Origin of the sequence: Nocardioides sp. GCM10030259, from assembly GCF_042666375.1 — a bacterium.
Taxonomy (GTDB): domain Bacteria; phylum Actinomycetota; class Actinomycetes; order Propionibacteriales; family Nocardioidaceae; genus Nocardioides.
Map to the genome: position 1 here is coordinate 168,140 of NZ_JBHTDF010000019.1, position 53,569 is coordinate 221,708.

Here is a 53,569-nt window from a genome sequence, read left to right on the forward strand (position 1 = left end):
CCCGCCGCCTCCGGCGCACCGATCGTGCCCAGCGCATGGGCGATCACGAGCGGCCGGCCCTCGAGCGCGGCGTACCTGGCGGCCCACTCGAGCGCGCGGTCGGAGGTCTCGGAGCCGTCGACACCGACGACGACCGCGCCGTCGGGGACGGAGGGCTGGGCGGTCCCGGTCTCGCTCATGACGTCACCGTACCGACCGGTTGCGGGCGTCAGGGCTCCGAGCGCGCGACTTGTACGTCGACCTCGGCCTGGTCCCTGTCGGCGGCCGCTGCATCGCGGTCGGCGATGGACGAGCTCCGGTCACCGGCCGAGTCGTCCCGGTCGTGCCGGCTCGCGCGACGATCGGCGGCGGCTGAGATCCGGTCGTCCCGGGCGGCGTCCAGCGCGTCGCGGAGATCTTCGCGTGCCATGTCGGACTCGGTCACCGCCATCTCACGGTCGATGACCGCCTGCTCGTACTCGGCATCCGGATTGCGTCGTGCACGGCTGACCTCATCCGGCTGATCCCGGGCATCCTCGCGGAGCCGCTCGGCCCGGAGACGATCCAGGGCGGCCCGCTCTCGCTGCCGCCCCTGCTCGTCTCGGAGCCCCGCCAGCGCGTCCCGATCCCCGGCGGCCACGTCACGACGGGAGGCGGCCGTGTCACGACTGTCCGCGTCGTGGTCGCGCTCGGGTCCGTTGCCCTTCGGGTCCATGCAACGACGGTAGCGCTCGGTCCGCGACCGGCGCTGCCGTCGTCAGTACCCCAGTCCGTGGCCGAACGGGAACAGGTCGCCCGTGCCGTCCGCGCGCGGGATCGAGACGGGAAGTCGGCCGGCCGGGTCGACCTCGCCGTACATGACCCGCACCAGCGACTCGACCTGGCCCGTGGTGTAGCCGTAGGTGTCGAGCACGGTCGGCACCTCGGGGAACGACGCCACGTCGTAGGGGTTGCGCATGGCCGCCACCACGACCGGCTTCCCGGTCGCCAGCAGCTCGCGAACCAGCCGCGTCTGTGCGGCGGCGGCCGCGGTCGGCTGGCCGGTGGCGGCGCTGATGGCGTAGGCGTTGTTGGTCGAGACGACGACCAGGTCGCTGGTCTGCGCGGCCGCTACGGCGTTGGCGATCGCGGTCGACGACGGCGTCGTGCCCGACTCGCGGACCTGGGTCGTCGCGCCCCGGGCGGTGAACGCGTTGGCGATCCCCTGCGTGGTGCCGACGCCCCACCCGGCGACGAGCACGTTGCCCGGCGAGGACGACAGCGGCAGCAGGCCGGCGTCGTTCTTGACCAGCGTCGTGGTGCGCTCGGTGATCTCCTGCGCGTCGGCCAGGTGCTCCGGCGCGCCCATGACCTGCGGCGCCTCGGCCGCGTCGACGAACGGGTCCTGGAAGATCCCGCGCTGGAACTTGTGCAGCAGGATCCGGTAGACCGACGCGTCCAGCCGCTGCCGGCTGATCGTGCCGTCCTGGACCGCGTCGAGCACCGCGCCGTACGCCGTGTCCATCTGCGGCGGGACGAGCAGCTGGTCGGCGCCGGCCAGGAAGGCCTCCACCGGTGCCACGTCGGGCGGGTACGTCGACGTCGCGCCCTGCATGTCGAGCGCGTCGGTGACGATCAGCCCGTCGAAACCGAGCTCGTCGCGCAGCAGGCCGGTCAGGATCTTCTCCGACATCGTCGCCGGCACTCCCGGGTCGATCGCCGGCAGCACGACGTGGGCGGTCATGATCGTGTCGACGCCGGCCGCGATCGCGGCGCGGAAGGGCGGCAGGTCGATCTCGTCCATCTGCTCACGGGTGTGCGTCACCTCGGGCAGTCCGAAGTGGCTGTCGACGCCGGTGTCGCCGTGGCCCGGGAAGTGCTTGGCCACGGACGAGAGCCCGCCGGCGCGGTAGCCGCGGACCTGGGCGGCGACCAGGTCGGAGACCAGCGCCGGGTCGGACCCGATCGACCGGATCCCGATGACGGGGTTGTTCGGGTTGACGTTGACGTCGGCCACCGGCGCATAGTCCTGCGTGAGGCCGACGGCGGCGAGCTCGGTGCCGATGACCTCGGCGGACCTGCGCGCGTCCGCCGTCGAGCGACCGGCGCCGAGCGCCATGTTGCCGGGCATCTGCGTCGCGGGCGGACCGAAGCGCGCGACCAGCGCGCCGCCCTCCTGGTCGACCGAGATCTGGAGCGGGATCCGGCGCGGCAGCGCCAGCGCGGCGCTCTGCAGGCCGTTGGACAGCGTGGCCACCTGGGCCGGGTTGCCGATGTTGTCGTCGTTGTTGCGGGTCGTGTAGTAGATGACGCCGCCGGGCTGGTACTTCGCGATCGCCTGCGCCGGGGTGTCGACGCCGTACAGACGCTGGTTGACGGTCTTCGCCGTGTCGCTGACGTCGTTCGCGTCGCGACCCGCCACCTCGATGACGAAGAGCTGGCCGACCTTCTGCTCCAGGGTCATGTGCCGCAGCAGCGAGATCACCTTGCCGCGGTACGGCGCGTCGCCGGAGTGTCCCGGGTCGCCGGCCGAGGCCACGGGCGGGCCCAGCGTCGCGGCGAGCACCAGGGTGAGGCCGACGACGAGCGGCCGGAGCGCAGTCCGGACGCGACGGGTGGCGGACGAGGACCGAGCAGACATGCGCACCTCCGGCTGGTTGCCCCCGAGAAGAGGGTGAGCCGACAGTAGGCCGGAAGGGCCGGGTTGGGAAGGTCCGATCTGTCGGGGCCCTATTGTTCGGGACATCGACGAGGGAGGAGCCGCCGTGGCCGGATACCGAACCAGCACGGAGGTCGCCGCGTCCGCCGACGTCGTCTGGCGGGTGCTGAGCGACGTCGAGTCGATGCCCGAGTGGACGGCGTCCATGGACAACGTCGAGGTCGTGTCGGGTCAGCGACCGCCCGGCCCGGGCACGGTCGTGCGGATCTCGCAGCCGAAGTTCCCCGCGGCCAGCTGGCTGATCGACGCCTGGGAGCCGCCGCTGCGCTTCGCCTGGACCAACCGCTCCCCCGGCATGCTCAGCCACGCCGAGCACGTCGTCACCCCGATCGACGACACCCGCTGCCGGGTGGAGCTGTCGATCGAGCAGACCGGCTGGCTGTCGGGGCTGTTCGCGGCGCTGACCATGCGCCGCACGCGCGCGTACGTCGACATGGAGCTCGCCGGGCTCAAGGCACGCAGCGAGGCCGAGGCCGGCCGGGGCTGACCGGCTCCGCTGCAAGTTCTCTCGCGACCTGTCGTATCCACGCCCAACGGTTCGTGGACAGGGCAGGAGCGGGTCACACCGGGTGCCCCGCCGAGGAGACGGAGCACGAGATGTCCACCACCACCACGCAGATCCCCACCGCCACCACCACTCAGTCGACGACCCAGCGGCAGCCGGTCTGGAAGCACGGCCTCGCGGCCGCCGTCGTCGCGTCGGTCGCCACGACCGTCCTGGCAGCCGCAGCATCGGCCGCCGGCGTACCGCTCGAAGGCAGTGACGGCACGAGCTTCCCGCTCGCGGCCTTCGCCCAGATGACGATGATCTTCTCGCTGATCGGCGTCGGCATCGCCGCCGCGCTGGCCCGCAAGGCCCGACACCCGCGGTCCACGTTCGTGCGGACCACGGTGGTGCTGACCCTCCTGTCCTACGTCCCCGACCTCACCTTCGGGTTCGACGCCGCCACCGCGGCCACCCTCATCGCGCTGCACACCGTCGCCGCGGCGATCGTGATCCCGACGCTGGCGCGCCGGCTCGCCTAGGCTCCGATCCGCTGGAGGTAGACCTGGCCGAGCCCGCTCGCGCCGAGGATCGAGGCCCAGGCGGCCAGCAGCATGAACGGCCCGAAGGGCACGGCCATCTTGCGGTCCGCGCCCCGACGCAGCATCAGCAGCACGCCGACGATCGCGCCGAGCAGGAAGGCGCCGAACGCGCCCACGAGGAACGCACCCCACGAGAGCGCGGCGGTCATCCCGCCCACGACGCCGGCGAGCTTGACGTCACCGAGGCCCATCGAGCCCGGGGCCGCGAGCGCGAGGCCGAGGAAGATGCCGAACAGCAGCAGGGCGCCGACCGCCGCCCGCAGCAGCGCGGGCCGGTCGGCGCCGAGCGCGAGCAGCACGGCGAGCACGGGGTACGACGGCAGCACGATCACGTTCGGCAGCCGGCGTACGTCGAGGTCGATCAGCGCGAGCGCCATCGCGACGGCCGCGAAGAAGAGGTACGCCGCGAGCAGGGCCGGCTCGGCCGCGAACCGCCAGCCGGCCAACCCGAAGAGGACGCCGGTGGCGGCCTCCACGAGCGGGTAGCGCGCGCTGATCGGCTCCGCGCAGTCGTAGCACCGGCCGCGGAGGACCAGCCAGCCGAGCACCGGGACGTTGTGCCGCGCCCGGATCTCGACGCCGCAGCTCGGGCACGCCGACGGTGGCCGGACCACCGACTCCCCGCGGGGCACCCGGTGGGCGACGACGTTGAGGAACGACCCGACCAGCAGGCCGAGCACGGCCGCCAGGCCGGCGACGAGCACGGGCGGGATCTCGGTCATCGCACGTGGCTCCAGCTCAGCACGCTGACCTGACGCTTCGTGGGCTCCGGCTCACCACTGGGATCCCGCAGCTGGACCCGCGACGTCAGCGCCGGCGATCCGGTCGACGGGGAGCAGGTCGACGAGCTCGGGCAGAGGTAGACCTTCAGCTGCACGAACGTGACGTCGAAGCCCCAACCGGGCGAGTTGTTCGGCAGGTCGATGACGTAGCCCGGGTAGGCGAACGACCCGGTCTCGAAGATCTTGATCGAGCGCGCGATGACGCCGAAGCGGAACACCGACTCCGCGATGTTGTTGAGCGCGAGGTCGAGCGACGCCAGCGGTGTGTACGTCGTGCCCTGGACGTAGGCGAGCGTGCTGTTGCCGAGCACCTTGATGAGCGGCTGGCCGCCCACGGTCGCGACCGTGTTGCCCGGGATGGCGGTCGTGGTCTGCCCGCGGAGGCCCGGCACGTAGTAGGTCAGCTCCAGCTGCACCGAGTCGAGGGTGGTGGTCTCGCCGTTCTTCGGGTTGCCGGTGAAGACGACGTCCGCGCCGGTGAAGCCGTTGTCGTGCACGTGCTTCTGGATCGTGCCCCATCCGGGGAGCGTCGTCAGGTCGACCGGGTCCGTCGTGACGCTGGTGCGCACGGGCAGGTTCGCGGTCAGGGTCGTCGGCGTCCCCTGCGGCTTGAACGAGATGCCCGACGCGGTCTTCTCACCGTGCGTCACCTGGAGCCGCGCCCCGGTGAGCACGGCGCCCTGGGGCACCTCGAGCCCGGCGGGTGGCGCGAAACCGTCCATCCTGACGGTCGCCGAGCTCGGCGTACCCGACCGCGTCCAGGACGTGCTCCCGCCGCCGACGGCACCGAGCGCCGCCGCCGCCGCGGGTCCGAAGGTGGCGGGCGTCGGGACGGACACGTTGGCGGGGCCCACCGGGTCACCGTCGTCGCCGGCGGCGGCACTCAGCACGGTCGGCGTCGTCTCGCCGGTCTTCTGACCGTAGATGGCGATCGGGGGCCGGTTGCTGTGATAGCTCGCGCAGAGCTCCACCAGGGCGCCCTTGTCGACGACCATGCGGCTGTCGCCGCCGAAGATGAGCTGCACGCCCTGGGCGTTGACGTCGTTGATCGGGTTCACGCAGCGGCCCGGCACGGTGGTGTCCGACGTGAGCGTGCCGCCCACGATCGTCCCCGAGTCGACCTGCCAGACGTTGCCGGCGCCGTTGGCGATGTCGGCGTCGTACATGGCGTCGGCCGGGTTGTTGTGGAAGTCGAGGTAGTAGGTGCCCGGCGCGAGGTGGATGAAGCAGCTGCTGCCGCCGTTGGGGGTCAGCGCGTTCAGCCTCGTGACGTCGTCGTAGTAGCCCGGCTGCAGCGTCACGGACCCGCTGGGGCAGCCGGCCGGCGGCGTCCGCAGCTGGGGGATCCCGAGCCCGGCGAGGTCGAGCTCGTTGCTGTACGCGGGGTCGGACACCGACACGGCGCTGCAGTTCACGACGGGCGCGACCATCGCGGAGACCGGGCTGCAGCCGGTGTGCGCCCGGATGCTGCCGGTCGACTCGAGCACGCCGTTGTTGTCGCGCACGATGTTGGAGTCGGACCACACGCCGCCGCGGACCCGGAACGCCGCGCCGGACCCGTTGGCCTTGAACGTGAACCCGTTCTCGCCGCCCGAGCCGAGGGTCAGCACCGCGGTGCCTGGCTTGTTGGCGTTGCTGATCGGGACAGCGGCCCCCTGGGCGCCGGTGGCGACCTCCGGCGTGCACGTGACGTACGCCGAGGTCGGCCCGTCGCCGCTCGACTTCGACGCGGGGTAGAAGTCCCGCAGCTCGATGCCGTCCTCGACACTGCCGTCGGTGTTGTAGCCGAAGCAGCCGGTCCCGGCGTCGTTGTGGAACAGCCAGTCGGCGGGCTTGGCGACGTCGCCGGTCCAGTGGCCCTTGCGCAGGTTGTTGATGGCGACCTGGGCAGCGCCGTCGGCGGCGTACGTCGATCCCGCGACCTCGCGCAGCGCCACGGTGGCGCGCAGAGAGCCGTCGCCGCGGGTGAGCGCGGCGCCGACCACGAGGGCGACCGTGGTGACGATGATGATCGCGATGACGAGGATCGCCCCGTCGTCCTCGCGCAGGCGCCGGGCGGTCATGACTGTCTCCGTTCACCCGCGAGGGTCACCTCGTAGGGCGTCGTGTTGTGGCCACCGGCGTCGAGCACCGACAGCCGGAGGTTGACGATGCTCGGGACGGGGTTCGGCGCGCCGTCACCGGCGCACGGGGTGTTCGCGCCGGAGGCGTCGTCACAGGTCAGCGTCGGAGGCGCCGTGAGGCTGTCGGCCACTGAGACGGTCGACGGGTTCGTGACGCACCGGACCCGGAGCAGCTCGTAGCCACCGCCGGCCGCCCGCGACGCATAGGTCACCTTGACCACCGTCGGGGCGTCGGTCGAGACCAGCGACGTGTACTCGTTCCAGGCGAGCGTCACGACCGCTGTCGCGCCCGCGGGCAGGCCACAGGCCGGCACCGCGTCGACCGACTGCCCGAGCTCGAAGGTGCGGCTCGTGGGGTCGTACGTCGTCGAGCGCACGCCGGTGCTGGCCACGTCGCGCTGCCAGTATGCCGCCGCGAACTGCACGTCGTGGGACTCGGTCATCCGGGCCTGGGTCTCCACGGTGTTGCGCATGAAGCTGAACACGACCCCGGTCAGCGCGACCGAGATGAAGCCGACGATGGCGACGGTCATCACCATCTCGACCAGGGTGAAGCCGGCGTCGTCCGACGCGCGCCGGCGAAGGCGGGCGATCATGGGCACACCGGCGCCGCAGGCGCGAACGGGCCCGGCTGCGTCAGCGGGCAGGCCTTCCGGAGCAGCACGGTCAGCTCCTCGACGGCCCGGCCGTCGGGTGCAGCCACCGTGATGTCGATGCGCTGCACGCCGGTGTCGTTGCCGGAGCACGGGCCGGCCGCGCCGCCGTCCGGCGCCACCCGCTTGGCCGCGGCGTGGTCGGCGTCGTACCCGCTCGGCACGGCGAACCCCACGAGCGCCGGGGTGTAGGCGCTCGCGCCGGCGCACTCGACGTAGTGACCGGCGTCCGCGGCGACCCAGCGCTCGATCGCCTCGGCATAGCTGCGGGCGTAGGCGCTGCCGGTGGTCTGCTTGCGGTGGATGTCGGAGGCCTGCACGCTCAGCTGCAGGCCGGCCACGATGGCCACGCCGGCGATGCCGAGGATGATGACCGCGGCCAGCACCTCGACGAGCGTCTCTCCGCTGTCGCTCCGCCACTGGACGCGCACGTCACATCTCCACCTGGTTGAAGATGCCGTACATCGCCGACACCAGCGCGACCGCGACGAACCCGACGATGCCGCCCATCACCACGATCACGAGCGGCTCGAAGAGCGAGGTCAGCTTGGCGACCTTGTAGTCGAGCTCGGTCTCGTAGTACTCGGCGGTGACCTCGAGCTGGGTGTCGAGCGAGCCGGTGTCCTCGCCGACGCGGAGCATCTGCGTCGCCGTGCCCGGGAAGAGGCCGGTGCGCGCGAGCGGGCCCGCGATCCCCTGCCCCTCCAGCATCTGCTCGGCGACCTCGCCGAGCCGCTTGACGTAGACCCGGTTGCGCAGCGCCTCGGTGGACACGGCGAGCGACTCGGTCAGGTTGACCCCGGCGCTGACCATCGAGGCCAGCACCCGGCAGAACCGCTCCACCAGGGCGTACTGGATGGTCTCCCCCAGCACCGGCACCTTGAGCAGGAACGCGTCGCGGGCATAGCTCCCCCGGCGGGTGCGCATGGCCGCGAGGTAGACCACCAGCGACACCGCGAAGCCGGCCGCCAGCGCCCACCACCACTGCCCGAGGAAGCCCGTGGTGGCCAGCAGCATCCGGGTCGGCAGCGGCAGGTCGGCGTCGAGGTCGGCGAAGAACTCCTCGAACCTCGGCAGCACGTAGAGGGCCAGCACCAGCACCGTCACGACCGCCATCAACGAGACGGCGATCGGATAGACCAGCGCCGACTTGATCTTGCGTCGCGCCTCGAGGTCCCGCTCGATGTAGAGCGAGAGCCGCGCGAGCACGGTGTCCAGCTCGCCGGTCAGCTCCGCGGAGCGGACGATGCCCCGGAAGAACGGCGGGAAGACCTTCGGGTAGCGCTCCAGGCAGTCGGAGAACCGCTCACCCGCGCGCAGCCCGTCCTCGATCTCGTGCATCATCCGGCGCAGCGAGGAGTTCTCGCTCTCGGCGCCGATGGTGTGCACCGCCTCGAGGATCGGCAGGCCGGCGCGCAGGAAGGCGGCGATCTGGCGCGAGAGGTGCATGACGTCCTCGCGCTTGATGCGCGGGCCCGAGATCTCGTAGCTCAGCAGGCTCTTCTTCTCCGTCACGCGGAGGTTGCGCACGTGGCGCTGGTAGAGCGCCACCTCGGCGTCGCCACGGCTTGCGGCCTTCGCCGTCCCCTTGACCGACTGGCCGTCGACGTTGACGCCGACATAGGCGAACCTGGGCATCTCAGACTCCCGTCACGTAGATCGACCGCATCACTTCGGTCGCGGTGGTGGTGCCGTCGCGCACCAGTCGCGCCGCCTGCTCCTGCAGGGTGCGCATGCCCTGGCTGCGGGCGAGCTTGCGCATCTCGTCGTGCGGCGCCCGGTCCACGACCAGCTCCCGCACCTCGTCGGTGACCGCGAGCAGCTCGTAGACGCCGATCCGCTCGAGGTAGCCGGTCTGGGCGCAGAGGTGGCAGCCGACTCCGTGCCGGTAGCCGTCGGCCGGGTCGATCCCGCCGACGCTCTGGAGGAATCCGAGCTCCTCGGGCGACGGCGTGTAGGGCTCCAGGCAGTTGGTGCAGCTGCGGCGTACCAGGCGCTGGGCGACGACCGCCGTGACCGAGGAGGCGATCAGGAACGGCTCGATCCCCATGTCGACGAGCCGGTAGAGCGCGGAGACAGACTCGGTGGCGTGCAGCGAGGAGAGCACCATGTGGCCCGTGAGCGCGGACTGCACGGCGATCCGCGCGGTGTCGACGTCCCGGATCTCGCCGACGAGGATGATGTCCGGGTCCTGGCGCAGGATCGACTTCAGCCCGCCGGCGAAGCTCACGCCCGCCTGCTCGTTGATCTGGATCTGGTTGATCGAGTCGAAGGTGTACTCGACCGGGTCCTCGATCGTCATGATGTTGCGGTCGGGCGTGTTCAGCTCGCCCAGCGAGGCGTAGAGCGTGGTGGTCTTGCCGCCGCCGGTCGGGCCGGCGCAGATCACCATGCCGTACGGCGAGTGGATCAGCCGCGTGTATCGGTCCGCGGTGTCCGCCGGCATCCCGAGCTGCTCGAGCCGGAAGAGCGAGCGGGACTTGTCGAGCAGCCGCATCACGACCTTCTCGCCACCGACCAAGGGCGTGCTCGCGACGCGGATGTCGACCTCGCGGCCCTCGACCTCGAGCGAGATCTGGCCATCCTGGGGCCGGCGCCGCTCGACGATGTTCATGCCGGCGAGGATCTTGAGCCGGCTCACGATGGCGGGGCCGATCGAGCCGGGCAGGTCGAGCACGTCGGCGAGCGCGCCGTCGATGCGGTAGCGCACCCGGACCCGCTCGCCGGACGGCTCGATGTGGATGTCCGAGGCCCGCTCGCGCAGCCCCTGGGTGATGATCTTCTGCACCACCTGGACCACCGGTGCGTCCTCGTTGACCTGGGCGGTCTCGAGCCGGTCGACGTCCCGACGCAGGCTGTCGCGCGCCTCGAACGCCTCGACCTGGCTGCCCACCTCACGGGTCGCCTTGTACTCGATCGCCAGCGCACGGTCGAGGTCGCGGTGCGTGGCGACCACGGGGACCGCCGGGCGGCCGATGGCGGCGCGCACCACGTCCAGGTGCTCGGGCGACGGGTCGACGACCGCCACGAGCACCCCGCCGTCGTTCACGCTGACGGGGAGCGCCCGCAGCTCGCGCGCCCGGTCGCCGGTCAGCAGTGCCACGGCGTCCGGCTCGGGGCGAGCGGTGCGGAAGTCGACCAGGTCGGCGCCGTAGTGCCTGGCGAGCGTGCTCGCGAGGCCGTCGTCGGTGACGGTGCCGGCGGCGATCAGCCGCTCCGCGAGGGTGCCGTCGGCGGAGGCGCTCGTCGCTGCGTCGAGCTGGTAGGGCTGTGCCAGGCCGACCGAGACGAGCACCCCGGCGAGCCGGTCGTCGCTCGCCGCGCGGCTGGTGACCGGCGCCGGCTGCTCCTGGGCGGCGTGGCGCCCCCGCATCTTCATGGCGTCAGGCCCCCATCGCGAGCCGCGGCCGCGCGTCGATGTCCTGCGGGTACAGGCTGCGCGCGACCGCGTCGGCCTCGGTGACCACGCCCTGCTGGATCAGGTTCGAGAGCGACTGCTCGAGGGTGATCATGCCGTCGCGCGCGCCGGTGACCAGGCTGTTGCGGAGCTGGTGGGTCTTGGACTCCTTGATCAGGTTGCGGACAGCGGGCGTTGCGGTGAGCACCTCGTACGCCGCGGCCAGGCCGCCGCTCGTGGTCGGCACCAGGCGCTGGTAGACGACGCAGCTCAGGGCCGCGGCGAGCTGGACGCGGATCTGCGCCTGCTGCTCGGCCGGGAAGACGTCGATCATGCGGCCGATCGACTGCGCACTGTCGTTGGTGTGCAGCGTCGCGAAGACCAGGTGGCCGGTCTCGGCTGCGGTGAGCGCGAACTGGATCGACTCCAGGTCGCGCATCTCGCCGACGAGCAGGACGTCGGGGTCCTCGCGCAGCACGCTGCGCAGCGCGTCGGAGAAGTGGGCTGTGTCGGTGCCGACCTCGCGCTGGTTGACGGCCGCCATCTTGTGGTCGTGGACGTACTCGATCGGGTCCTCGATCGTGATGATGTGGCAGCCGCGGGAGCTGTTGATCAGGTCGATCAACGACGCGAGCGTCGTGGACTTGCCCGATCCGGTCGGGCCCGTCACCAGGATCAGGCCCTGGTGTTTGAGCGTCAGGTCGCGCAGCACGGCCGGGATGCCCAGGTCGTCCGGCGACGGGATCGAGCGCGGGATCATCCGCAGCGCCACGGAGGTCGACCCGCGCTGGGTGAACGCATTGCCGCGGATCCGGGCGTCGTCGCGCCACGAGAAGGCGAAGTCGAACTCGCGGCGGTCGTCCCACTCCCGCGCCTGCTCCGGGGTGAGCACCTCCGCGAGCAGGGCGTCGGTGTCGGCCGCGGTCAGCGACGCGGCGCCCGGCGCCGGGGTCAGCGCGCCGGAGACCCGCAGCATCGGCGGGAGGCCGGCGGAGAGAAGGAGGTCGGTGCCGCCTGCGTGCCACAGGGCGGCGAGCAGCTCGTCGATCCGGCTGCCGATCCGGTGGAGGTTGGTGTGCATGGTGCGTGCCCCTCGGCGTCGATGGAGTGGGTGGCCGGTGGGAGGGCCGCAGAAGTTGATCTCGGCCCTCCCCGGAGGCTGATCAGCAGGCCGACAGCAGCTTGACGGTGGGAGCGACGGCGTCCGTCGCGCCGTAGGTGATGTAGCCGGCCGCCGGGTTGTCGTGCAGGAAGTCCGGCACCAGGTCGCCGTTGCCGGTCGGGTACTTCGAGTTCTGGGCGTAGTACGCCTCGACAGCGGTGTTCACCGTGGAGACGGTCGCCTTGCAGGACGACGCCTCGCCGTGGTCGTTGATGCCGCGGACCGAGAAGACGACGATGCCGGCGAGGACGCCGAGGATCATGATGACGATGAGGAGCTCGATGAGGGTGAAGCCGCCCTCGTCCTTGCGGAGGTTGCGGACTCGGGTGAGCGTGTTGTGCAGCATGGCAGGTTCCTTTGCCTAGAGAATTTTGAGTAGGTGAGCACCCGAGCGCCGCGCTGAGTTCAGCGCCTGGAGGCCCTGTCGCTCGGGCACAAGCGGCTCGGGATCCCCAATTGGGAGTACGCCGCACGCTCAGGTCGCGGGCAGGTCCAGACCGGCCGGAACGGCGGGATCGGTGCCGTCGAGCTCGACGGGCTCAGGCGCCGTCAGGCGCGAGGACGATGTCGAAGCGGGTGCGCGACCAGCTCCCGTCGATCGCCCGCCCGTCGGGGGTCGGCGTGCCGGCGGGCTGCTGCGCGAACTCCCTGACGAGGGAGTCCTTGACGCCGAAGACGCTGTCGGAGCCGAGCATCTCGTCGCCCGCGACGAAGATGTGGGTGACGAGGGTCCGGCAGCCGGCGTGGGACACCATGAGGTGCAGGTGGCTGGCGCGCATGGGCGATCGGCCGACCGCCTCCAGCATCCGGCCCACCGGCCCGTCGTGCGGGATCGGGTACGGCGTCGGCGTGATGGCCCAGAACCGGTAGGAGCCGTCCGCCTCGGTGACGAGGTGACCCCGGGCCGAGGTGCGGCCGTCGGCGTACTGGACGTCGTACCGCCCGTCCTCGTCGGCCTCCCACACCTCGATGAGGGCGCCGGCCAGCGGGTTGCCCTCGTGGTCGGTGACCGTGCCCTCGACCCAGCACGGCTCGCCGGGTGCGCCGAAGGAGATGTCGCCTCCGTTCGCGACCTCGGGCGATCCCTCGAGGAAGAACGGGCCGAAGACGGTCGCCTCGGTCGCGTCGCCGTAGGCCTCGTTGTTGACCGCGATCGTCTGCATGCTCGCGCCGAGGACGTCGGAGAGCAGGATGAACTCCTGGCGCTTGTCGTCGGTGATGTGCCCCGCCCGCGTGAGGAACCCGATGGCCTCGCCCCACTCCGCCTCGGTCAGCCGGACCTCGCGGATGTAGGCGTGCAGGTGCCGGACCAGGGCTCGCATCAGCTCCTGAAGGCGCGGGTCCTCGCACGAGTCGAACGACCGGACGACGCGCTCCACGAGGTCCTCTTCGCGCGCGGCCTGCTCCGCGCCGACGCCGCGGCCGGGGCCGTCGGTGGACTCGGTCGTCATGGCTCGCCCCTTCCAGGCCTGGAGATCGATGATCTCCGAGCCCGGACCCGATTGGTAGCGGCGCGACCTGTCGAGCTGGGTCAGGAAGACGGCTCCCCGCCGAGCCGCTCGGCCTGCGCTGCCAGGGCGACGTAGCCGGCCAGGCCGCAGACCACGGCGAAGTACGGCGTGACGGACCCCAGCTCGAGTGCCGCACCGCGACCGAGAAGCCTTCGCCGCGCGTCGTCGATCAGGCGCAGGCTGCCGACGTCGATGTAGCTGACCCGGCCGAGGTCCAGGCGGACGATGGTGGTGCCGAGCGCGTCCAGCTCGACGAGCCGCCACGCGAGCTGGTCGCGGTTGTCGGTGTCGAGCTCGCCCGCGATCGACAGGACAGCGACCGGCGGGTTGTACGAGAAGTCGAATGTGGCGTCCACGGCTGACGCTCCACCCCGTAGTCCGGGGCGCCGTTGCTGAGCGTCCTGGATGGCGAGAGCGTAGTCCCGGGCAGAGACGCGGATCTCACCCCAATGGGCGAATTCGACTGGCTCGACGCAAGGGCCCGCCACCTCTTGTCGCCGAGCGTCGCGGCGCCTAGCCTGAACTCGTAAGGGGCAAGGGTCTCAGCAACGGACCGGGTATCCCGCCTACGCAGCATCCGATCGTGCGCACGGAACGCGCGGTCGTCGATGGCTCCCGGCCCCATCCCCCCGTAACGGGTCGGCAAACGGCGATCGTGGCGTCCCGTGATCGCACGCCGGTGCCCCCGCTCCAGGCTGCGGGGGCGCCGGCACCCTCATCGATCAGCTGCCGCGGTCCCCGAAGGCTCCACAACGGCACGTCTGCGGTTGACCAGGCAGATCTGCAGCGAGGTGCATGACGCGCCTGCTCTCGGATACCTCGAGGCCAGCGAACAGTGGGAGGAGTTGCAATGATTCGAGGGATCCTGACACGCGTCCTCGGCGGCGGACGCGCCTACGGTACGACCGGGCGCCCTGCCCGCACGGGGAGCACTACTGGTGCCACGGGCTCGACCGGCGAGATCGAACGCGGCGCCCGCACGCTGTTTCGCGGCTTGTCCCGCCGACGTCGCGGTCTCTAGCCGCGCAGCATCAGGTCGACCCATGCGTTCAGGCTCGGAATCCGTGGATTCCGAGCCTGAACCATGTTGCGGGCCCGACGAAGGCCGGGACGGTGAATCGAGCGATCAGCGCGCGAGGCCGCGCTGGTGACCCAGGCCGGGGACCGGGCCGTGCTGGTGGCTGCTCGCGACGACCGAATGGCCCTGCACGAGCGTGGGTACATGTCATGTTCAGGAGCATCGGAGCCTGCCGACCCCCATCCGGGTCGGGAGGTTGCGAGATGGCACTCACCGCCGGCGCGGTGCGGACCCGCTGGCCGTGAGCGGTTTGCGGATCCGGGGAGGTGGCCCGAGGCAGTGGACCTGAGCAGAGCCGACACCGACTCCTGCGCAGTGTTGCGGGTCAGCGGACCTGTCGGTTCGTTCGATGGATCGCAGTTGAGCAGCGCCCTGGCGAAAGCAATGGCGGACGGTCCCACGTGCGTGGTCTGCGACCTGTCGGCGGTGACGTGGCTCGACCCGGTCTGTGTCGCCGTCTGGGTCGCGGCTCAATGGTCGGCACCCTGGCCGGGCCCCGTCATCTGGCTTGCCGGTGCGCGGGGTCAGCCAGCAGAAGCCCTCCGGGCGACGGGGGCAGCACGCTATCTCGCCCTCGCCGACTCGGCCGAGGGCGCGATGGCTCAGCAGCTCAGGGAGCCGCCGGTGCGCCGCGAACGGCTGGCTCTCGCACCCGCGCCCACCGCGCCCGGCCGGGCCCGCCGGTTCGCCGCCGACGTGCTGGCCCGATGGCGAGTGCCGGACCTCACCGACGAGGTGACGTTGATCGTCAGCGAGCTGGTCACCAACGGCCTCGAGCACGCCGATTCCGACATCGAGCTACGGCTGGAGTGTCGCCAGGGCTTGCTGCACATCGCGGTGCGCGACCGCGGAAGTCCGGATCCTCGTCCGCGGAGCACCGACGCGGCGGGTGGCGCGACCTCCGACACCACGGACGCGATCCAGGAGCGCGGTCGCGGGCTGCAGATCGTGCAGGCACTCGCAGCGGCCAGTGGCCAGACCGCCGCTCCCGCAGGCGGACGCATCTATTGGGCGACGCTTCGCACCGGCGAGCGAACGGGCCCGCTGCGGTCGGCCTGAGGCGTGGTCACGAGAACAGGTTCCACGTGCATGACCACGGCACGCATCCTAGAGTCCTTGAGATGGCGGACATCTGGACGACGATCGCTGCGGAACGCGGCGCACTTGCGGAGGACCTCGCCGACCTGCCCGTCGATCGGTGGACGACACGGTCGTTGTGCCCGGACTGGACCGTTCAGGACGCCCTCGCGCACATGACCTCGACCGCCCATACGTCGACGTCGGCGTTCCTACGCGGGCTGGCCGGCGCCGGATTCAGCTTCGAGCGGTTCAGCCGCAGGGGCATCGAGCAGTGGCGCGGTGACGCCCCGGCGCAGACGTTGCAGAGCTTCCGGGACGTGCAACACAGTCGGAAGCACCCGCCGGGCCCGTCGACGACGTGGCTGGGCGAGGCGATCGTCCACGCCGAAGACATCAGGCGGCCGCTCGGAATCCGGCACGCCTATCCTTCGGATGCGGTGCGCCAGGTGCTCGACTTCTACAAGGGCTCGAACGCTCTCATCGGCACGAAGCGTCGTATCGACGGCGTCACCCTGAGGGCGACCGACACCGACTGGACGCACGGCTCCGGACCGGAAGCACGCGGACCGATGCTCTCGCTGCTGATGGCGGGAACGGGCCGGACGAGCGCTCTGGACGATCTCTCCGGCGCGGGTGTCGAGGTGCTGCGCTCACGGGACTGAGCGTCGCCGGAAGGGGCCCGTCGACGATTGCCGGCGGGCCCCCTTCCGGCCACGGATCAAGGTCCAGCGACACCTGGGCCGCCGAACTCCGCCCAGTTGAGGTTGAACAGGTTGTTGCCGGTCTGGCCTCCGGGAACGGATCGGAAGACCAGGTACAGCTTGTGTGCGCCACCGGGGTCGCTGAGATCGACGGTCTGGCTCGCCCAGGCCGTCGTACCTCCCGTCGAGTTCAGCGTCGCGGTTGCGAGGAGCGGCCCGGCGACGGCGTCCAGGCGTACTTCGACCGCAGCCATCGGGCTGCCTGCCGGGACGGTCGCGGACGTGCTGGCGACCCGGAAGGTGAGGTCGTCGATGCCCTGAAGGTCGAACGGCCCGTTGAGGGCGAGCCAGTCGCCGTTGCCGAGACTGCCGCGGTGCTGGCCGCCACCATCGGGGTCGTTGGTCGTTGCGACGTTCGTCCCGGACTCCTCCAGCACGAACTCGACCTGCTGACGCTTCTGGCGCACCTTGACCTGGTCGACGGTGGTCAGGGCCGGCACGGCGCCTGCGCCGCCGAGGTCGGTGTACGACGCACTCACGACGCCGAACACGTTCCCGCCGTGGGAGACGTCCGCCGCATCCGTGGGCAGCACGCCCGCGCATCCGTTGACCGTCTCCTCGGCGTGACCGTGCTCGTCGTGGCCCAGCACGAAGGTCACCTCGACGCGGCTGCAGTCGACGACACCGTCCTCCGGATCGGTCACCGTGACCGAGAACGGGATGCTCTCACCGAAGGCGAACAGTCCACCCTCGACCGGGGCCACCACCGTCACCGTCGGAGCGGTGTTGCCGACCGTGATGGTCGTGTTCGTCGAAGCCGACTTGCCACTGGAGTCGAACACGGTCAGTCGCGCGGTGAACTGTCCCGGTGTCGTGTAGGTGAACTCCGGGTTCGGGTCGACCGAGTCGACGGTCCCGTTGCCGTCCAGGTCCCACTCGAACCCGATCGAGTCGCCCGGGTCCGGATCCCGCGAGCCGTCGCTGGAGAACTCGACGGTCAGCGGTGCCGGACCGCTCGTGGGCGACGCGGACAGGACCGGGATCGGCGCCCGCTGTCCCTTCACGTAGTCCCATCGGTACATGCCGGCGTCGTTGTTGATGTTGAAGAAGCCGTCGCCGTACGTGAGCAGGTAGAAGTGCCCGTTCTCGTCGAACTGCAGGTCCATCGGGTTGTCGCACTCGAAGGGGTTGCCGGTCTGCGGCACCCGCTGCGGGGTGAGGCCCCCACAGTCGAGCAGGTTGTTGATCTTGAAGACCCGGCCCTGCGAGTCCAGTCGAATCTCCCGCAACATGTCGCGGGTGAACTCACCGAAGAAGACCGAGCCGTCGTAGTACGGCGGGAGCTTGGTCGGATCCGGGTTCTCGGGGTCATAGGAGTACTTCGCCGCGCCGTGCGGCCCTACCCCACCGGTGCCGAGCTCCGGGAAGAGCCGCGGACAGCTCGTGGTGCCAGAGCCGTTGTAGTAGGCGAAGCACGGTGTTCCGAGCGGGTTGTCGGTTCGGTTCTCCGGGGTGAAGGAGTACCAGACGTCCGGGTTGGTGATCGGTGGCGAGTACTCCAGCCCGGGCTCGACGGTCGGCCCGCCTTCGCGGTTCCAGCGTGAGTCGTTGCGAGGTCCTTGCGTCGGGTTGTCACATTCGTGTGTCTGCGGCGGGTCGTCCGACGGTTGGCTGGTGACGAAGTCCCAGCGGTAGTACGGCAGGTCGGTCCGGTAGCACAACGGCCACCCGTAGTTCGCCGGCTTGCGCACGATCTCGACCCTCCCGGTGCCCGCCGGTCCGCGGAAGTTCTGCGGCGTGTTCGAGTCCGGGGAGTAGTCGGTGACGTAGGCGACGTCGTTCTCGTCGACCTGGATCCGGAACGGGTTGCGGAAGCCCATCGCGTAGACCTCCGGCCGGGTCTTGTCGGTGCCGACCGGGAAGAGATTGCCCTCCGGCACGGCGTACGCGCCGCCGAACCGGTTGGCCTCCGCCGGCGTGATGTCGCCGTCCTTGACGGTGATCCGGAGAACCTTGCCGCGCAGGTCGTTGGTGTTGAGGGCGGAGCGCCGGGCATCGACGTGCGGTGCGTTGAACTGGCCGTCTGCCGTCAGCTGGTCGTTGAACGGCCCGAAGCCACCGGAGTTGCCGCCACCCGCTGGGGTGTCGTCACCCGTGACCATCCAGAGGTTGCCGTGCGTGTCGAAGTCGAGGTCGCCCGCGACGTGACAGCACGCTCCCCGGTTCACCGGCACCCGCAGGATCTCCTGCTCGCTGGCGAGGTCGAGGTGTGCCGGATCGCCGCCGGACGCGTCCACGAACTTGAACCGCGACAGCTGGAAGTAGCCCACCCAGGGGTCCCACACGGACGGTGTGGCGCCGGTGTTCGGCGCATTCGCCGTCGGTGTCGTCTGGGTGACGACCTCGCCGGTCGAGAGCTTGACGTCCTTCACCGTGGGCGGTGCGTAGTAGAGGTACACCCACTGGTTGCTCGCGAAGTCCGCGTCGATCGCCGGCCCGTACATCCCGTCCTCGCTGGCCGTGTACACCGGGATCTGTGCCAGGACCGTCGTGGTGTTGGAGTCCGGGTCGTGCAGTCGTACGCCGCCTCGGCGGTCGGTCTGGATGACCCGGTCGTCCGGCATCACGTCGAAGCCGATCGGCTCGCTGATGTTGGGCGGCAGGGCGACCGCGGTCTGCTGGTAGTTGGCCAGCACCGTCGCGCCACAGTCGCTGTAGACCGGGTCCGCCTGACCGGCCGCCCAGGTGATGGCACCGCCGAGGTGGCTGCGGAGGTCGACCTCCGCGAAGCTCGCGGCCGTGTTGCCGAGCCCGGTGTAGAAGGAGCGGCCGCCCCGCCAGTCCTTGCACCAGGTCACCGGGTGGTCGGCGCCCATCGTGGCGCCCTCGATGCCCTCGAGCCGGCCGCCCCAGGGCTGGATCTCGAACGACCCGAGGTCATCGACGTGCTCGACCACCGTGGCGAGGACGTGGCTCTTGCCGCGGACGTTGGTGTCGAAGCTGTACCAGGCGTCCGTGCGCGTCCAGTACTCCGGCAGGCTCTTGGAGGCGTCGTGGGTCCGGTCGGCGACCTTGATCGTCCCGGGTTGCACCGACGTCCGGCCCGTCGCCCGGGTGCCCAGCAGTTCGGTGTAGAACTGCCAGCCCGGCTCCGTCTCGACCGCCGAGCCGACGCCCAGGAAGCCGCCGCCATCCGCGAAGTAGCGCTCGAAGGCGAGCTGCTGGGCGTCGTTCAGCACGTCACCCGAGGTGTTGAGGAAGACCACCGCGCGGTACTGCTTGAGGTGCTCTTCGTCGAACTTCCGCGCATCGTTGGTCACCTGCACCACGAATCGCTGGGCCTGGCCGAGCTCGCGGATCGCCGCGACGCCGGCCGCCGTGGCCGGATGCTGACCACCGGCGGCCTTGGTGAAGACCAGGACGCGGTAGCCCCTGGCGTCTTCCGCTGCGCTGGGCGCGGCGGCTGGGCTGGATGCCGCGTACGCCGAAGTGAGGCCGACAACTACCAGCCCGAGAACGGCCAACGGCGCGACTGCGCGGCGCAGTCGCTTGCTACGTTTGCTCATGGGAGTTCCTTCTGTGGATTCCTGAATCGGCTCCGGCCGCCTCCGAGGACCAGTCGAGGGTGCGGCCGGAGCCGAGCGCGTTCGGGCGCTGCGCTAGCCGCGCAGGCCGTTCATGTTGTAGGCGCTGAAGTGGGTGAACCGGAGAGACCGCCCGGGGTCAGCGGATCCGCCCGGTGCGTTGTCCTGCTCGTAGTTCGGGTTGTGGAAGCCCTTCGCGCCCTGACCCGCGAAGAAGGTCTCGAAGTCGATGTCACTGCTCGCGTCACCGAAGGGCACGAAGTTGTAGCCGTTGCCGACGCCAGGCGGGTCGAGCGTCCGGTCGCCGTCCTTGGCGTGGTACAGCGCATAGCGCTTGGTCTGCGTCGCCACCTGCGCCAGCGGGTCGAAGATGTCCTCCACCCGGTTGCCGCTCTCGTCGTAGCGCCAGCGCCACTGGTGCTGTGCGACGTGTGCCCAGTAGATGTCCATCTCGATGACCACCAGGCCCGGATCGGTGTTGTCGAGGTAGTGCTGCATGAGTCGCTTGCCGGACTCCGCCCGCACCTGGGTGGGAGCGATCGGGGCACCGGTGACGCGGTCTTCGGTGACCGTGACCATCGGTCCGTCCTGCAGGAAGTTGTAGGCCGGCGAGTGGTTGTGCGTGTACATGTGGATGCCGAACTCGCCGACGCTGATCTGGTTCAGCGCGTTCCACTTCTCGCACGCGACCGTCCAGGGCTCGATGTTGCGGTTGTTGGCGCTCGTCGGGTCGTTGCCGGTTCCCATGAAGGGCATGCCGAGAATCGCGGCGAACTCCAGCTCCGTGCGCAGCCGCAGCTCGTCCGCCGCTGACATGGTGCCGCCCGGACTGTTGGGTCCGAACCAGGTGTTCGGGATGAAGCCGTGGTTGCCGATCGCCTCGAGGTCGAACTCGTCGAGGAAGGCGCGGAGACGTCGGGCGTAGTCGAGGTAAGCGGCGCGTCCGGCCGCATTTCCGTCATTGGGGTAGCCCGCCGTCCCACCAGGGTTTGCGGCGTTCTGACCGTAGCCGGCGAACTCGACCTGCTTGATGCCCACCTTGGCGAAGAACTCGAACAGCTCTCGCCAGCCGCCCGGCAGCGGGACGAGCGGGCCGAGGTCAGTGGGGTCCTGCGGGAATCCCGGGCCGCCCAGGAATCCGAAGGCAGGGTTGCCGGTGGCGATCGCGAGACGGCCGGGGACGTCGCGCTGCGTGAAGGTGATCGTGCCGACCTTGCCGGCCGGGATGAGACGACCGTTGCCGGCGACCGCGGCCGGCAGCGCGCCGAGCGGGCCGAGCCCGGCAGTCGCTGCACCGACGGCGAGGCCGGCGGTCGTCCCGATGAAGTGTCGTCGGCTGAGTCGTGGGGTGGACTGACGGGCGTTGGGTCGATCCATGGCGCTCCTCCTCGTGCCTGGTTGCGTCGCATGACGCTCGGGTGACGGTGAGAGGAGCTGACGTCGCCGTTGGCCTTGACAGGGGACGCCGGACGGCCCGGCTTGTGTTGAGTACCAGTGGAGCTGCGACCCGACGCCTCTCGTGTGAACTGGATCACCAAGTTAGGGCGGCTCTGACGAAAGTGGCAATAGTTGCCTGCTTACTTTCGCAAGCAACTTGCGAAAGTAAGCAGCATTCGCTGCGGGACCTGGTTCGGTGTAACGCTGTGGCACGTTCCAACGGTTCTACGGCTGTGATGCTCTCCCGGCTCGCTCGCCGTACCCGCAGTCGCCGCTCGACCCCGATGGCGTTGAGCGCCATCGTGCTCCTTCCCACGGCGCTGGCCACCGTCACCTTCGCCGGACCGGCCGCACACGCCGCTGCGGCAACGTGCGACGGGCAGCCGGCCACCGTCACCGCAACCGCGACCAGCGACGTGCTCACCGGGACCGACGGCCCCGACGTCATCGTGAACGACGGGTTCGCCGACGTCGAGATCAACGCGCTCGGCGGCAACGACGTCATCTGCACCCACGGGTACTCGACGGTCAACGCCGGCGATGGCGACGACCACATCATCACGGGCACGTCCCCCGTGGACGAGAGCATCTACGTCCGTCCTGGCGCCGGCGACGACGTGATCGACGGCACCCGGTCGGTCTACCTCGGCTACAGCGACTCCACGCCAGGCAGCCCGGATGACGGGCCGCCCGTCACCATCGACGTGCCGGCCGGGACCGTCGATGGGTGGGGCCACGACCGCTTCACCGGCGCCATCAGCATGTTCGGCGGGACCGGGACCGGCGACACCTTCATCGGATCCGACGCGGACGAGCTGTTCAGCGCCGCGTTCGGAACCGGGCGCAGCCGCGTCCGCATGGGCGGCGGCGACGATGAGGCGAACATCGCCTACGGGACCGTGTGGGCCGGTCCCGGCAGCGACGCGGTCCGCGTCGGCAACGGCACCGTGCACGGCGGGCCCGGTGACGACGAGCTACTCAGCTACAACGGCGGCACCCTCGAGGGCGGACCGGGCGACGACGAGGTCCGCGGATACTTCCTGCGGATGGCCGTCGACACGCGCGCCCAGGCGGGGACGTTCCGGCTCGCCGGTGGCCGTGGTGCTGACGACATCTTCCCGCCCACCATCTGGCGCCCCGAGATCCCGACCTGCGGCCAGGTCGAGGTCTGCCGGGTCGAGGTCGCAGGCGGTCCCGGGGTCGACCTGCTCAACCTGGCGCTCCTGCGCGGCGGCGGCGCGAGGGTGGACCTCGCCCACCACACCCTGGAGCACGCCCGCGTGCGAGGAGCGGTCACCGGGGTCCAGAACGTCGCCGGCACCTGGCGCGCCGACCGGATCTACGGCGATGCGGACAACAACCTCCTTCGCGGCGAGCTCTGGACGACCAGCGGCCGGAGGGACGTCCTGGTCGGCCGTGGCGGTCGCGACACGCTCATCGGCGGGCGCGGACGCGACGAGTGCCGCGGAGAGGTTCGCCGCAGCTGCTGACCGCCACGGCCGCGAACAACTAGCTGGTGAAGGTCAGCAGGTCCTCACAGAAGTTGCGATCGGAGAAGTCGCTGTTGCCGGTGGAGGACCGGACGATCCGGAAGCTGTCCTCGACCTCGGTGTCGTCGGAGGGGTCACCGGGCGTGTCGTTGTAGTCGACGTCGAAGGCATACCGGACCGCGCCGGGGTCCTTCAGGACGAACTTGCCGTTCTGGTCGTAGAACCGGGTCCCACCGGCAGCGTAGACCGTGATGGTGATGGTGCCGTCGCCGTTGTCGGTGATCACGTGATCGTGGAAGTTGTTGCTGAAGACCTGGGTGAAGGTGCCGCCGGTCTCGATGTTGGTGGTCACGACCGTGCCATGCACCGTTTCGCGGTAGTAGGGGAAACTTCCCGAACCGCGCTGGTTGAGCATGAAGTTGACCCGGACCCGACCGCTGTCGACCGCGAGGACCCCTCCGTCCGCGGGGTCGTCGGTGAACTGGCAGAGGTAGACGTCGTCAGGGACCTGGCCCTCGAACTCGTCCACGAAGTGGCCGGAGTCGACCACTTGCGCCTGAGCTGGGGACGACAGCACAGCAAGGGCCAGAGCAGCTGTTGATAATGCCGAGATCGGGCGAACGCGTGTCTTCATGCTGAGCTCCTCGGAACGATGGCGTCCCGAGAAGCGCCGAGACCTGCAATGAGCGTGTCAGGCCGCTGCGAGGTTGTCATGGCCAAACTGAACGAGCGATCGCCTGCCCACCCGAACATGCCTCAGCGCCAGCAGCAGTTCCGGTCGACGTGCGCAGCACCGCCGGCCCGCTGCGGGTGGCCGACACCCGCCGCCACCTCGACCTCGTGCTCGACGGACCGGCCCCAGCGTAGGCAAGCCCCGTCGAACGGAACCTACTCCGCCAGGAGTGCACGCCGCTCGGCGATCGAGGCGGCGGTGACGCCGCTCTCGATGATGTCAGCGCCGACGTCGGCCATGAGCTCCAGAGCGCGGTCCAGATGCTCGGCGGCACCGGAACGGTCACCGAGAAGGGCGAGCGCACCCGCGATCAGGTCGTGCGCCCGGGCGGCGTCGGCCCGCGCTCCCAACTCCTCCGCGATCGCCAACGCGCGCTCGCCCAGCTCGACGGCTTGCCGCGGATCGGAGTCACGGCACGCCAGCGCACGGCCGAGCATCGCCTCATAGAGCCAGTTGCGGCTGCCGAGGCGGTCGGCGAGAGCCTCCACATCCCCGAACACGGCCGCAGCGCGACTCGAGTCCCGCTGCCGCAGCAGCACGTGTCCGAGCCCCACTCGCGCGGTCGCCTCGCCCATGAGGTACCCGCTCGCGCACGCGACAGCGAGAGCCTGCGTGAACAGGTCGCCGGCGCCGCGATCGTCGCCGACGACTACCCGGATCAGTCCCAGTCCGACGAGCGCGTCCAGACGAACCTGGTCGTGATCGACCACCTGGGCGAGGCTCAACGCCTCGGAGAGACACGCGACTGCCTCGTCGTACTCGGCACGCTGACGCAGGACGTGGCCCGAGTAGACCAGGACCTCCGGGAGCGCGGCCGCGCCTTCCGCCGTACGGGCTAGCGCCAAGGCCTCCGAGAGGAGGTCATGCGCGCCGGCGTAGTCGTCTCGAAGCCGCAGCAGGTTGGCGAGCCCGACGAGAGCCGTGGCGGCGGGGAGTGCGCTGTCCGTCTCCCGTGCGAGGGCCAGACCCCGGCGGTAGAGGAGCGCGGCATGGTCAGGCTGACCGAGACGCCGGCGAACCAACGCCAACCGGCACAACGCAAACGCCTCGGCAACCCGGTCCCCGTCACGTCGCGCACAGTCGAGCGCAGCCCGGTGGAGCGGAACGGCCGCCCGATGTCGACCCGTCGTCGCCAGATGCCGCTCCAGTGAACCGGACAGACTGCCGACATGCAGTCCGAGCGATCTCTCGCGGGCGGTCAGCGCAGCCCCCAGCAGGTTGTCCAGCTCCGCGTCCAGCCATCGTCGCGCGTCCTGCCCGGTCGTCGGCACATCAGGTCGCGCATCGGGATCGACCAGGCCGCCGGGGACTGCCGCCGCCGGCACATACGGGTAGGCGACCTGCGCCGCCCTCGCCGCAGCGACGACGTAGTGATCGAGCATCCTTCGAATCGCCGCCTCCGCCTCGCCGCGCCGCGCAGCCCCGCGGCGGCGGGCGTGTTCGCGTACGAGCGCGTGCATCGCGAATCGGTCCGGGCGCACCTCCTCCACCAGACGGCACTCGACGAGCACGTCGAGCATCGCTCGTGTTCCCCGGCGGTCGGCGTCGACCAAGGCGGTCGCGGCCGGAAGACATACGTCCGGCCCGGGCATGAGGCCGAGCAGGTCATAGAGGCGCTGGTGGTCGACGTCGAGCTGGTCGACCGAGGTGTCGAGTGCAGCTCCCATGCCACGGGCGCCGGTCACCAGCTCGGCCAGCCGATCGCCGGCACCGAGCCGTGAGTTGAGGTCGTCGAGAGTCCATGCCGGTCGCGAGCGCAGTCGGGCAGCGGCGATCCGAATCGCCAGCGGCACGCGGCCGCACAGCTCGACGGCCTCAGTCACTGCGTGGGGCGAACCGGCGACAAGGGCGGGCGACTCCGCCGATACGGAGAACAGACGCACTGCGTCCACTGTCGGCAGGGGGTTCAAGGACACCGTTCGGCCGCGGTCGAGCCCCGTCAGTCGGCGCCGACTTGTCACGATCACCAGGTTGTCTCCCGCGCCGGGCAACAGCGGCTGGATCTGGTCTTCGTGGGCGGCATCGTCGAGGAGCAGGAGCACCGGCCTCTGCGCGGCCTGGCTGCGGAACATCGCCGCACGCGCGTCCATCCCCGGCGGCACGGCCTCCGCAGGGACGTCGAGCGATCGCAGCATCCGGTCGAGGGCGTCGGCTGGGTCGAGTGGCCGCCCGGAGGCACCGTGCATGTCGAGGAACAGCTGACCGTCCGGATAACCGCCGGCGCACGCGTGTGCTGCGCGAACCGCCAAGGTGGTCTTCCCGATGCCAGCCATGCCGTCGATGCTCCAGACCGGTACGCCGTCGCCGCGTCCGGTGAGCAGGTAGTCGAGCTCTTCGGTGCGGCCGGCGAAGTCCACCGGGTCGGCGGGCAGCTGGCGCGGGGCGGTCGACTCGGCTTTGACGGTGGGTGGCGACGCGGCTTCGGTCAGCGCCGCTTGCAGTCGTGCGCGATCGGCCTCGTCGAGCGCGAGCGCCGCGACCACGAGCCGGAGCGTTGAGCTGCGGGGGCGGCGGAGCTCACCGGCCTCCAGCCGGCGGACAGTCCGTACGTCGACCCCGGCGCGCTGGGCAAGGTCCTCCTGAGTGAGCAGGGCGCGCTCCCGCCATCGGCGGAGCAGAGCGCCGGCGCCCTCTCCTGTCGGCGGAGGTGCCCCGCGGATCATGTCGCTCTCCCCCGAGATCGAGTCCGGAACGTGTCCGCTTTCTGTCCGGTTCCCGACCTGTCATCGGCGGTCGCCGCGCCGCAGAGTCTATTCGGCAACCACACCCAACAGCTCGGGAGAATCGATGAAGCTCACCCTTCTGCTCACCGCCGCGACGGCTCTGCTGGCCCTCACGTCTGCACCGGCGACAGCGGACCGGGAGTACAACCCGCCGTCCCGCGTCGCCGCGACCCCCACCGCCGAGCTTCACGACCAGGCCGTCTCCCACGGCCTGTCGCCCGCCCAGGCGCAGTCCCTGCAGGCTCGGGTCGACCGAGTGATCGATCGGACCGGCGGCACTCAGGTAGCGATCAACCAGGTCGCTTGGGAGGGCGGCGACACCCTGGTGCCGCTCCCCGGGGAGACCCGGGCACGCGAGCTCAGCGTCGTCCCTGCCGCCTCAACCGTGCATGGCTGCGAGTACTACCAGTTCTGCACCTATGCGTTCTCCAACTTCACGGGCATGGTCGACCGCATGTCGAGCTGCACCTGGCACTACACGCCCCGCTGGTTCGGCGCCTACGTCAACAACCAGACCCCCGGCACCAGGGCCCGCTTCTACGACTACTCGGGGCGCTTCCTCTCCTACACCCGGCCGGCGTTCTACGCGGGCTCGACCTCCCTCGGCGACCGAACGAACTACATCCGCCCCTGCTGACCGATCCCGCTTGCCGATCGGCGAGTGCGCCGCCGCCTCACGACTTCCTCGAGGCGGCGGCGCACTCACTGGCTGCGCGCGAATTCGACGGCCTCGGCGAGCAGCTGCCGCCACAGGGCCCGCTCGGCCGTGGGGAGCGCGACCCACTCGCGGAAGACCTTCCCGGCTGGTGCGAACGGGATGCCGGTGCCGCTCTGGACCAGCTCGGTCACCCGGTTGCGGGGAAGCTTCACGACGAGGCAGCGAGCGCTGTCGTCGTACGACGCGAGGAACTTCCCGGCCAGCCGCACGCACGGGTAGCCCATCATCGTGGCTCGGCCGATGGCGGGGTCGTAGAGAAGGTCGTCGGTGAGCTCGTCGTACAGCTCGCGCGCGTCGTCCCCGCCGGGCGGTTCCGGCGGGGACGGACGGGAACTCGTGCGAGTCATCAGCCCGCCGGTGGGGCGAAGACCCCGAACGTGTTGCCGGCGGGGTCGCGCAGGTAGGCGAAGGTCGGCGCGCCGGGCGGTGCCTCGAGGTGCTGGGAGACTACCGAGCCGCCGAGCTGCTCCGCGTCGGCACAGGTCGCCTCGACGTCCGCCACGAGGATGTAGAACACCGCGTGGTCGGGCACCTGGCCGCCGGTGCCGAAGACGCCGCCCATCGGCTGGTCCGCGCCGGACGCGGTGATGTTGCGGTAGTCCATCCCGCCGGCGGCCGCGGGGCCGTCGGCGTCGAACGACCAGTCGAACAGGCTGCCGTAGAACTTGACGGCGCCGTCCGGGTCGCTGGTGGCGACCTCGAACCACGCCAGGGTGCCGGGAGCTGGGTTGGTCATGGCGAGCCTCCTGAGATTGTCGGGTCACCCACCGGACCGGTGGGCTGCTCCGACCTTCTCCGGCACCTGCGACAACCCTGTGTCGGTGTTTTCGGGACGAAGTGCCGCGGCCGGGAACTTCGTCGTGTGACCGTCGACGACGGGCTCCGGCGCGACGCGGACCGGGTGCGGGGGCGACGGGATGCGTACGGCGCTGCTGATGCGGTCCAGCCGGAAGACCCGGTCGTCCGCCCGCAGGTGGCACCACGCGGTCAGATAGGAGCCGTTGGGACCGACCACGATGTGCTGCGGGTCGACCTCGCGTTCGGTCTCGAGCCCGCCGACGTCGAGGTAGCGGATGCGCAGGGTCGAGTTGCCGCGGACGGCTCGCCAGACCGTCTCGGCGACGCCGGCGTCCGGGGCGGGCACGGGCTGCACCAGCAGCCGGACCTTGTCCGCGACCGTCCGTGCCTCCGCGACGGCGCGGTCCGGCATGGCGGCGACGATCTTCTGCAGGGCGCTGCGGGCGTCGCGCGCGAACAGGACGTGCTCGCTGCGGCTCAGGGCCACCGCGACGGCCGCGGCCTCGCGCGGCGTGAAGTTGAGCGGCGGCAGGCTCATCGACCGGTCGATCGTGTAGCCGCCGGCGCGTCCGGTCCGCGTGGCGAGAGGGACGCCGGCCTGGCCCAGCGCGCTCAGGTCGCGCTCGATCGTACGGACGCTGACCTCGAAGTGGCCGGCCAGCTGCCGCGCCGTACGTCCGCGGGGCCCGGCGGCGCGCAGCTCCTCGACCAGGGCGTAGAGCCGGTCGATGCGGTTCATGCTCGGAGAGTAGGGGCGCCCGCCGACAGCGTGGAGTGTCCTGATCGGGGCCGCCCGCTGCGCCGTCCCGAGGTCCGCGCGGCTCGTGCTGAGCTCAGCGAGTTCGGACCAGGCGCATTCGCACGAACTCGTCGTTGACGACCTCCCGGCCGTACGCGATCGGCTCGTTGCGGTCGGAGTAGTGGGTCTCCCTCATCTCGAGATGAGGCGCCCCGACGGCGATCATCCCGGCGGCGATGTCGTCGCCCGAGGCGACGAGCGGTACGAGCTCCACGACCGAGTGGTCGATCTCGCGACCTGGCCAGCTCCGGCTCCACTCGAAGATCGACGGCGGGGCCTCGACACGACCAGCGACCAGGGCCTCGGCGTCGGCTGGCACCACGTGGACGAGCGGAACCTCCTGGAGGAAGCGCACGACCTTCTCACCCTGGACGGAGTACGTCTTGTCGTTGAGCAGGACCTGCGTGTCGTGTCCCAGCCCCAACGCATCCGCGGCGAGCGGACTCAGCTCCTCGGTGACGGTGAACGTCTGGTCCACGTCGACGCTGCCGTACTGGTTCTCCAGCATCGCCTTGAGGCCGATGACTCGGTGCAGCAGCATCGACTCACGGCCGATGTGGGGGCGCAGCTGAGTGCCACGCCCCGGTGCTCGGGAGATCACGCCGAGCCGATCGAGCGATTGCAGCGCGGCCCGGATCGTGGTGCGGCTGACACCCATCTGGTCAGCGAGGTCGGGCTCGTTGGGGAGTCGGTCGGAGGGGAATCGGCGCTCGAGAATCGCCTCGAGCAACGCCTGGGTGGTGCGCTCGGTCAGCGAGCCCTGACCGACACGCGGCAGGTTGCCCGCTGAGAGCCTGCTGCCGTCCTCGCCCGCTGCGGTCATCGTCGGCTCCATCCAACCACCGCGTGGCTGGCGCCTCGCCGGAGATTCAGCATACAAAGAACAATAGAGAAACTCGAAGGCGTCTGTCATGTCGCCGCTCCGGCCGGGTCACGGTCGCAGCAGGAGCTTGCCCAGGACCGACCTCTCGGCGAGGCGGGCGAACGCTTGCGGTCCGTCCTCGAGCGGCAGCGCCTCGTGGTCGACGCGGACCGCCCCCGTGACCACCGCGTCGAGTGCACCGGTCAGCGCCCCCGCAGCCTCCTGCGGCGAGGTCGTCCCGCCGCTCGTTCCGTGCAGCTGGATTCCGCGGCCGTAGAGCACCCCGAGGTCGATCGTCGTGGTCCGGCCGGCAAGCACCCCGTAGGTCACGACCCGCGCACCCGGGGCGAGGACCGGCAGCAGCGAGCTGACGTAGTCGCCGCCGAGCGGGTCGAGCACGACGCTGACCGCACGGTCGCGCACGGCGGCGACGACTGCTCCCGGGTCGGCGCCGACCACCGGTTCGGCGCCGAGGCCGGCGAGGTGGTCGGCCTTGCCGGCGGAGCCGGTGTGGGCCAGCACGGTGGCACCCGCGTTGCGGGCCAGCTGGGCAGCGAAGGCGCCGACCCCGCCCGCCGAACCCAGGACGAGGACCACGTCGTCGGCGGTCACCCGGGCGAGCTGGTGGACCGCGCGCCAGGCGGTCTTGCCGGCGACCCCGACGGTGGCGACCGCACGGGCGTCGGCGTCCTGCGGGAGCGTGTGCACCGACGACTCCGGCACGACGACCTGCGCCGCGAACGTACCGTCGCGGGCCGCACCGACCCCGCCGCTCACCAGCACCAGGCGGCCGTCGACCCGGCCGCTCGCCTCGGCGCCGAGGGTCAGCTCGGCGGCCGGGTCGGGGCCGATCTCGCCGCGGAGCACCTGGGCGTCGAACGGGTTGACCCCGGCGTACTCGACGTCGACGAGCACCTCCCCCGGCGCCGGCGTCCTGGCCTCGACGTCACGGACCTCGACGATCCCCGGACTGATCCTGCGCACGGCACGCACGGCGTACTCCTCTCGTTTCGGATACTATGTCGTACAAAGTACAGGAGGAACGCCCATGTCCCACCACCCGTCTGTCGCGGTCGTGACCGGAGCCGCGCAGGGCCTGGGTCGCACCTTCGCGCGGACCCTGGCCGGGCTCGGTCACGACGTCGCCGTGCTCGACATGCTCGACACCGCCGAGATCGAGGCGGAGGTCGCCGCCGCGGGCCGGCGGTTCCTGGGCCGGACGGGCGACGCGGCCGACGCCGCGACGGTCGCGGACTTCGCGACGGCCGTGCGTGCGGAGCTGGGCCCGGCACGGATCCTGGTGAACAACGTCGGGATCTCGCCGTACCGCCCCTTCACCGAGGAGACCCTCGACTCCTGGCATTGGGTGCTGCGGGTCAACCTCGACAGCGCGTTCCTCGTGACCCAGGCGTTCCTGCCCGACCTGCGCGCCGACGGGCACGGCCGGATCGTGAACCTGACCTCGAGCATCGTGTGGGACGCCGCCGCGCGCGACATGGTCGCCTACGGCACCACCAAGGCCGCGCTCGTCGGCCTGACCCGCGGCCTGGCGACCGAGCTCGGCCCGGACGGGGTGACGGTCAACTGCATCGCGCCCGGCATCGTGCTGACCCCCGACATCGAGGGACGGGTGCCGGACGAGAAGCTCGCGGCGTACCGGGAGCGGCAGGCGGTCAAGCAGCTCGCCCGGCCCGAGGACCTCGCGGCCACGCTGCGCTACCTCGTCGGCGAGGACGCCCAGCTGGTGACCGGGACGGTGCAGGCGGTCAACGGCGGGCGGGTGTGGACGTGACGCTGCGCGCGCACGGCCTCCGCGCCGTCGACCACGTCGGGCTGACCGTCCCCGACCTCGACCAGGCGGTCCGGTTCCTCGTCGACGTCGTCGGCGCCACCGAGGTGTTCCGGCACGGCCCCTACGAGGCGGGGCCGAACACCGCGTCGCACTTCGCCCGCCACGCCGCGTCGCGCGTCGTCGGCATCGCAATGGTCCGGCTCGGCTCCTGCAACGTCGAGCTGCTGCAGTTCGAGTCGCCCGACGAGTTCCAGCGCTGGCCGGCACCCTCGGACTGGGGCGGTCACCACGTCGCGGTCTACGTCGACGACATCGACGGCGCCGTCGCGACCCTGGCCGCGGCCGGGGTCGAGGTGCTCGGCGCACCGATGCCGCTGCCCGGCCCCGAATCCGGTCCGGCCGCGCGGTTCGTGTTCTTCCGCGCGCCGTGGGGCGCGTTCTTCGAGCTGGTGTCCTACCCGGAGGGCAAGCGCTACGAGTCCGAGACCGCGCTGCGGCTGTTCGACCCGCGCGAGCTGCCGCCGTCCTGAGCCGGGCGCAGCGGGCCGAGCGCGCGGAGCAGTCGTGCACGCGGCCGGTCGCCCAGCGCCCGGGCGAGCGGCACCAGCACGCGGTAGGCGCGGCCGGGCACGCACACGGTCCGCCCGGCCTCCCACGCGTCGAGGCCCTCACGCGCGACCTGCTCGGCAGTCAGCCACAGCCACGGCCGTACGCCGCCGGCGTCGGTGCCGCTGCGGGCATGGAACTCGGTGCGCGTGAAGCCGGGCACCACGGCCGTCACCCGCACGCCCGCGGGCCGGACGGCGTCCGCGAGCCCGCGGGTCGCGGCGAGGACCCAGGCCTTCGACGCGGCGTACGTGCCGGTCGACCAGACGGCCGCGGTCGACGCGACGTTGACGACGCCGACCTGCGCCCGGGCCGCGGCGTGGGAGAGCAGCAGCGTGGCCGTGACGTTGAGGTCGAGCATGGTGCGCTCGGCGGCGAGGTCCTCGTCGGGGAACCGGTGCCTGGTGCCGCACCCGGCGGCGTTCACGAGCAGGTCGAGGGAGCCCAGCCGGGCGACCACGGACGCGCAGCCGGCCGGGGTGGCCAGGTCGGCGACCAGCACCTCGGCGCCGCCGAGCTCGGCGGCCACCTGGGCCAGGCGCTCACCGTCGCGGGCGACGAGCACGAGGTCCCAGCCGCGGCGGTGCAGCTCGTCGGCGAACGCGCGGCCGATGCCGGAGGTCGCCCCGGTGACCAGGGCGACGCTCACAGGGACTCCAGCCAGGCGACCATCTCGGGCCACGGGGTGCCCGCGGCGACCATCCGGCGCCCGCGGGCGAGCGCGGCCGGGTTGTCGACGGCGAGGACGCCGGTGGCGACGCCGTCGGGGGCGTCCGCGAAGCACGCGACCACGCCGCGGCGGACCGGGCGGTCGCTGACCAGGTCGCCGGGCCGTCCGCAGAACTGGATCTTGTGCTCGTACTGGTCGGACCAGAAGTAGGGCACCGCGTCCCACGACTCGGCCGCGGCCTCCGCGACGCCGAGGTCCACGGCGATGTTCGCGGCCACGACGCTCGCCTGCTCCACCGCGGTCTGCCACTGCTCGACGCGCTGCTCGGTCCCGGTGCGGCCGTGTCGCCAGCGGGCGACGTCGCCGACGGCGTAGACGCCCGGCGCCGTCGTGCGGCCGCCCTCGTCGCAGACGACGCCGTCATCCACGCGCAGTCCGGAGCCGTCGAGCCACTCGGTGTTGGGGATCGCGCCGATGCCGACGACCACCGCGTCGGCGGGCAGCTCCTCACCGTCGGCGCGCACGGCGCGCACGCGGCCGTCGCCGATGAGGCCGGTGACCGCGACGCCGAACCGCAGGTCGACCCGCTCGCCGTGGAGCGCGGTGACGAGCGCTCCGGCGGACGGGCCGAGGACGCGGGTCAGCGGCTGCGGCGCCGTCTCGAGCACGGTCACCTCGGCGCCCAGGGCGTGGGCGGTCGCGGCGACCTCCAGCCCGATGAAGCCACCGCCCACGACGACCAGCCGGCGGCCGGGACCGACGTCGCCGGCCAGGCGCTCGGCGTCGGCCAGCGTGCGCAGGTAGTGGACGCCGGTGAGGTCGTCGCCGAACGGGAGCCGGCGGGCGCGAGCGCCAGTCGCCACGACCAGCACGCGGTAAGGCACCCGGCCGCCGCCCTCGAGGAGCAGCTCGCGGTCACCGTGGGCGAGCCCCGTCGCCACCCGACCGGTCAGCAGCGTGACGTCGAGGCCGGTGAGCTCGTCGGGACGGAACAGCCCGAGCTCGTCGTCGCCGAGCGCGCCGGCGAGGTACTGCTTCGACAGCGGCGGGCGGTCGTACGGCGCCACGCCCTCGTCCGAGACGAGGGTCAGCGGCCCGGCGTACCCGATCCCGCGGAGGCGGCGCGCGACCGAGACGGCACCGACGCCCCCGCCGACGAGGACGACGCCGGCCTCCATCACTCCACCAGCGTGATCGCGTGCACCGGGCAGGACGCGGCCGCGGCGCGGACCTCGCCGACGAGCGCGCCGTCGGGCTCGTCGACCAGGGCGATCACCTTGCCGGTCACGTCGTCGAGGTCGAAGACGTCCGGGGACTCGATGACGCAGTTCGCGTACTCGCGGCACACGGACTGGTCCAGCAGGATCTTCATGGGGTGCTCCGTTCGTCAGATGTCGACGGCGATGTACTTGGTCTCGAGGAACTCGTGGATCCCCTCGAAGCCGCCCTCGCGGCCCAGGCCGCTCTGCTTCACGCCGCCGAACGACGCCGCTGGGTCGGAGACCACGCCGCGGTTGACGGCGACCATCCCCGCCTCGAGCCGGCTCGCGACCCGCAGCGCGCGGGCCTCCTCGCCGTACACGTAGGCGATCAGGCCGGCCTCGGTGTCGTTGGCCAGGGCCACGGCCTCGTCGGCGGAGTCGACGACGACGACCGGCGCGACCGGGCCGAAGATCTCCTCACGCAGGATCGCCGCGTCGGACGGTACGTCGGCCAGCACGGTCGGCGCGTGGAAGGCACCGGCCACGACGGCCTCGGGCGTGGCCCGGCGGGCGCCTGCGGCGAGCGCCCCGGCGACCAGCTCGCGCACCTTGTCGGCCTCGGCGTCGGAGACGAGCGAGCCGACCTCGACGCCCTCGGCGTCACCGCGGCCGACGACCAGGGAGCCCATCCGCTCGGTGAATCGGGCGGTGAACTCCTCGGCGACGTCACGGTGCACGTAGAAGCGGTTGGCCGCGGTGCACGCCGAGCCGCCGTTGCGCATCTTGGCGACCATCGCGCCCGCGACCGCGGCGTCGACGTCGGCGCCGTCGAGCACGAGGAAGGGTGCGTTGCCGCCGAGCTCCATGCTCGCTCGCACGACCGTGTCGGCGCAGGCGTGCAGCAGCACGCGGCCGACCTCGGTGGAGCCGGTGAACGACAGGCAGCGCACGCGCGCGTCGTCGAGCATCTCCTTGACGACCGGTCCGGTGGAGCGCGGGATCACGACGTTGACCACGCCTGCCGGCACACCTGCGCGCTCGAGGAGCTCGGCGATCGCCAGGGCGGTCAGGGGCGTCTCCGAGGCGGGCTTGAGGATCGTGGTGCAGCCGGCAGCGAGGGCGGGCGCTATCTTGCGGGTCGCCATCGCCGCCGGGAAGTTCCAGGGCGTGATGAGCAGCGAGACACCGATCGGCTCGTGGGTGATGATCATCCGCTTGTCGCCGGCCGGCGAGAGGCGGTATTCACCGGTGACCCGCACGGTCTCCTCGGAGAACCAACGGAAGAACTCGGCGGCGTAGGCCACCTCGCCGCGGGCGTCGGGCAGGGCCTTGCCGTTCTCCCGGGTGATCAGCCGCGCGAGCTCCTCGGCCTCCTCGGTCATCAGCTCGAAGGCGCGGCGCAGGATCTCGGCGCGCTGACGCGGCGGGGTCGCGGACCACGACTCGAGGGCTCCGGCCGCGGCGTCCACCGCGTCCCGGCAGACCTCGGCGCTCGCGAGAGCCACGTCGGCGATGGGCTCGCCGGTGGCCGGGTCGACGACGGGCACGCGGTCGGCCGACGGGACCCAGCGGCCTCCGACGTAGGTGTCGGTGCACAGCTTCATGTGGATTCTCCTGCGATCGTCAGACGGGCGGCGGGGTCCAGAGACCCGTGTCGGGCTTGCCGATGAACGGCTCGGGGTTGCGCGCGCACGCAGTGCCCCACTGGTCGGACTCCTCCGGCACGCGGCGCCAGATGCGCGGCTGCCACGTGGTGATGTCCTCGATCGGCTCGAGCTCGGTGGTGTACTCGGCGACGAAGCCGTTCGGGTCGGAGAAGTAGGCGAAGGTGTTGTCGCCCGGCCCGTGCCGTCCCGGGCCCCACACCATCTGGTGGCCGCGGCGCAGCATCGAGCCGGCGGCGCGCATGTACTCGTCGATGTCGCGGGTCTCGTAGGCGACGTGGTTGACGTTGGCGTGGATGTTCGCGGACACCGCGAACTGATGGTGCACCGGCGTCGCGCCCTTGAGGAACACCATGGCGTCGTCGAGGTAGTCGCTCTTGTAGAAGCCCAGGTGCCGGTGGAAGAAGTCCACCAGCTCGGGCAGCCGCGCGCTGTTCATCACCATGTGGGAGATACCGGTGGGCAGGTGCTCGCGGTGTCCGATCTCGCGCGCGGTCCGCGGTGTGAGGTCGGCCGCGATCTCGAGCGTGCGGCCCTCGACCGGGTCGAGGAAGCGGAAGCCGTAGCCGCCGCCGAGGCCGTCGACGGGACCCGGCTCGGTGACCAGGCGTACGCCGGCGGCGACCAGCCGGTCGGCGTACCAGTCCACGTCGGCGCGGGTGGGCACGGCGAAGGACACGAGGTCGAGCCGGTTCTCCCCCGCGCCGCGCAGCCGCAGGGCGAACGGGTCGGTCGACCCCTCCGCCGCGAGGAAGGCGAGGTCGCCCTCGACGTGCTCGGCCGCCAGGCCCCACTCGTCGCGGTAGAAGCCGAGGCTCGAATCCAGGTTCGCGACGCCGAGCGCGACGTACCGGACGTGCGTGATCCGGCACTCGAAGATCTCCTGCGACGGTGCCAGGGTGCTGGGTCGCTGCTTGTTGATGAAGTCGACCATGGTCTACCCCTCCTCGGGCGAAGCGGTCGGATCGGTGTAGCCGAGCAGCGCGGCGTAGACGTCGGTGCGCCGCTGGTCGAGCGGGGACATCCCCTCGCCCCGGTGCCGGGCCAGCTGGAGCTGGGTGCGATCGAGGTCGAGCACGACGACCGTCTCCTCGGTGCGGCTGGCCGGCGCGGCCACGTCGGTGCCGAACGGGTCGATCAGGACCGAGCTGCCCAGGAACGAGAACGGCCCGGCCTGGCCGACCTGGCTCGCGCACGCGAGCGGGGTGGCGTTGACGTTGGCCATCACCCGGGCGGTGCGGACCTGGCCGATGTCGGCCTCGCGGGCGCCTGGGGCGTCGAAGCCGCCGACCCACGCCGTCGGGACGACGACGAGGTCGACGTCGCGCAGCGCGTGGATCCGGACGGCCTCGGGGAAGCGCAGGTCGTAGCAGACCAGCACGCCGAGCCGGAGCCCGTCGACCTCGACGACCGGCAGGCCCTGATCGCCCGGCGTGAAGACGTCCTGCTCACCGGCGAACAGGTGGAGCTTGCGGTAGACGGCGAGCAGCCGCCCGTCCGGGCCGAAGACGGCGGCCGCGTTGTAGAGCCGGCCGTCCTCCATCTCGGGGAAGCCCGCGACGACGGTCGTGCCGGTGCGGGCCGCGACCTCCGACCAGGCGGTCAGGGCCGGCCCGGGGGCGGCGACGTCCTCGGCCAGCGGCCGCACCAGCGGCTCATGGAGGACGTAGCCCGAGCTGGCGAGCTCCGGGAGGACCACGACGCGCGCGCCCTCGGCCGCCGCCTTCTCGACGGCGTCGACCGTGCGCGCGACGTTCGCCGCGACCTCGAGAGGGGCGAGGGCGAGCTGCGCGAGTCCGACCCGGAGCGGCGTCACGTCAGCTCCCGGCGCCGGCGAAGCCCGCCAGGCCCTCGATGACCTCGTCCTCGCCGCAGTCGAAGAACGCCATGATCCGGCACGGGCAGGCCTCGCCGCCCTCGATCTTCCACGGGAAGGCGCCGATGATCGCGCGCTGGTTGAGGACGGTCTTGAGGTCGCCGCCGACGTTCTCCGCGTGGATGCAGCCGTCCTGGAAGGCCAGGTGGTGCATCGGGAAGATGTCGGAGGTGATCTCGCGACCCGACATGTGGTGGGTGTAGGTGTACTCGCCGAAGAACTCCTTGTAGGTCATCCCCACGTGCTTCTCGAACTGCGCGAGCAGGTCGGGACGCATGTTGCGGATGGTCGTGTTCATCGGGTGGTCGCCGGAGCCGGCGTCGATGCCCCACCAGCGGATCTCCATGTCGGCCATCCACTCGGCCAGCCGCTTGCTGCCGCCCGGGTGCATCGTGAAGTAGCGGACGAGGTCCTGCTTGGGCATGTCCTGGTAGTAGTCGATGAACCCGGTGTGGATGATCAGGATGTCGCCCTTCTTGATCTCCACGTTGCGGGTGAGGTGCTCGGGCTCGATCAGGTCCCAGTCGCTCACGACGTCGGACACGTCGACGATCGCGCCGGGGTGGATGAGCTTGTCGAGCGGGAGCGACGCCATGTCGAGGCCGCCGTCGGTGCCGTGCATCGGGCCGTCGAGGTGCGTGCCGGTGTGCAGCGAGGACTCGATGCGCTGGGACACGATCTGGTTCGTCTGCAGGTTCTGCGTGTAGTACATCTTGTTGCCCGCGTAGCCGACCCAGCCGGGCGTGTGGATGCTGTACGGGTGGGTCATGTCGACGATGCGCATGGGGCTCCTCGTTCGGGTGAGCATGGTTGGTGGACCGGGCCTCGTGCGAGGCCCGGTGGGTGGGGTGTGGCGTGGGGTCAGCGCATGAGGCGCAGGCTCCCGATGGGGTCGACCACGGTGCCGAGGTCCTGCTCCTCCGCCGCCTGCAGGAGGTGGAGGGCGAGCACCAGGTCCTGCTCGACGCTGCCGATGGACTTGAAGAGCGTCCGGGTCGTGTCGCGGTCCGGCCGGTCCAGGTAGTCACCGAGCAGCAGTGACGACTGCGGGTCCCAGCCCTGCTCGATCGCCTCGTGCCCGTCGCCGGACTCGAGGACGGCGTCGAGGGCGTCGACGACGACGACCGAGCCCGGGAACACGTCCCCGCGCAGCTCGCGGTCGATGCGCTGGGTGGCGCCGACCGCCGCGACCATCGGGATGTTCCCGAGGTCGGCGGCGCCGAGGATCGGCTCGTTCTTCGACGACGTCGCCACGTAGAGCACGTCGCAGTCGGCGAGCACGGCATCCTGGCTGTCGAGCGGGTCGATCTGCAGGTCCAGCGCGGCACCGAGCTCGTCGGCGTACGCCTTGCGGTTGGCGGGCGTCGGGCTGAAGACGCTCGCGCGCTCCACGGGTACGGCGCCGCGCAGCGCGCGCAGACCCTCCCGAGCCTCCTCCCCCGAACCGATCACGCCGACCCTGACCGACCGGCCCTCGGCCTGTCCCCGCGCCCACGCCCGCACGGCGACCGCCGCGAGCGAGGACGTGCGGAGGCTGGTGATCCGGCGGCCGTCGACGATGCCGAGCGGGTTGCCGTCGGACTCGCGGAACACGTGGATGTGGTAGCGGACCCGCTTGCCGACGCGGTGGAACTCCTTGTAGCCGAACACGTCGAGGTCGGTCAGGGAGCCGGACATGATGCGCGACCAGGACACGTCGCCGTTGACCTGCAGACGGCCGGTCGCCACCTTGCCGGGGTCGAGGCGGGCGGCGGCCTCGGCGGCTGCGAGCCCGAGCTCGGCGGTGGCGAGGGCGTCGACCGCAGCGCCGTCCAGCAGGCGCATGGGCGTGGCGTCGTCGGGCGCGGCGCTCATCGGGGGTTCCGTCCTGCGTAGAAGGCCTCGTCGGCGTCACCGGTCACGTCCAGGCCGGACGCGACGGCGGCGTTGCGCAGCGTGGTCATCTGAGCGGCGCTGATCCGCATGTGGGGCTGGCGGATCGGGCCGCCGTTGTAGCCGTTGAGCCAGCCCTGGTACTTCCAGTGCATCCGCGGCACCAGGCCGCTGTTGGCGACCAGCGGCGTGCAGACGGCGGCGTGCGCGCGGCGCGCCGGCGCGATCTGCCAGTAGAGCTCCATGCCCTTCTCCCACGTGGCCTTGTCGGAGAGGAGCTCGAACATCTGCGGGATGACCGGGCCGGCCACCTCGTAGTTCGACGTGCCCATGAACTGCATGTCGTAGTTGGCGATCCACGCCGGGGCGTTGAACTCCAGCGGGTCGGTCACGACGACCTCGCCGGTGAACCGCTCGAAGACGGCGGCGATGCCGCCGACGCCCGGGCCGCCGACCTCGTTCTTGATCGCGACGACCTGCGGGATGCCGTCGACCATCTGCTCGAGCAGCGAGACCGAGAACCCGGCGGCGTGCAGCCGACCGAAGTTCCACTGGTCCATCGCGAAGATGATCACGCCGACGTCACCAGCGTCAGCGACGGCCTTGGTGAACTGGAAGACCTCGTCGGTGGAGTCTGGGTTGAAGTAGAGCGGGTACGACGGCATCACGAGGTCGACTCCGGCGGCTGCGCCGTGCTCGACCGACGCGACCGTGTCGGCGAGCGTCGGCTGGCTGGCCTGCAGGACGGTGATGAGGTCGTCGCCGGCCTCGTCGACGACGATCTCGGTGAACCGGCGCATCTCCGCGGCCGTCGTACCGCCCTCGGAGACGATGAGCAGGCCGGACAGGCCGTGCTCCTTGGCCAACGCGACGTCGTGGCGGATCGCCGCCTCGTTGAGGCCGGAGAGGTCGCTCGTGAACGTCGGGCTCACGCAGCCGCAGGCGCCTCGCAGCGACTCGAGTGCCCACGCGCGGGCGTCGCCGCGCTCGTACTTGCTCACTGGTCTTCCTCCTGGATCGGCGGGGTCGGCGTCGGTACGCCGTGACGGTTCTGCACGGGGTCGCTCGGGTCGGGCCCGAACGGGGTCTCGAGGCCTTGGCCGACCTCGAGGGGGTTCGACCAGGTCAGGGCCTCGAGCGCGATCGCGTCGAGGAGCACGGACTGGTCGTGGCCGAGCGAGCGGATCTCGAGCCGCTCGCCGTTGCGGGTGTGGACCTTGCGCAGGCTCACCACGGCGAACTCGTTCGCCACGACGAAGCCCTCGGTGAGGCTCTTGTCGGCGCTCACAGCATGATCCGGAGCTGCGGGAAGTCGATGACGACCTGGTCGAGCACCGCCCAGCGGCGGTCGAGGTAGAGCTCGCCGTCGACCCGGACGAGCTCGTCGGTGCGCTCGGCGGTCAGGTACTTCGGCAGGTCGGACTGGCGGGTGGCCACCAGCGCGACGTTCGACTTCACCTCGTAGCGGTCCTCGGCCAGCCCGACCGCACGGACGTTGGTGACCAGGTGGCGGAACCGCACTGGGGGGTTCTCGCCCCACGCCATCTCGTAGATGTCCTCGTCGAAGCGCCGGAACCACTGCGTGGCGAGGGACCACTTCGACTCGTTGATGAGCATGGTCGCCTCGTCCCAGTGCGGCTTGAACGGGGTGTCCGGCGTCCGCGGGGTCGGGACCAGGTAGACGAAGGCGTCGGTGACGACCTCGACCCAGTGGTGGTAGCGGCGGTCGTCGAGCAGCTCGGCCTCGAGGGCGACGAACGCCGCGATCTCGGCGTGCACCGCCGGGTCGAGCGGGCGCGGGCGACGGAGCGGGGTGCGGACCCCGGCGATGTCGACGCTCATGCGGAGACCTCCTCGCCGGTCTCGCCCGGCGTGCCGACGAGCTCGCCGTGACGGCGGTGGAAGGCGCGGATGGTGCGCTCGGTCCGGTCGCCGTCGACGACGTTGCCGGGCCAGCCGACCTCCGGAGGGGTGGCCGGGTGGTGGTAGCCGCCCTCGATGTGGACGGGCAGGGTCTTTGAGACCGAGCCGACCGACGCCTCGGAGATGCCGACGAAGTTCTCGGTGTCGTCGATCTCGAAGAGGCCGGACGGGCCGTTGGTGCGCATGTAGGCCAGCTGCGAGAGTCGGGCCCAGGTCGGGTCGGCGCCGCGCGGGCACAGGAAGAACCACAGCTGCTCGGACGTCGTCGCGTCGATCGGGTAGCGGATCGTGATGCGGACGTAGCGGGCGTGCAGGTCGGGCCCGTCGACGTTCGTCTTGAAGTTCTCGATGAACGACATGTTCGGGAAGATCGAGCCGTGGCCGACCGACATGGCCGACATCAGCCCCTGCTGGGCCGGGTCGAGCCGCTCGTCGAAGGCCGACCAGAGGTCCTCGGGGTAGCCGAAGTAGTGGTTGCCCTCGAGCACCAGCGGGAGCCGCTGGACGCGCATCGTGTGGCCCTGCGGCGTGGTGACGGTGCGCCCGGTGAACTTCGGCGCGACCTCGTCGCTGAGCTTGACCAGGTCCTTCTCAGTGGCGAAGAGACCGAGCTCGAACGCCGACGCGTGGGTGATCGTGGTGTGGTAGCCGTCGCCGGAGAGGTTCTCGCCCTCGGTCTTCCAGTTCGCCTTGATGATGTTGCGCACCGGGGCGCCGACGACCTCGAGGCCGTCGGGGTACTTGTCGAAGACCGCCTGGAGGTACCACGTGATGTCGCCGAGGTACTCCGCCAGCGGCGGCGCCCCGGCGTCCCACGTCGCGAACACCATGCCGAAGACGCTGTCGACCTGGGCCGGCGCGAAGAGCGGTAGCTGCTTCTTGTCGAGGCCGTCCCTGCCGAACACGTCGCGCTGGTAGGTCACGCCGCGGAGCTCGCCGGTGTTGGCGTAGGTCCAGCCGTGGTAGCTGCACCGGAAGTGCGAGGTGTTGCCGCTGTCGGCGCGGCACAGCGGGACGCCGCGGTGGCGGCAGGTGTTGAGATGCACCCGGACGGCGCCCTCCTCGTCCCGCGTCATGATCACGGAGTCGCGCCCCATCTTGCGGAGCACGTAGTCGCCGGCGTCCGGCACCTCGCTCTCGTGACCGATGTACTGCCAGCAGGTCGCGAAGACCGTCTGCAGCTCGCGATCGAGGAGCTCGTCGTCCGCCCACACCGCCCGGGTGACGGTGACCGGCCGGTCATTCCTGCTGTCGCTCACGGCGCCTCCTTTGTTTCTTGTCATACATATTGCCAGAGACCGTCGGAAGCGGCAAGATCCTCATCACCGAAATCAGGAGGTTCTGCGTGAACAACGGAGTGGACATCGGACGACTGCCCCACCCGACCCCGGGTGAGCTCACCGAGGATCAGCGCGCTGTGTACGACGAGATCACCGGCGGCCCGCGCGGCTCCGGCCCGTTCCGGCTCACCGACGACGACGGGCGCCTGCACGGGCCGTTCAACGCGATGCTGGTGAACCCGCGGCTCGGCCTCACCGTCCAGCAGCTCGGCGCGGACATCCGATACGGCAGCACGCTGGACGCCCGCGAGCGCGAGATCGCGATCCTGGCGCTCGCTCACCTGCGCGAGTCCGACTTCGAGTGGTACGCCCATGAGCGGGTCGGCGTGGTCGTGGGCATGACGCAGGACGAGCTCGACGCGCTCGACGCCGGCGAGACGCCGGCGACGTTCTCCGACCGCGAGCAGGTCGTGCTCGCCGCCACCCGGTCGCTGGTCTCCGAGCGCGACCTGGACGACACGACGTACGACGCGGCGCTGCGCCTGCTCGGCCGCACGACGCTCGCCGACCTGATCACGCTGGTCGGCTACTACGACCTCCTTGCGCTCTCGCTGCGCGCCTGGCGGGTCCCGCTCCCGGCAGGCGAGTCCCGCCGGCCCGACCCGGTCCGGGTCCCATGAGCGTCACCTCGAACCGGCTCCCGCAGGTCGGGACCGGTTCGCTCACCGAGCGCACCACCTCGGTGCTGCTCGACGCCATCCTCAACGGGACCTTCCCCGACAACCGGCTGCCCACCGAGCCCCTGCTCGCCTCGCAGCTCGGCGTCAGCCGGACCACCGTGCGCGGCGCTCTGATGACGCTCGAGCGGCTCGGCGTCATCGGCCGGACGCCCGGCCGCGGCACGATCGTGCGCCGGCACGTCGGTCGGCAGGCGATCATCCTCCAGCGGCTCATCGGCTTCCGCGGCCTGCTCGAGGAGACCCACGATGTCGTCGAGGTCGAGCAGCGCTACTGGCTCGAGGCCCGGCCGACCGACCGCGCCGTCGAGATCCTCGGCGTGAAGCCCGACGCGACGATGATCCGCACCGCCAAGACGATGACCGCCGACGGCGCCCCCGCGATCTTCATCAGCGACGAGATCCCGCTGCAGTACTGCGATCCCGCCGACCAGCTCCGCCTCCGCGCGGGCGAGGGGCTCGACGTCGCGGACTCGATCTTCGAGTTCAGCCGCAGCTGGCCGCACGGCTCGATCGAGCACACCGTCATCGAGCTGGTGCCCTCACTGGTCACCGAGCCGGACGAGCACCTCGGCCTGCCGCTCGGCTCGCCGTTCCTGCGGCTGTGGGAGTCCCACCACAACCTGGACGGCCGTGCCCTCGCCCTCAGCGAGGCGCTGGTCAACGACCAGTACGTGCGCTTCCACGTCGTCCGGCACTGAGGCCGATCCCCTCAGCTGAGGCGACCGGCGTCGACCCGCAGCACCTGGCCGGTGATGCCGGCGGCCTGCTCCGAGCTCAGGAAGAGGTACGCCGCCACGACCTCGTCGATCGTGACGCCGCGACCGAGCACGGTGCGGCCTGCGAGCTTTGCGGCGAGCTGGTCGGCGTCGGCGATCAGCGGCGTGCGCTCGCCGGCGGCCGACTCGACGGACATCGCCGTCGCCACCCCGCCAGGCGCGACCGCGTTGACCCGGACGGCCGGCCCGAGCTCGCGGGCGGCGACCTTGAGCAGGCCGAGCGCGCCGTGCTTGGCGGCGGCGTAGGCGAGGCCGGCGCCGTTGCCGACCACGTCGAACGACGCGTCGGACAGGGTGAGCACCGCGCAGCCGCGAGCGGCGGCGAGGGGGCGGGCGGCCGCGCCGAGCGCGAGCAGGTAGCCCGTCAGGTTGATGTCGAGCACGCGCCGGAAGTCGCTCTCCAGCGCGCCGAGGTCGGATCCGAAGGTCAGGCCGCCGTCGTGGACGCCGGCGTTCGCCACCAGCACGTCGAGGCGGCCGTCGTCGTCGACGGCCGCCTCGACGGCGCGCTGGTGGTCCGCGGCGGAGCGGACGTCGCCCGCCACGAACCGGACCCGGTCGTCGGCAGGGCGGTCGCGGTCGAGCACCACGACCCGGTCTCCGCGATCGGCGAGCTCGCCGACCAGGCGGGCGCCGATGCCGGAGCTGCCGCCGGTGACCAGGACCGTGCGTGCGTGGGGAGGCATCAGCGGCGGCGCAGCAGCCAGCCGAGGACCACGCCGATCAGGACGCCGCCGGCGACCGGCGCGACGCGGCGTACCGGCTCGGGCAGCAGGCTCAGCGCGTCGAGTGCGTCGGGCTCGGCAACCGGAGTGATCGGAGGAGCGGGAGTGGACGGGGCGGTCGTCGCGGCCGCCACGGGAGCCGGCTCCTCCGCGGTGAGCAGCCCCTCGAGGTTGGTGGCGAAGGTGCCGATCAGCCGGTTGCTGACGTCGGTGATGATGCCGCGGCCGAACTGCGCCGGCTTGCCGGTGAGGTCGAGCTCGGTCTCGACCTGGACCTCGGTCGCGGTGCCCTGCTCGACCAGGTTCGCGCGGATCCTGGCGGAGGCCGAGCTGGAGCCCTTGACCTCCTTGCCGAGGCCGGTCATCACCAGCCGGCGCTGGGCGTCGTCGCGCTCGTCGATGGTGACCTCACCGCGGTACTGCAGCGAGATCGGGCCGACCTTCACCTTCACGCGACCCTGGCAGACCTCGCCGTCGAAGCTGTCGACGGCGGCGCCGGGCAGGCACGGGGCGACCCGCTCCATGTCGAGCAGGGTGTCCCAGGCGCGGTCGATCGGGACCGGAACCGTGAACCTGTTGGTGAGCAGCATGACGAGCCTTCCGTGCGGCAGAGAGGTGGTCGAGCACCCGGCCCGCCGCGGGGGTCGACGGCGGGCCGGGCCTGGAGAGGTGCCCCTGACTAGGAGCGGTCCTCCACGCTCAGGGTCGTGATGTTGTCGGGCGTGATGAACACGCTCGGGGTGTCGACGTAGTGGCCGTCGGGCTCCGTGCCGTCGACCCAGTCGGCGCCGGTCTGGACCGCGATCGTGCCCCAGGTCTGGGCACGCATGCTCAGCGTCATGTCGTAGTCACCGGACTCGACGGCGTCGAGGGCGGCCGGGCCGCCGTCCCAGCCGGCGAAGAACACCTTGTCCAGGTCCATGTTGCGGCCCTGGGCGGCCTGGAGCGCGCCGAGCGCGATGTCGTCGAGGCTGGACAGAACGGCGTCGACGTCCGGGGCGGAGGCGAAGCCGCTGTTGGCGATGTCGACCGCGGCGCCGGTGGTCATGTCCGGCACGACGAGCGTGTCGACGACGTTGACCTCGGGGTGCTCGGCGAGCGCCGCGTCCCAGCCCTGCTTCTGGAGCTGGACGAAGGCGATCTGCGGCGGGCCGGTGATCAGCAGCAGGTCGCCCTTGCCGCCCATGCCCTCGATGGTGTTCTCCATGGTCTGCTGCGAGAGCGCGACCAGGCTCGGGCCGACGTACGCGTCCTCCTCGGCGTCGTCGACCTTGTTGCCGACCGAGATCACCGGGATGTCGGCGGCCCTGGCCTGCTGGTACGCCGGCACGAGGGCCTCCGCGTCGACCGGCGAGGCGAGGATGAGGTCGACGCCCTTGGTCACGAAGGTGTTGATCTGGTTGCTCTGGGTCTCGGCCGAGTTGTCGGCGTAGGCGAACTCGAGCTCGACGCCGAGCTCGTCGGCCTCCTCGCGCATGCCCTTCTCCATCTCGACGTACATCGGGATGGTCTTGGTGTAGAACGACACGCCGATGCGCATCGCGTTCGGGTCGGAGCCCGAGCCGCCCCCGTCGCGGTTGCAGGCGGCCAGGCCGAGGGCCGCGATCAGGGCGAGGGACGCCGCGGCAGCTCTGCGCAGTCTCATGGGATTGCCTTCCTCATATGTATGACAAGTTGTTTCACTGATGGTGGTGCACTGCTGTTTTCAGTTGGAGGGGGGTCCGAGAGACCGGCAGCGACCGGACCAGAGGGAGGTCAGCGCCGTCGGCGCAGCGCCTCGGTGCAGGCGGCGAGGATGAAGACGCCACCGATGGCGACCTGCTGGAGTGAGTACTCGACCCCGAGGATGTCGAGGCCGTTCTGGACGACCGCGATGAGCATCAGGCCCGCGAAGGTCCGGGCCATCGAGCCCCGGCCGCCGAGGATGCTGGTGCCACCCAGGATGACAGCGGCGGTCGCGAAGAGCGTGAGGCTGGAGCCGACGCCGGGCTGGCCGGCCTGGACCCGCGAGGTGAGCAGGACGCCGGCGATGCCGCCGCACAGGCCGGCGAGCGCGAAGTAGGAGACCCGGATCCGGTTGACGGAGATGCCGGAGAGGAACGCCGCCTGGCGGTTGCCGCCGGTCGAGAACACCTTCACGCCGAAGCTGGTGCGGTGGAGCAGGATCCCGCCGAGCACGAACAGCAGGAGCATGAACCAGACCATCGTCTGGAGCCCGAGGATCTCGGTCTTGGCCAGGTCGCCGAAGCCGGCCGGCAGGCCGGAGATCGTGCTGCCGCCGGTCAGGTAGAGAGCGAGACCGCCGGCGACCGTGCCGGTGCCGAGCGTGGCCACGAACGACGGCACGTTGAGCACCGTCGTCAGGAAGCCGTTGACCAGGCCGAGCGCCAGGCCGGCGCCGAGACCGGCGACCGCGCCGACCTGCCACGAGCCCGTGTCGCTGGCGATCATCGCGGTCGTGACGCCGGACAGCGCGACGTTGTAGCCGACGGAGAGGTCGAGGTCGCCGCCGATGATCACGAAGGTCGCACCCACGGCGACGATGCCGAGGACCGCGCCCTGCATGAGGATCTGGCCGAAGTTGCGTGAGTTCAGGAAGTACGGCGAGGCGATCGTCAGCGCCACGCACAGGGCCACGATCAGGCCGGGCACGAACAGCACGTCGAACGACGGCACCCGGCTGGCCAGTCGGCTCGGAGCCTTCTGCTCGACGGGATGGGCGACGGTGGAAGTCATGGAGGTCACCTCACGAGGCTTTCTAGACGCGGGTCGACGGAGATGGCGTGGGTGAGGTCGGCGCGAGCCGGCCGGTCGGGACCGACGTTGTCGAACTCGGCGGTGACCTCACCGGCGTGCATCACGTAGATGCGGTGGGCGATCGCGCGGACCTCGTCGATGTCCGTGCTGCTGAAGAGCACGCTGCCGCCGTTGCCGGCGTAGTCGACGACGTACTCGTGGATCGCCCGGCGGGCGGCGACGTCGACGCCCTGGGACGGCTCGTGCAGCACGATGAGTCGCGACTGCGCGAGCTGGAGCCGCGCGAGCAGCACCTTCTGCTGGTTGCCGCCCGAGAGGGTCTCGACCGGCTGGCCGAAGTCGCGGCAGCGGATGTCGAAGCGCCCCCGGTTGTCCTCGACCGCGCGTTCGAGCTGGCGGCGACGGACGAAGCCGTAGCGGGTCCAGCGCGGCAGCGAGGTGAGCGCCATGTTCTCGCGGATCGACCGGCCCATGACCAGGCCGAGCCGCTTGCGGTCCTCGGGCGCGTAGCCGATGCCGAGACGGGCCGCGGCGCTCGGCGTCGGCACCCGGACCGGCCGGCCGTCGAGGGTGAGCGTGCCCTCCCTGGCCTGGCGGGCGCCGGTGACGACCGAGAGCAGGTCGCCGCAGCCGGAGCCGATCAGCCCGACCACTGCGACGATCTCGGCCTCGCGCACGGTCACGTCGACCGGCCGCGCATCGGGCCGCAGGCGTACGCCGCGGACCTCGAGCCGCTCGCCCCGGGCCGGGTGCGGGGGCCCGTCGAGCTGCTCGACGTCGGCGCCGACCATCAGCCGCGTGAGCGCGGCCGGGGTCAGCTCCTCGCGGGTCAGTGACCCGACGTTCGCACCGTCACGCAGCGCGGTGGCGCGGTCGGCGACCTGCGCGATCTCGCCGAGGCGGTGGGTGACCAGGATGATGCCGGTCCCCCGCTCGCGCAGGTTGGTCATCACATCCAGCAGCCGGTGGGTCTCCTGGGGCTCCAGTGCCGCGGTCGGCTCGTCGAGCAGCAGGTAGCGCGGTCGGTGGATCAGCGCACGGCAGATCTCGACGATCTTGCGCTCGGCGGCCTCGAGCTCCCCGGCCGGGAGGTCGGGGTCGACGTCGATCCCGAACTCGTCGAGGAACGCCGTGGCCGCGCGGCGGATCCGGCGCGGGTGGGTGAGGAACGACCGCTTCGTGCCGGAGTCGACGCCGCAGATGTTCATCGCGACGGAGAGATCCGGGAAGAGGTTGTAGTCCTGGTGGACGACGCCGACTCCCAGCGCCCGCGCGATCCGCGGCGATCCCATGTGCCGGATGATGCCGTCGATGCGCAGGTCGCCCTCGCTCGGCGCGAGCGCGCCGGTGAGGACCTTGACCAGCGTGCTCTTGCCGGCGCCGTTCTCGCCGACCAGCGCGTGGATCTCGCCGGGCTTCACGTCGAAGCTGACGTCGCGGAGCGCCAGGGCGCCGCCGTAGCGGTGGGTGATGTGCTCCGCACGGAGCGCCTTCTCGCTCACGAACGCGCCCCCTCGCCGTTCGGGATGTCGTGCAGGCCGGCGCGGTGCACCAGCTGCCAGACCGCGTGCGGGCTCAGCGGCGTCTCCACGATCTCGCCGGCGATCTCCGGCACGGCGTTCGCGACCGCGTTGGCCACGGCGGCCGGCGCCGGGATGAGGCCGCCCTCGCCGGCGCCCTTCATGCCGCCCGGGGTGTGCGGCGACGGGTGCTCGGTGTGGAAGAGCGTCAGGTCCGGGACGTCGCCATTGAGCGGCATCAGGTAGTCGAGGAAGCTCGTCGTGGTCGGCTGCGCGCCCTCGCCGTACGTCACCTTCTCGTGGAGCGCCATGCCGATGCCCTGCGCCACCCCGCCCATCACCTGGCCGTCGACGATGGTCGGGTTGATGACGGTGCCGGCGTCGTGGCACACCCAGTAGTTGTGGATGTCGACCTTGCCGGTGTCGAGGTCGACGGTGACCTCGGCGGCGTGGGTGGCGTAGGAGTAGGCGATGTTGGTCGGGTCGTTGACGAACTTCGCCTCCAGCCCGGGCGACTCGCCCTCGGGCAGGTCCCAGCCGAGCCAGGCGTCGGATGCGAGCTTCTCGAACGTGATCGACGGGGCACCTTCACCGGAGCCGACGACGCGGAACGAGCCGTCGACGACCTCGATATCCTCGGGCGCGGCCTCGAGCTGGTGCGCGGCGATCCGGCGCATCTTGGCGGCGAGCTCGTCCGACGCGACGACGGTGGCACCGCCGCCGACGGTCATAGAGCGGCTGGCGATCGAGCCGGAGCCGGAGTACGGCGCCGTCTTGGTGTCGCCGAGCTCGACCCGAACCTTCTCCAGCGGCACGCCCAGGTTCTGCGCGGCGATCTGGGCGAGCGTGGTCTCGATGCCCTGGCCCATCGACGTCACGCCGGAGCGGACGATGACGGACCCGTCCATGTCGACGCGGACCTCGGCGGTCTCGAAGCCGCCGATGTGGAAGCCGACGATCTTCTGCACCGGGCTCGGTCCCAGCCCGGTGAACTCGACGTGGCTGGCGTAGCCGATGCCGTGCCGCACGCGGGGCCCGAGGTCCTCGACCTCCTTGGTCATCTCACGTACGGACTCGACGACGATGTCCAGGCTCTGCGGGTAGTCGCCCGACTCGTACTCCTGGAAGGTGCGGGTGACCAGCGGCAGCTCGTCCTCGCGGAACATGTTCATCCGGCGCAGCTCGGCGGGGTCCATCCCGAGCTCTCGGGCGGCCTCGTCGACCATCCGCTCGCGCACCCACGCGGCCTCCTGCATGCCGAAGCCGCGGTAGGCGCCGGTCGGCGTCGTGTTGGTCGCGACGCCCTGGATGCTCGAGCCGGCGGCCTTCATCCGGTACGGCCCCTGCAGCATCTGGCCGGTCACCCGGAGCGGGCCGGTGCCCACGTTGGAGGCGTGCGCACCAAGGTTGCCGATGGTGCGGGCGTGCAGCGCGACGAGCGTGCCGTCGTCCTCGAACCCGATCCGCGCGTAGTGAACGACGTCGCGGGCGTGGACGGTCGCCGTGAAGTGCTCGACCCGGTCCTCGATCCACTTGACCGGGCGGCCCAGCCGCATCGAGGCCAGGCAGACGATGACCTCGTCCGGGTAGAGGTGCTCCTTGGCGCCGAAGCCGCCGCCGAGGTCCGGGGTGATGACGCGGACCTGGTCGGTGCGCAGGCGCAGCGACTTGGCCAGCTCGTCGCGCACGTGGTGCGGCGTCTGGGTCGACGACCAGACCGTCAGCTCCCCGACGGCCGCGTCCCAGGACGCGACGACGCCGCGGGTCTCCATCGGGTTCGGTGCGATCCGCGGGATCCGCAGCCGGCGCTCGACGACGTGGGAGCAGGAGGCGAAGGTCTCCTCGAGGAAGTCGGTCCCGCCGTCGCCCATCTCGAGCGTCGCGATCACGTTGGTGCCCCACGCGGGGTAGAGCTGCGGCGCGTCCGGCACGAGCGCTGCCTCGGCGTCGGCGACCTCGGGGAGGTCCTCGATCTCCAGGTCGATCCACTCGGCGACGTCCTCGGCCACCGCCCGCGACGACGCGACCACGACGCCGAGCGGCTGCCCGACGTACCGGACGTGCGTGTCGGTGATCGGGACGGTGAGCTGCTTCTGGTCGGGGGTGACCCACACGCAGGACAGGCCGCTGGTCGCGGCGATGATCTCCTCGGGGCCGAGGACGAGGTCGGCGTCGGTGTCCGCGACGTCGAACGCGGTGAGCTGTCCGTGGGCGATCGGGCTGCGCACGATGTGGGCGTGCAGCATGCCGTCGAGGTGGAGGTCGTCGACGAAGCGACCGTCGCCGCGGAGCAGGCGCGGGTCGTTGGTACGACGGACGCGCGCGCCGACGAGGGAGGCCGGGCGGGCCGGTGCCTGGGTCATGCTCACCCCTCCGTCTTCTCGAGGTAGCAGCGGACGGCGGCGCGAACGTTCTGGTAGCCGGTGCAGCGGCAGATGTGGCCGCCGAGCACGTCGTCGAGCTCCTCGGCGACGTCGACGCCCGCCTGGACCGCTCCCGCGACCGAGCAGAGGATCCCGGGGGTGCAGAAGCCGCACTGCAGCCCGTGCTTGTCCCAGAACGCTTCCTGCAGCGGCGAGAGCTCATCGCCCTCGGCGAGGCCCTCGACCGTGGTGAGCTCGGCGCCGTCGACCTGGACCGCGAGCATCAGGCAGGACCGGACGGTCGCGCCGTCGACGATCACGGTGCAGGCGCCGCAGGCGCCGTGCTCGCAGCCGACGTGGGTGCCGGTCAGGCGCAGGTCGTGGCGCAGGAAGTCGGACAGCAGGGTGCGGGTGCTGGTGGTCGCCCGGCGCTCGGCGCCGTTGACGGTCACGGTGACCTCGCGCAGCTCCTCGACGTCGGCGTCGAATCCGGTCTCAGCGGTACTCACGATGGGCGTGCTCCTCGGTGCGTGGCTCAGGCGGCCGGGGTCTCGATGGCGGCGGTCAGCTGGCGCTCCAGCAGGGTGCCGAGCAGGTAGCGGCGGTACTCCGTGCTGCCGGAGCTGTCGCCGGTCGGGTCGACCTCCGCCCGGGCGGACGCGCAGATCTCGCGCACCAGCTCGCGGTCGAACCGGCCGCCGCGCGCCAGCGCTTCGGTCTCGGTCAGCCGGCGGACCCGGTCGCTGACGCCCGTGACGGCGATGCGCAACCCGGTGAGGACGCCGCTCTGCACCTGAGTGCCGAGCGCGAGCGCCACGATCGGGAAGTCGCCGTGCCGCGGCGCGAACTCGTCGAAGGAGAGATCCCACCCCTGCGCGGTCGGGAAGCGGACCTTCGTGACGAGCTCGTCGCTCTCACGCGCGGTCGTGAAGACGGTGACGAAGAAGTCGTCCCACCCGACCCAGCGGGAGCCGCGGGCCGACGTCAGCTCGACGGCGCCCTCGAGCAGTGCGAGCACGCCCGGCAGCTCCGAGGACGGATCGGCGTGCGCGATGTTGCCGCCGACCGTCGTACGGGCGCGGATCTGTGGGTGTCCCACGTGGCTCAGCGCGCTCCCGATCACGGGCAGGCGGCGGCGTACGTCGCCGTCGCGCTCGAGCGCACGGGCCCGGACCAGGGTGCCCGCCTCGATCGCGTCGTCGGTGACGCGCAGCGTGTCGAGGCCCGGGACGCGGTTGACGTCGAGCAGGATCTCGGGCCGGGCCAGCCGCATGTTCAGCAGCGGCATCAGGCTCTGGCCGCCGGAGAGGATCGAGACCTCGTCGCCGCCCCGCGCCAGGACGGCGAGGGCGTCGTCGAGGGAGCGCGGGTCCTCGTACGCGAACAGCGGGGGCTTCATCGGATCCTCCGATCGGTGTGATTCGGGGAACCTAACACGATTTGTACCTTGTACGACATAGTTCAGGATGACATTTCACGAAGGCGTAACAGGACCCCGCCGGATGGCCCGGCCGAGCTCGTGCGCGGCTCGCAGGAGCATCGGTCCGAGCTCCCGGCGGCGGGCCTCGTTGAACCGCTGCTCGATGCCGGTCAGGCTCAGCGCCCACTGCGGCTGGTCCCTCGCGTCGAAGACCGCGGCGCCCATCCCCCAGCTGCCCTCGACGATCAGGCCGGGGTTCACGGCGTACCCCGCGCGCCGCGTCTCGGCGACCGTCGCGCGCACCTGCCGGGAAGCGTGACCGACGCCGTACGTCGACACCAGGTCGGTGCGCTCGAGGTAGCCGTCGATCTCCGCGTCGGGCAGGTGGGCGAGGATCGCGAGGCCGGCGGACGCCACCCCGAGCGGGAACCGGATGCCCTCGTGGAGGACGTGCGAGCGGATCGGGAAGCTGCCGTCCTCGCGGAGCAGGCAGACGGTCTCGTCGCCGCGGCGGGCCGAGAAGAACGCGCTCTCCCCGGTCGCCTGGGCGAGCCGGCGGACGAACGCCTGGGCGACGTCGGTGACGTCGTACCGGCGCGCGGCGGCGGCGCCGAGGAGGTAGAGCTCAGGGCCGAGCAGCCACCGGCCCTCCCGGTCGCGGTCGACGAGGCCCTCGCCCTGGAGCGCGCTGAGCAGCCGGTGCACGGTCGGGCGGGCGAGTGCGGCCCGCCGGGCGATCGCGGAGGTCGTGCCGTCGCCGTTCCCCAGGCTCGCGACAGCCCGCAGGACGGCGGCCACGCGGCCGACGACGTCGGGAGGTGTGTTCACTGAATGGACAGTAGGGCATGGGCATGGTCACTCAGCGAGAGATCCCCGTCGACCCAGTGGTCGAGCCCTGAGACTGCCGCCATGGACAAGGTGGTGAGGTCGGCCGCGGAGGCGGTGGCGGACATCCCGGACGGTGCGACGTTGTCGGTCGGGGGTTTCGG

The 53,569-nt window shown here is 71.3% G+C and carries 53 protein-coding genes (1 of these 53 only partly in view); 10 read left to right on the top strand and 43 right to left on the bottom strand.

From position 1 onward, the window contains the following. The 3 genes in view from ACFQQI_RS17125 to ACFQQI_RS17135 are tightly spaced (at most 42 nt apart) and all read right to left on the bottom strand, a layout consistent with a single transcriptional unit that may run on beyond the window. A protein-coding gene (locus tag ACFQQI_RS17125; RefSeq protein WP_378566073.1) for a universal stress protein crosses the window boundary here: on the bottom strand, positions 1 to 179 show its beginning. 307 nt of this gene lie to the left of the window's left edge; 179 of the gene's 486 nt are visible here — the first part of the coding sequence; it begins with the start codon at positions 177 to 179; its stop codon lies beyond the left edge, outside the window. 29 nt (positions 180 to 208) lie between these two features. After that, positions 209 to 694, bottom strand: coding sequence for a hypothetical protein (locus ACFQQI_RS17130; RefSeq protein ID WP_378566076.1), 486 nt, complete (start codon positions 692 to 694; stop codon positions 209 to 211). Positions 695 to 736: 42 nt separating this feature from the next. Beyond that, a complete protein-coding gene (locus ACFQQI_RS17135; protein WP_378566080.1) occupies positions 737 to 2,599 on the bottom strand; it encodes a glycoside hydrolase family 3 protein in 1,863 nt (620 codons plus the stop codon). A gap of 124 nt (positions 2,600 to 2,723) precedes the next feature. Here ACFQQI_RS17135 and ACFQQI_RS17140 point away from each other — a divergent pair, with 124 nt between their 5' ends. Together ACFQQI_RS17140 and ACFQQI_RS17145 are read left to right on the top strand one after the other, a co-directional pair. Continuing rightward, entirely contained in the window at positions 2,724 to 3,164 is a 441-nt protein-coding gene (locus tag ACFQQI_RS17140) for an SRPBCC family protein (RefSeq protein WP_378566084.1), read from the top strand. Positions 3,165 to 3,274: 110 nt separating this feature from the next. Next, positions 3,275 to 3,703, top strand: a complete 429-nt coding sequence (locus ACFQQI_RS17145; protein WP_378566087.1) for a DUF6069 family protein — start codon at positions 3,275 to 3,277, stop codon at positions 3,701 to 3,703. On the opposite strand, the gene ACFQQI_RS17150 is transcribed toward ACFQQI_RS17145, so the two are convergent. The 10 genes from ACFQQI_RS17150 to ACFQQI_RS17195 all read right to left on the bottom strand — a co-directional run bounded on the left by ACFQQI_RS17150 (position 3,700) and on the right by ACFQQI_RS17195 (position 13,747). Then, entirely contained in the window at positions 3,700 to 4,485 is a 786-nt protein-coding gene (locus ACFQQI_RS17150; protein WP_378566090.1) for a prepilin peptidase, read from the bottom strand. The genes ACFQQI_RS17145 and ACFQQI_RS17150 overlap by 4 nt on opposite strands. Continuing rightward, on the bottom strand, positions 4,482 to 6,608 hold the full coding sequence (locus tag ACFQQI_RS17155) for a hypothetical protein (RefSeq protein WP_378566094.1): 2,127 nt from the start codon (positions 6,606 to 6,608) through the stop codon (positions 4,482 to 4,484). Before ACFQQI_RS17155 ends, ACFQQI_RS17150 begins: the two co-directional genes overlap by 4 nt. After that, complete coding sequence (locus tag ACFQQI_RS17160; RefSeq protein WP_378566097.1) at positions 6,605 to 7,264, bottom strand: type II secretion system protein J; 660 nt, start codon at positions 7,262 to 7,264, stop codon at positions 6,605 to 6,607. Before ACFQQI_RS17160 ends, ACFQQI_RS17155 begins: the two co-directional genes overlap by 4 nt. After that, entirely contained in the window at positions 7,261 to 7,752 is a 492-nt protein-coding gene (locus ACFQQI_RS17165) for a prepilin-type N-terminal cleavage/methylation domain-containing protein (protein ID WP_378566100.1), read from the bottom strand. Before ACFQQI_RS17165 ends, ACFQQI_RS17160 begins: the two co-directional genes overlap by 4 nt. 1 nt (position 7,753) lies before the next feature. Next, positions 7,754 to 8,959 (bottom strand): type II secretion system F family protein, encoded by a 1,206-nt coding sequence (locus ACFQQI_RS17170; protein WP_378566103.1) that lies wholly within the window; start codon positions 8,957 to 8,959, stop codon positions 7,754 to 7,756. A gap of 1 nt (position 8,960) precedes the next feature. Then, positions 8,961 to 10,700 carry a GspE/PulE family protein gene (locus tag ACFQQI_RS17175; protein ID WP_378566106.1) on the bottom strand — a complete coding sequence of 580 codons (1,740 nt, stop codon included), beginning with the start codon at positions 10,698 to 10,700 and terminating at the stop codon, positions 8,961 to 8,963. Positions 10,701 to 10,704: 4 nt separating this feature from the next. After that, a complete protein-coding gene (locus tag ACFQQI_RS17180; protein ID WP_378566109.1) occupies positions 10,705 to 11,799 on the bottom strand; it encodes a type IV pilus twitching motility protein PilT in 1,095 nt (364 codons plus the stop codon). Positions 11,800 to 11,881: 82 nt separating this feature from the next. Further along, positions 11,882 to 12,226, bottom strand: a complete 345-nt coding sequence (locus tag ACFQQI_RS17185) for a type II secretion system protein (protein ID WP_378566112.1) — start codon at positions 12,224 to 12,226, stop codon at positions 11,882 to 11,884. Positions 12,227 to 12,419: 193 nt separating this feature from the next. Beyond that, positions 12,420 to 13,331: an intradiol ring-cleavage dioxygenase gene (locus ACFQQI_RS17190; RefSeq protein WP_378566115.1), complete on the bottom strand. Its 912-nt coding sequence runs from the start codon at positions 13,329 to 13,331 to the stop codon at positions 12,420 to 12,422. 80 nt (positions 13,332 to 13,411) lie between these two features. Next, on the bottom strand, positions 13,412 to 13,747 hold the full coding sequence (locus ACFQQI_RS17195) for an STAS domain-containing protein (RefSeq protein WP_378566118.1): 336 nt from the start codon (positions 13,745 to 13,747) through the stop codon (positions 13,412 to 13,414). Between the two features lie 1,001 nt (positions 13,748 to 14,748). On the opposite strand from ACFQQI_RS17195, the gene ACFQQI_RS17200 reads away from it, so the two are divergent. Continuing rightward, on the top strand, positions 14,749 to 15,528 hold the full coding sequence (locus ACFQQI_RS17200; protein WP_378566121.1) for an ATP-binding protein: 780 nt from the start codon (positions 14,749 to 14,751) through the stop codon (positions 15,526 to 15,528). A gap of 62 nt (positions 15,529 to 15,590) precedes the next feature. Then, the gene (locus ACFQQI_RS17205; protein WP_378566124.1) at positions 15,591 to 16,211 is read left to right on the top strand and encodes a maleylpyruvate isomerase family mycothiol-dependent enzyme; all 621 of its coding nucleotides are present in this window, start codon (positions 15,591 to 15,593) and stop codon (positions 16,209 to 16,211) included. Positions 16,212 to 16,267: 56 nt separating this feature from the next. Here ACFQQI_RS17205 and ACFQQI_RS17210 read toward each other — a convergent pair whose 3' ends face one another. Continuing rightward, positions 16,268 to 19,816, bottom strand: a complete 3,549-nt coding sequence (locus ACFQQI_RS17210) for a ThuA domain-containing protein (protein ID WP_378566127.1) — start codon at positions 19,814 to 19,816, stop codon at positions 16,268 to 16,270. 93 nt (positions 19,817 to 19,909) lie between these two features. Then, positions 19,910 to 21,211 (bottom strand): sugar phosphate isomerase/epimerase family protein, encoded by a 1,302-nt coding sequence (locus ACFQQI_RS17215; protein WP_378566130.1) that lies wholly within the window; start codon positions 21,209 to 21,211, stop codon positions 19,910 to 19,912. 362 nt (positions 21,212 to 21,573) lie between these two features. Here ACFQQI_RS17215 and ACFQQI_RS17220 point away from each other — a divergent pair, with 362 nt between their 5' ends. Next, positions 21,574 to 22,761 carry a hypothetical protein gene (locus tag ACFQQI_RS17220; RefSeq protein WP_378566133.1) on the top strand — a complete coding sequence of 396 codons (1,188 nt, stop codon included), beginning with the start codon at positions 21,574 to 21,576 and terminating at the stop codon, positions 22,759 to 22,761. A 19-nt stretch (positions 22,762 to 22,780) separates the two neighbouring features. Here ACFQQI_RS17220 and ACFQQI_RS17225 read toward each other — a convergent pair whose 3' ends face one another. Both ACFQQI_RS17225 and ACFQQI_RS17230 read right to left on the bottom strand, forming a co-directional pair. Next, positions 22,781 to 23,395, bottom strand: a complete 615-nt coding sequence (locus ACFQQI_RS17225) for a hypothetical protein (protein WP_378566136.1) — start codon at positions 23,393 to 23,395, stop codon at positions 22,781 to 22,783. Positions 23,396 to 23,649: 254 nt separating this feature from the next. After that, positions 23,650 to 26,157: an ATP-binding protein gene (locus ACFQQI_RS17230; protein WP_378566139.1), complete on the bottom strand. Its 2,508-nt coding sequence runs from the start codon at positions 26,155 to 26,157 to the stop codon at positions 23,650 to 23,652. A gap of 124 nt (positions 26,158 to 26,281) precedes the next feature. Here ACFQQI_RS17230 and ACFQQI_RS17235 point away from each other — a divergent pair, with 124 nt between their 5' ends. Continuing rightward, positions 26,282 to 26,854 (top strand): hypothetical protein, encoded by a 573-nt coding sequence (locus ACFQQI_RS17235; protein ID WP_378566142.1) that lies wholly within the window; start codon positions 26,282 to 26,284, stop codon positions 26,852 to 26,854. A 65-nt stretch (positions 26,855 to 26,919) separates the two neighbouring features. On the opposite strand, the gene ACFQQI_RS17240 is transcribed toward ACFQQI_RS17235, so the two are convergent. From ACFQQI_RS17240 to ACFQQI_RS17260, 5 genes are all read right to left on the bottom strand, one after another. Further along, entirely contained in the window at positions 26,920 to 27,282 is a 363-nt protein-coding gene (locus ACFQQI_RS17240) for a hypothetical protein (RefSeq protein ID WP_378566145.1), read from the bottom strand. Next, positions 27,282 to 27,671, bottom strand: coding sequence for a VOC family protein (locus tag ACFQQI_RS17245; protein ID WP_378566148.1), 390 nt, complete (start codon positions 27,669 to 27,671; stop codon positions 27,282 to 27,284). Before ACFQQI_RS17245 ends, ACFQQI_RS17240 begins: the two co-directional genes overlap by 1 nt. Positions 27,672 to 27,695: 24 nt before the next feature. Further along, positions 27,696 to 28,472, bottom strand: coding sequence for a helix-turn-helix transcriptional regulator (locus ACFQQI_RS17250; RefSeq protein WP_378566151.1), 777 nt, complete (start codon positions 28,470 to 28,472; stop codon positions 27,696 to 27,698). Between the two features lie 94 nt (positions 28,473 to 28,566). Further along, positions 28,567 to 29,355 (bottom strand): GntR family transcriptional regulator, encoded by a 789-nt coding sequence (locus ACFQQI_RS17255; protein WP_378566154.1) that lies wholly within the window; start codon positions 29,353 to 29,355, stop codon positions 28,567 to 28,569. A 108-nt stretch (positions 29,356 to 29,463) separates the two neighbouring features. After that, positions 29,464 to 30,387 carry a zinc-binding alcohol dehydrogenase family protein gene (locus ACFQQI_RS17260; RefSeq protein ID WP_378566157.1) on the bottom strand — a complete coding sequence of 308 codons (924 nt, stop codon included), beginning with the start codon at positions 30,385 to 30,387 and terminating at the stop codon, positions 29,464 to 29,466. A 55-nt stretch (positions 30,388 to 30,442) separates the two neighbouring features. On the opposite strand from ACFQQI_RS17260, the gene ACFQQI_RS17265 reads away from it, so the two are divergent. Next, positions 30,443 to 31,186 (top strand): SDR family NAD(P)-dependent oxidoreductase, encoded by a 744-nt coding sequence (locus ACFQQI_RS17265; protein WP_378566160.1) that lies wholly within the window; start codon positions 30,443 to 30,445, stop codon positions 31,184 to 31,186. Then, positions 31,183 to 31,716, top strand: a complete 534-nt coding sequence (locus ACFQQI_RS17270; RefSeq protein WP_378566163.1) for a VOC family protein — start codon at positions 31,183 to 31,185, stop codon at positions 31,714 to 31,716. The genes ACFQQI_RS17265 and ACFQQI_RS17270 overlap by 4 nt, the downstream gene beginning before the upstream one ends. Here ACFQQI_RS17270 and ACFQQI_RS17275 read toward each other — a convergent pair. The 12 genes from ACFQQI_RS17275 to ACFQQI_RS17330 form a co-directional block, all read right to left on the bottom strand. Continuing rightward, complete coding sequence (locus ACFQQI_RS17275) at positions 31,659 to 32,441, bottom strand: SDR family NAD(P)-dependent oxidoreductase (protein ID WP_378566166.1); 783 nt, start codon at positions 32,439 to 32,441, stop codon at positions 31,659 to 31,661. The genes ACFQQI_RS17270 and ACFQQI_RS17275 overlap by 58 nt on opposite strands. Next, positions 32,438 to 33,640 (bottom strand): NAD(P)/FAD-dependent oxidoreductase, encoded by a 1,203-nt coding sequence (locus ACFQQI_RS17280; protein WP_378566236.1) that lies wholly within the window; start codon positions 33,638 to 33,640, stop codon positions 32,438 to 32,440. The genes ACFQQI_RS17275 and ACFQQI_RS17280 overlap by 4 nt, the downstream gene beginning before the upstream one ends. Continuing rightward, a complete protein-coding gene (locus ACFQQI_RS17285) occupies positions 33,640 to 33,834 on the bottom strand; it encodes a ferredoxin (RefSeq protein ID WP_378566169.1) in 195 nt (64 codons plus the stop codon). The genes ACFQQI_RS17280 and ACFQQI_RS17285 overlap by 1 nt, the downstream gene beginning before the upstream one ends. Before the next feature lie 15 nt (positions 33,835 to 33,849). Beyond that, positions 33,850 to 35,268 (bottom strand): NAD-dependent succinate-semialdehyde dehydrogenase, encoded by a 1,419-nt coding sequence (locus ACFQQI_RS17290; RefSeq protein WP_378566172.1) that lies wholly within the window; start codon positions 35,266 to 35,268, stop codon positions 33,850 to 33,852. A 19-nt stretch (positions 35,269 to 35,287) separates the two neighbouring features. Next, on the bottom strand, positions 35,288 to 36,262 hold the full coding sequence (locus tag ACFQQI_RS17295; protein ID WP_378566175.1) for a VOC family protein: 975 nt from the start codon (positions 36,260 to 36,262) through the stop codon (positions 35,288 to 35,290). A gap of 3 nt (positions 36,263 to 36,265) precedes the next feature. Further along, the gene (locus tag ACFQQI_RS17300; protein ID WP_378566178.1) at positions 36,266 to 37,144 is read right to left on the bottom strand and encodes a carbon-nitrogen hydrolase family protein; all 879 of its coding nucleotides are present in this window, start codon (positions 37,142 to 37,144) and stop codon (positions 36,266 to 36,268) included. A gap of 1 nt (position 37,145) precedes the next feature. Beyond that, entirely contained in the window at positions 37,146 to 37,988 is an 843-nt protein-coding gene (locus ACFQQI_RS17305) for a cyclase family protein (protein WP_378566181.1), read from the bottom strand. Positions 37,989 to 38,065: 77 nt separating this feature from the next. Continuing rightward, a complete protein-coding gene (locus ACFQQI_RS17310) occupies positions 38,066 to 39,058 on the bottom strand; it encodes an ornithine cyclodeaminase (protein ID WP_378566184.1) in 993 nt (330 codons plus the stop codon). After that, positions 39,055 to 40,077: a dihydrodipicolinate synthase family protein gene (locus tag ACFQQI_RS17315; RefSeq protein WP_378566186.1), complete on the bottom strand. Its 1,023-nt coding sequence runs from the start codon at positions 40,075 to 40,077 to the stop codon at positions 39,055 to 39,057. Before ACFQQI_RS17315 ends, ACFQQI_RS17310 begins: the two co-directional genes overlap by 4 nt. Further along, the gene (locus ACFQQI_RS17320; RefSeq protein ID WP_378566188.1) at positions 40,074 to 40,364 is read right to left on the bottom strand and encodes a hypothetical protein; all 291 of its coding nucleotides are present in this window, start codon (positions 40,362 to 40,364) and stop codon (positions 40,074 to 40,076) included. The genes ACFQQI_RS17315 and ACFQQI_RS17320 overlap by 4 nt, the downstream gene beginning before the upstream one ends. Further along, on the bottom strand, positions 40,361 to 40,918 hold the full coding sequence (locus tag ACFQQI_RS17325; RefSeq protein ID WP_378566191.1) for an aromatic-ring-hydroxylating dioxygenase subunit beta: 558 nt from the start codon (positions 40,916 to 40,918) through the stop codon (positions 40,361 to 40,363). Before ACFQQI_RS17325 ends, ACFQQI_RS17320 begins: the two co-directional genes overlap by 4 nt. Next, positions 40,915 to 42,258: a Rieske 2Fe-2S domain-containing protein gene (locus ACFQQI_RS17330; RefSeq protein ID WP_378566194.1), complete on the bottom strand. Its 1,344-nt coding sequence runs from the start codon at positions 42,256 to 42,258 to the stop codon at positions 40,915 to 40,917. Before ACFQQI_RS17330 ends, ACFQQI_RS17325 begins: the two co-directional genes overlap by 4 nt. 86 nt (positions 42,259 to 42,344) lie before the next feature. Here ACFQQI_RS17330 and ACFQQI_RS17335 point away from each other — a divergent pair, with 86 nt between their 5' ends. Then, positions 42,345 to 42,959, top strand: a complete 615-nt coding sequence (locus ACFQQI_RS17335; RefSeq protein ID WP_378566197.1) for a carboxymuconolactone decarboxylase family protein — start codon at positions 42,345 to 42,347, stop codon at positions 42,957 to 42,959. Next, entirely contained in the window at positions 42,956 to 43,717 is a 762-nt protein-coding gene (locus ACFQQI_RS17340; protein WP_378566200.1) for a GntR family transcriptional regulator, read from the top strand. The genes ACFQQI_RS17335 and ACFQQI_RS17340 overlap by 4 nt, the downstream gene beginning before the upstream one ends. Before the next feature lie 11 nt (positions 43,718 to 43,728). On the opposite strand, the gene ACFQQI_RS17345 is transcribed toward ACFQQI_RS17340, so the two are convergent. The 9 genes from ACFQQI_RS17345 to ACFQQI_RS17385 all read right to left on the bottom strand — a co-directional run bounded on the left by ACFQQI_RS17345 (position 43,729) and on the right by ACFQQI_RS17385 (position 53,408). After that, the gene (locus tag ACFQQI_RS17345) at positions 43,729 to 44,481 is read right to left on the bottom strand and encodes an SDR family NAD(P)-dependent oxidoreductase (RefSeq protein ID WP_378566203.1); all 753 of its coding nucleotides are present in this window, start codon (positions 44,479 to 44,481) and stop codon (positions 43,729 to 43,731) included. Continuing rightward, complete coding sequence (locus tag ACFQQI_RS17350; protein ID WP_378566206.1) at positions 44,481 to 45,110, bottom strand: SRPBCC family protein; 630 nt, start codon at positions 45,108 to 45,110, stop codon at positions 44,481 to 44,483. The genes ACFQQI_RS17345 and ACFQQI_RS17350 overlap by 1 nt, the downstream gene beginning before the upstream one ends. 89 nt (positions 45,111 to 45,199) lie before the next feature. Further along, the gene (locus tag ACFQQI_RS17355) at positions 45,200 to 46,165 is read right to left on the bottom strand and encodes a sugar ABC transporter substrate-binding protein (protein ID WP_378566209.1); all 966 of its coding nucleotides are present in this window, start codon (positions 46,163 to 46,165) and stop codon (positions 45,200 to 45,202) included. A gap of 110 nt (positions 46,166 to 46,275) precedes the next feature. Next, positions 46,276 to 47,256 carry an ABC transporter permease gene (locus ACFQQI_RS17360; protein ID WP_378566212.1) on the bottom strand — a complete coding sequence of 327 codons (981 nt, stop codon included), beginning with the start codon at positions 47,254 to 47,256 and terminating at the stop codon, positions 46,276 to 46,278. Positions 47,257 to 47,261: 5 nt separating this feature from the next. Then, positions 47,262 to 48,779, bottom strand: a complete 1,518-nt coding sequence (locus ACFQQI_RS17365) for a sugar ABC transporter ATP-binding protein (RefSeq protein WP_378566215.1) — start codon at positions 48,777 to 48,779, stop codon at positions 47,262 to 47,264. Beyond that, complete coding sequence (locus ACFQQI_RS17370; RefSeq protein ID WP_378566218.1) at positions 48,776 to 51,160, bottom strand: xanthine dehydrogenase family protein molybdopterin-binding subunit; 2,385 nt, start codon at positions 51,158 to 51,160, stop codon at positions 48,776 to 48,778. Before ACFQQI_RS17370 ends, ACFQQI_RS17365 begins: the two co-directional genes overlap by 4 nt. A 2-nt stretch (positions 51,161 to 51,162) precedes the next feature. After that, positions 51,163 to 51,669, bottom strand: a complete 507-nt coding sequence (locus ACFQQI_RS17375; RefSeq protein ID WP_378566221.1) for a (2Fe-2S)-binding protein — start codon at positions 51,667 to 51,669, stop codon at positions 51,163 to 51,165. A gap of 26 nt (positions 51,670 to 51,695) precedes the next feature. Further along, on the bottom strand, positions 51,696 to 52,559 hold the full coding sequence (locus ACFQQI_RS17380; protein WP_378566224.1) for an FAD binding domain-containing protein: 864 nt from the start codon (positions 52,557 to 52,559) through the stop codon (positions 51,696 to 51,698). Between the two features lie 75 nt (positions 52,560 to 52,634). Continuing rightward, positions 52,635 to 53,408 (bottom strand): IclR family transcriptional regulator, encoded by a 774-nt coding sequence (locus tag ACFQQI_RS17385; RefSeq protein WP_378566227.1) that lies wholly within the window; start codon positions 53,406 to 53,408, stop codon positions 52,635 to 52,637. Positions 53,409 to 53,569: the final 161 nt, after the last annotated feature.

Coding starts and splice junctions, on each gene's coding strand:
- ACFQQI_RS17255 (WP_378566154.1), bottom strand. CDS start 29,355: ATGACCGCAGCGGGCGAGGACGGCAGCAGGCTCTCAGCGGGCAACCTG.
- ACFQQI_RS17130 (WP_378566076.1), bottom strand. CDS start 694: ATGGACCCGAAGGGCAACGGACCCGAGCGCGACCACGACGCGGACAGT.
- ACFQQI_RS17160 (WP_378566097.1), bottom strand. CDS start 7,264: ATGATCGCCCGCCTTCGCCGGCGCGCGTCGGACGACGCCGGCTTCACC.
- ACFQQI_RS17190 (WP_378566115.1), bottom strand. CDS start 13,331: ATGACGACCGAGTCCACCGACGGCCCCGGCCGCGGCGTCGGCGCGGAG.
- ACFQQI_RS17205 (WP_378566124.1), top strand. CDS start 15,591: ATGGCGGACATCTGGACGACGATCGCTGCGGAACGCGGCGCACTTGCG.
- ACFQQI_RS17215 (WP_378566130.1), bottom strand. CDS start 21,211: ATGGATCGACCCAACGCCCGTCAGTCCACCCCACGACTCAGCCGACGA.
- ACFQQI_RS17240 (WP_378566145.1), bottom strand. CDS start 27,282: ATGACTCGCACGAGTTCCCGTCCGTCCCCGCCGGAACCGCCCGGCGGG.
- ACFQQI_RS17180 (WP_378566109.1), bottom strand. CDS start 11,799: ATGCACACCAACCTCCACCGGATCGGCAGCCGGATCGACGAGCTGCTC.
- ACFQQI_RS17285 (WP_378566169.1), bottom strand. CDS start 33,834: ATGAAGATCCTGCTGGACCAGTCCGTGTGCCGCGAGTACGCGAACTGC.
- ACFQQI_RS17380 (WP_378566224.1), bottom strand. CDS start 52,559: ATGAAGCCCCCGCTGTTCGCGTACGAGGACCCGCGCTCCCTCGACGAC.
- ACFQQI_RS17305 (WP_378566181.1), bottom strand. CDS start 37,988: ATGCGCATCGTCGACATGACCCACCCGTACAGCATCCACACGCCCGGC.
- ACFQQI_RS17210 (WP_378566127.1), bottom strand. CDS start 19,816: ATGAGCAAACGTAGCAAGCGACTGCGCCGCGCAGTCGCGCCGTTGGCC.
- ACFQQI_RS17225 (WP_378566136.1), bottom strand. CDS start 23,395: ATGAAGACACGCGTTCGCCCGATCTCGGCATTATCAACAGCTGCTCTG.
- ACFQQI_RS17325 (WP_378566191.1), bottom strand. CDS start 40,918: ATGAGCGTCGACATCGCCGGGGTCCGCACCCCGCTCCGTCGCCCGCGC.
- ACFQQI_RS17135 (WP_378566080.1), bottom strand. CDS start 2,599: ATGTCTGCTCGGTCCTCGTCCGCCACCCGTCGCGTCCGGACTGCGCTC.
- ACFQQI_RS17340 (WP_378566200.1), top strand. CDS start 42,956: ATGAGCGTCACCTCGAACCGGCTCCCGCAGGTCGGGACCGGTTCGCTC.
- ACFQQI_RS17295 (WP_378566175.1), bottom strand. CDS start 36,262: ATGGTCGACTTCATCAACAAGCAGCGACCCAGCACCCTGGCACCGTCG.
- ACFQQI_RS17170 (WP_378566103.1), bottom strand. CDS start 8,959: ATGCCCAGGTTCGCCTATGTCGGCGTCAACGTCGACGGCCAGTCGGTC.
- ACFQQI_RS17245 (WP_378566148.1), bottom strand. CDS start 27,671: ATGACCAACCCAGCTCCCGGCACCCTGGCGTGGTTCGAGGTCGCCACC.
- ACFQQI_RS17290 (WP_378566172.1), bottom strand. CDS start 35,268: ATGAAGCTGTGCACCGACACCTACGTCGGAGGCCGCTGGGTCCCGTCG.
- ACFQQI_RS17345 (WP_378566203.1), bottom strand. CDS start 44,481: ATGCCTCCCCACGCACGCACGGTCCTGGTCACCGGCGGCAGCTCCGGC.
- ACFQQI_RS17310 (WP_378566184.1), bottom strand. CDS start 39,058: ATGAGCGCCGCGCCCGACGACGCCACGCCCATGCGCCTGCTGGACGGC.
- ACFQQI_RS17155 (WP_378566094.1), bottom strand. CDS start 6,608: ATGACCGCCCGGCGCCTGCGCGAGGACGACGGGGCGATCCTCGTCATC.
- ACFQQI_RS17250 (WP_378566151.1), bottom strand. CDS start 28,472: ATGAACCGCATCGACCGGCTCTACGCCCTGGTCGAGGAGCTGCGCGCC.
- ACFQQI_RS17370 (WP_378566218.1), bottom strand. CDS start 51,160: ATGACCCAGGCACCGGCCCGCCCGGCCTCCCTCGTCGGCGCGCGCGTC.
- ACFQQI_RS17175 (WP_378566106.1), bottom strand. CDS start 10,700: ATGAAGATGCGGGGGCGCCACGCCGCCCAGGAGCAGCCGGCGCCGGTC.
- ACFQQI_RS17360 (WP_378566212.1), bottom strand. CDS start 47,256: ATGACTTCCACCGTCGCCCATCCCGTCGAGCAGAAGGCTCCGAGCCGA.
- ACFQQI_RS17185 (WP_378566112.1), bottom strand. CDS start 12,226: ATGCTGCACAACACGCTCACCCGAGTCCGCAACCTCCGCAAGGACGAG.
- ACFQQI_RS17235 (WP_378566142.1), top strand. CDS start 26,282: ATGAAGCTCACCCTTCTGCTCACCGCCGCGACGGCTCTGCTGGCCCTC.
- ACFQQI_RS17280 (WP_378566236.1), bottom strand. CDS start 33,640: ATGGAGGCCGGCGTCGTCCTCGTCGGCGGGGGCGTCGGTGCCGTCTCG.
- ACFQQI_RS17150 (WP_378566090.1), bottom strand. CDS start 4,485: ATGACCGAGATCCCGCCCGTGCTCGTCGCCGGCCTGGCGGCCGTGCTC.
- ACFQQI_RS17350 (WP_378566206.1), bottom strand. CDS start 45,110: ATGCTGCTCACCAACAGGTTCACGGTTCCGGTCCCGATCGACCGCGCC.
- ACFQQI_RS17145 (WP_378566087.1), top strand. CDS start 3,275: ATGTCCACCACCACCACGCAGATCCCCACCGCCACCACCACTCAGTCG.
- ACFQQI_RS17230 (WP_378566139.1), bottom strand. CDS start 26,157: ATGATCCGCGGGGCACCTCCGCCGACAGGAGAGGGCGCCGGCGCTCTG.
- ACFQQI_RS17265 (WP_378566160.1), top strand. CDS start 30,443: ATGTCCCACCACCCGTCTGTCGCGGTCGTGACCGGAGCCGCGCAGGGC.
- ACFQQI_RS17355 (WP_378566209.1), bottom strand. CDS start 46,165: ATGAGACTGCGCAGAGCTGCCGCGGCGTCCCTCGCCCTGATCGCGGCC.